This is a genomic window from Streptomyces sp. CLV115, from assembly GCF_038448545.1.
Classification (GTDB): domain Bacteria; phylum Actinomycetota; class Actinomycetes; order Streptomycetales; family Streptomycetaceae; genus Streptomyces; species Streptomyces sanglieri.
Map to the genome: position 1 here is coordinate 1 of NZ_JBCEWQ010000075.1, position 41,729 is coordinate 41,729.

Consider the following 41,729-nt stretch of genomic DNA (forward strand, 5'->3'; position numbering starts at 1 on the left):
GCTCCATCCCGTTCAGATGTCGGTGCAGGGGACGGGCCACCGGCGGATGCGTGGCGGCAGGGCCACCGCCCAGCCGTCGGTCACCCGGGCGAGGCGCTCGGCCGCCAGCAGCTCCACCGCTTCCCGGCCGATGGCGTCCAGCGCGGCCATTGCGGTGGGGGCCTGGACGGTGCGGAAGGCGGCGAGCAGATCGGGGTCGTCGATCGTGAAGCGGGCTGCGGCCGACGGCTCCCGGCGGTCCATGACGGTGACGAAGTCCGGTCCGCGCCGGTGGTAGAGCTGCCCGTAGGCGTGGCGCTCCCGCCAGGTGCCGAGCTCCACCGGTTCGCCGGGCAGGGGGCCGGGGGCCGGCAGGTGGCGCAGCAGACCGGCCGTCCGGGCCACCTCGTGCGCGGGCCCGGTGAACAGCGGGTCGTCGGTCGCCGGAAGCCAGCGCACCACGAGGTCGTGGCTCTGGCACTCGCGCAGGAACCGGACCGCTTCCGCCGCCGGGCGTCCGCCCGCCCCCAGCCGCAGCGGTTCGCCGACCGTCACCAGCCGTCCGCGGATCCGGTGCGGCACCCACCCGGCCGGCAGGTCGGGCGCGGTGCGGGTCGGGGGTGCGGGCAGGGGGCTCATTCGGCGGCCTTCTCTCCGTCGTCCGGCGTGCCCGATGCCACGCCGGCGGTCCCGTCCGGTGCCTGGGCGCGCTCGACCGACCGGACCGGTACGTGCCAGGTGGGCAGCGACACGTAGGAACGCCCGTCGTCGAAGAGGAGTCCCAGCGCGACCGCTTCGCCGAGCCACGCGTCCAGCTCCGCATCGGCCGGCCGGTGCCCGTCGGCCGTGAGCAGCCGGTGCAGTGCGCTGCGGGTGCGGCCCGCCTCCAGGTGGCGCAGGGCGGCGGCGTGCCAGCCGGTCAGCCGGTGGGTGCGGGGCGGCCAGCCGTGGCGCCGGTCGTGGACGAGGAGTGGCCCGTCGTCGGTGGGCTGTTCCAGGACCAGGGTCGAGGCGGGATGGCCGGTGTACCAGTCGCGGGCCGCGGCCTTCAGCCGCGCCTCGGTCCCGCCGCCGATCCCGGCGGGCGGGGTGTCGAAGAGGTAGACCAGATCAGCCAGTTGGTCCTCGGGCAGGTCGTAGACATGGCGGTACATTTCGGCGGGCCGGCGTTGCGGGAAGCCGAGCGCGGGGTCGGCGAAGTTGGGGCTGAACCGTTCCAGCTGGATGCGGTGGGCTCCGCCGGGCGGCTGGAGGTGGACGAGCGCCGGCAGCTGGTCGATGACGGGGGCGTAGTCCTGGTCGGTCTCCCCCGGGAAGCCGTACAGGTAGTTCCAGGAGCAGGTGAGCGAGTGGTTCTCGCACTCGCGCAGGGTCCGGACGTTGCGGGCCCCGCTGACGCCCTTGTCCATGAGGTCCAGAGCCCTGTTGCCGAGGCTCTCGATGCCGGGCTGGATGTGGACCGAGCCGGCGCGGGCGAGCAGTTCCAGCTGCTCGGCGGTGAGGTTGGACTTGACCTCGTAGTGCATGCGCAGGTCCCAGTCGCTGCCGGCGGCGAGCGGGAGGAAGTCCTTGAAGTACGCCATGTCGATGATGTTGTCGACGGTGACGATGTCCAGAATGCGGTGCCGCCGCACCAGACGGTCGACCTCGTCCCAGAGCCGGTTCCCGGGTTTGGCCCGGAAGGTCATCGCCGAGCCGTTGAGCCCGCAGAAGGTGCAGTGGTGCTTCTCGCCCCACCAGCAGCCCCGGGCCCCCTCCACCACCAGTTTCGGGTGGACGTACTCCGCGACCGGGGAGGCGTCGATGGCCCGCTGCCAGAGGTCGTAGTCGGGCGAGGGGATGTCGGCGGGTGCGACGGTGCGCCGGGACTCCTCGTTGGCGCGCGACTCCCGGCCGTCCCACCAGCAGAGTCCGGGGACGTCGGCGGGCGCGGTGCCCGCGTCGATGTGGGCGAGCAGGGCGGGCAGGGCGTACTCCCCCTCGCCGCGCACCACATGGTCGACGAAGCGGTGGTTGCGGTGCAGTGCGTGGCCCATCGGGCCGTCGCAGTTGCTTCCGCCGAACACCACGGTCAGCCCGGGGCGGCGCCGTTTGAGCTCCGCGGCGAGCGCCAGCGAGGAGATGTTCTGCATGAACGTGGAGGTGAAGCCCACGACATCGGGGGCGTCGGCGAGTATCGCGCCCGCGCCCTCCTCGACGAACTCCGCCGCGTGGACGCGCATCGCGGTCGCGGTGGCGATGTCGGTCCCGCGCTGCGCGGCGTACTCCTTGAGCTGCGCCACACCCCATTCGGGGTCGTTGTACAGGACGCCGGAGAACACCCAGTCCCCGAGTCCGTCGAAGATCGATTCGCTGCCGACCGCGACGTGGTCACCTGGGCGCAACGCCCCCTTCGAGCGTTCCAGCAGGAATTCCGCCCAGCGCAGGGAGCCGTGGAACTCGCGCACCTCGTCGTCCGGCCGGGTCCGGTCCAGCAGCGCGTGCAGCAGTCCCACCTGGAGCGAGGGGAGTTCGATCGGCTGCCAGGGCATGGTCACCAGATGTATTCGCACGGAGCCTCCCACGGCACGGTGGCGGACGCCGGGCCCCGCCCGGCGTCCGCCCTTCTCGTCGCTGTCCCGCCGAACCGGGGCGTTCCGGTTCAGCGTGTCGGACGTTTCTCGATCGTCTGCCGTTCGCGGTTCTTCGCCTCTTCCTCGCGGACCACGACCTTCTTGATCTCCATGTGCCCCTCCCCTCGGCGTTCGGTCTCAAGTCCGTTGACGTTAGGTCTCGTTGTGACGCAGTGGCAAGGGTGCCCACTGGGGCCCGTGGGGCGTACGTGGCGGTCCGCAGCGCTGTCCGGCCGGAGACCGATCGCTATGCTGCGTGCCGAGCGCTCACCGGAAGCGCTCAAACGAACAGTGCGCGGCGGTACGGCGAGGGGGCCAGCAGCATGCGGGAGCCGGTTGAACTCAGGCGGCAGCGGATCCTGTCGGTGGTGGAGTCGCGCGGCGCCGTCAAGGTCAGCGCGCTCGCGGCCGAGCTCGATGTCTCGGTGGTCACGGTCCGGCGGGACGTGGAGGAGCTGGCCCGGGACGGGCGGCTGCGCCGCGGACACGGGGTGGCCCGCCCGGTGCGGGAGCCGGTCCCGACCGCCGCGGTCCCGGCGGCCCGGGGCGAGGAGCCGGGCGGCGACGCCGGGGCGGTCGCCCTGGTCGTCCCGGAGCGGCACACGTACCTGTACGAGACCCTGCACGGCGCCCGCTCCGTCCTGGAGGAGTCCGGGATCCGGATCGCCCTGCACATCGCGCCGCCGTCGGCCGGTGCCGAACGTCCGCTGGTGGAACGGGCGCTCGCGGACGGGGCGCGCGGGCTGCTGATCGCGCCCCGCTGGCGCAGCGCCCGCTCGGAGGAGCTGGACTACGGCTGGCTCGCGAACGTGGGGGTGCCGACCGTGCTGATGGAGCGGCGGCCCCGGCCGGGCAGCGCGCTGCACGCCCTGGACTCCGTCTGTTCCGACCACTGGTACGGGATCCATCTCGCCGTGGACCATCTGGTGTCGCTGGGGCACCGCCGTATCGTGCTGGCCGCCCGGGACGACAGTCCGACGGCACGCAGCATCCGTACCGCGTTCGCCGAGATCGCGGCGGCCCGTCCCGAGGTGGCGCAGTGGTCGGTGGTGCTGAGCTCCCCGCAGGCCGTGCCGGGCCCGGACGCCCCCGCCCCGGCGGAGCCCCGCGGTCCCGCCGGGGCGGGCGGCAACCCTGCCGTGCTCGACCTCGCCGCGCTGCTGCGGGAGCGGGGCGTGACGGGCGCCGTGCTGCACGGCGACGTGGACGCGCTGATGCTGGTGCAGCGGCTGGCGGAGAGCGGTGTCGAGGTACCCCGGGACTGTTCGGTGGTGGCGTACGACGATGTGGTGGCGGCGCTCGGCAGCCCGCCGCTGACGGCGGTGGCGCCGCCGAAGGCGGAGATCGGGCGGGCGGCCGCCGAGCTGCTGCTCCACCGGCTGGCGGGCGGGGCGGGCGCGAGCGGTCCGGTGCGCCGCACGGAGCTGCTGCCCACGCTGAAGGTGCGGGGATCGGCCCAGGAGCCGCCCCGCTCCACCGACTGATCGTTTGACCGTTTTAATTTTCTTCTGAGCGATCTATTGACCAAGTAACGATCAGCCGATCAGGATTCCCCGTGAGCCGTTTCAGCAGCCGCGGGAGGCGCACATGCCCGGACGACAGAGCCGTCGATCCGTGCTCGCCACGATCGCCGCCCTGCCGTCGGCAGGTGCGCTCGGCGCCTGCGGCGGCGCGCCCTCGGGGGCGGTTGCCGCGCGCAGCACCGGCGCCACGGCGGCCGGCGGCGGCCGGCGCCCCACTCGGATCACCTTCTGGTCCGCGCTGCGCGGCAGCCAGGACGTGGTGGACGCGTTCAACCGCACCCACGACACCGTCCAGGTCGACCTCCAGCAGGTCCCGGCGGGCTCGATGGGCGGGTACGCCAAGCTCAGCAACGCCGCCCGGGCGGGCAACGCCCCGGACGTCGCGACGATCGAGTACCCCCAGATCCCGGGCTTCGCCATCGACGGGGTCGCCCGGGACATCACCGGCCTGGTCGGCGACCGGCTGCGCGCCGCGCTGCTGCCGCAGGCGCTCGGCCTGACCACCTTCGACCGGCGGGTCTTCGGCGTGCCGCTGGACGTCGAGCCGATGGTGATGCACTACCGCACCGACCTGTTCGCCGAGTACGGCCTGCCGGTCCCGCGCACCTGGGCGGAGTTCGAGGAGGTGGCCCGGACGGTGCGCCGCAAGGCCCCCGGCCGCAGACTGACGGCCTTCGCCACGGACGGCGCCCCGCAGTTCGCCTCGTTCGCCTGGCAGGCCGGTGCCCAGTGGTTCGACACCCGGGCGGGCGCCTGGAACGTGTCGTTCGCCGACGCGCCGAGCCGCCGCGTCGCCGCGTACTGGCAGCGGCTGATCGACCAGGACCTGGTCGTCGTGAACGCGGTCGACGGCCGGCAGTACGACGCCCAGATCGGCAGCGGCCAGGTCCTCACCCGGCTCAGCGGTGCCTGGGACGCCGGGGCGCAGATGAACGCCCGGCCCGCGCAGAAGGGGAAGTGGGCCGTCGCGCCGCTGCCCCAGTGGAGCCCGTCCGCCGCTGCGCTCGGCACCCACGGCGGGTCCACCTTCGCGGTCACCTCCGGCAGCAGGCACCCGGAGGCCGCCATGGAGTTCATCGCGTGGCAGGTATCGCACCCCGACGCGCTGCGCGCCCGGCTCGCCGGCGGCACCAGCAGCCAGTACCCGGCCGCCCCCGGGCTCGTGGCCGTCGGCCGCAAGGCCTTCGACCGCGGCTACTACAACGGGCAGGACATCTACGCGCTCTTCGAGCGGGAGGCGCACAAGATCCGGGACGGCTGGACATGGGGACCGCGGATGTCCGCCTCGCAGAAGGTGATGCAGGACGGCTTCGCCCGGGTGGGCGGCGGCCGGGGTTCGGTGATCGACGCCGTGCGCGCGGCCCAGCGGGGCACCATGCCGGACCTCAGGGCCCTTGGTCTCGCCACCACCGAGCACAGCACCTGACCGTGCCCCGTCCCCTCTTCCGTCCCCCGTTCCGGCAGCGGTCCTTCCAGCAGCAGCCCTTCCAGCAGCAGAGAGGCAGGTGACACCGTGTCCAGCCACCTCACCACCCCCGCTCCCGCCCCCACGCGTCCGCCCGCGCACGCCTCGGGGACCGCCGGGGAACAACAGCCGTCGGCCGCCGGACCGGCGCGCCGCGCCCTCAGGCACGCCAGGCGCCGGGAACTCGGCGCGTGCGGCGCCCTGATGACCCCCTTCTTCATCCTTCTCGTGACGGTCTTCCTGATCCCCGTCGCAACGGCCCTCTGGCTCAGCTTCTTCGGCTCCGACCAGCCCGGTCTCGGCTTCGGCCCGGAGCGCACCGTCTTCGTCGGGCTGCGCAGCTATACCGCCGTGCTGACCGACCCGACGTTCATCGGCGGGCTGGGCACCGTCGTCCTGTACTGCCTGATCTACATCCCGCTGATGGTGACCGGCGCCCTCGCGCTCGCCCTGCTGCTGGACTCCGGGCTGGTACGGCTGCGGTCGTGGGCCCGGCTCGGGCTGTTCCTGCCGCACGCGGTGCCCGGCATCATCGCGGCCGTCATCTGGCTGTACCTGTACACCCCGGGGCTCAGCCCGGTGATCGACCTGCTGGCCGGGGCCGACATCACCGTCGACTTCCTGGGTGTGCACACCGTCCTGCCGTCGATCGTGAACATCGCGCTGTGGAGCAATCTCGGCTACAACACGGTCGTCTTCTTCGCGGCCCTCCAGGCCGTGCCGCGCGAGGTGATCGAGGCGTCGGTGGTCGACGGCGCGGGTCCGGTCCGTACCGCGCTCCAGGTGAAAACACCGCTGGTGCGTTCGTCGATCGTGATGGTCGCGATGTTCACCCTGATCTTCGCCCTGCAGCTGTTCACCGAGCCGATGCTGCTGAGCCAGGCGACACCGATGATCAGCTCTCGGTTCTCGCCCAGCATGTACATCTACGACGCGGCGTTCACCCGTAACAACTACGGCCTCGCCGCGGCCGCCTCGGTCGTCCTGCTCGTCTGCACGATCGCGCTCTCCTACGGCGTCACCCGCTGGTCCAACCGCGCGGGGGCACCCGGGGAGGACACCCGGTGAGCACGCTCTTTGCCCGGACCGCCGCCGCTCGGCGGCCCCGGCTCCTCGGCCGCGCCGTCGTCAACCTCGTCGTCGGCGTCTCGGTGCTCTACACGCTGCTGCCCGTGCTGTGGCTGGTCCTCGCCGCCTCGAAGGACCGCGACGCGCTGTTCGGCAGCGATGTGCTGTCGCTGGACCACTTCTCCTTCGGGCAGAACCTGAAGGACCTGTTCGCGATGGACGGCGGACTGTACGGGCGCTGGTACGGAAACAGCCTGCTGTACGCGGTGCTGGGCGCCGCGGTCGGCGCGATGGTGAGCATCGCCTGCGGGTACGCCTTCGACAAGTACCGCTTCGCGCACAAGGAGAAGCTGTTCGCCCTGGTGCTGGCCGCGGTGATGGTGCCGCAGACCGTGCTCGCGCTGCCGCTGTACCTGATGGCGTCCGGCACGGGCCTCGTCAACACCTTCTGGTCGGTCTTCGTCCCGGTGCTCTTCAACCCGTTCGGGGTCTACCTCGGCCGGATCTTCAGCCGGGGGTACGTGCCGGACGAGGTGCTGGAGGCGGCGCGGCTGGACGGCGCCGGCGAGCTGGCCGCCTACTTCCGGGTCGCCCTGCGGATGCTGGGGCCGGGCCTGGTGACCGTCTTCCTCTTCCAGCTCACGGCGATCTGGAACAACTTCTTCCTGCCGATGGTCATGCTCTCCGACCAGCATCTGTATCCGGTCAGTCTCGGTCTCTACACATGGAACAGCGCCGCCGTCGTCTCGCCCGAGTACTACCCCGTCGTGATCATGGGTTCGCTCCTCGCGGTCCTGCCGTTGGTCCTCGCCTTCGCCCTGCTCCAGCGTTTCTGGAAGTCGGGGCTCACCGCGGGTGCCGTGAAATGACCGGGCCACCGCCACCGTCCCGTCCCTCTGCCAGGAGAAAGATGACCAGGACCAGCCCCGACCCTTCCGAAGCCCGCCCCACCCGGAACCGGCCGCGCGCCGCCGTGGCCATGAAGCCTGCCGCCGCGACCGCGCTCCTCGACGCCCGGTCCCTGGCCGCGCTCGACGAGGTCTGCGATCTCGCGGACCTCCCCGCCCTCGACGACTTCGCCACCGACCGGGCCCGCGCCGTTCTGGCGGACGTGGAGATCCTGGTCACCGGCTGGGGATGTCCGCCGCTGGACGCGGCCGCCCTGGCCGCCGCCCCGCGGCTGCGCGCGGTCGTCCACACCGCGGGCAGCGTCCGCGGACACATCACCGAGGAGTGCTGGGACCGCGGCATCGAGGTCTCGTCGGCGGCCGCCGCCAACGCCCTGCCGGTGGCCGAGTACACCGTCGCGATGATCCTGCTCTCCGGCAAACGGGTCCTGGAACGGGCCCGCGAGTACCGCGCGGAGCGCCGCCGCGACAACTGGCTCGCCACGCCCGCCCGGGTCGGGAACCACGGCCGCACCGTCGGCATCCTGTCCGCCTCGATGATCGGCCGGCGCGTCATCGAGCTGCTGCGCCCCTACGACCTGCCCGTCCTGCTGCACGATCCGTACGTCACCGACGCGCAGGCCGCGGCGCTCGGTGTGCGGCCGGTCGGCCTCGCGGAACTCTTCGCGCAGAGCGACGTGGTGAGCGTCCACACCCCGCTGCTGCCGTCCACCCGCGGGCTCGTCGACCGTGAGCTGCTCACCTCGATGCGCCCGGACGCCGTGCTGATCAACACCGCGCGGGGCGCCGTCGTGGACCAGGACGCACTCACCGACGTGCTCCGGCAGGACCGGATCCGGGCGATCCTCGACGTCACCGATCCCGATCCACTGCCCACCGCACACCCCCTCTGGGACTGCGACAACGCTCTGATCACCCCGCACCTCGCGGGCTCGCAGGGCAATGAATGGCAACGACTGGTCGGCCTCGCGGTCGGCGAGATCGACCGCTGGGCCGCGGGCGACGGTTTCGCCCATCCCGTACGACACGAAAGGCTGGCATTCCTCGCATGACCGCTCCGCATCCGATCTCACCCATCGAACTCCCGGCGGACGACCGGAGGTCGAGCCCGTACACCGGCTACACCCGCGCGCACTGGGAGGCCGCCGCCGACGGGCTGCTCCGGGCCGCCTGGCAGTGGGCCACCCCCGGCGGCGCCCTGCTGGACCTGCCGGGCCGGCCGTCCGCTTCCGGTGTGCGTTCCGACGGTCTGGAGGGCTACGCGCGCACCTTCCTCGCCGCCGCCTTCCGGGTGGCGGGCGCGGAGGGCAAGGACCCGCACGGCTGGCTGGACCGGTACGCCGACGGGCTCGCGGCGGGCACCCGTACCCCCGGCCGTGACGACGCCGAGTCCTGGCCGCTGATCCGCGACCACACCGTCTTCGGCCAGCCCATGGTCGAGTCCGCCTCGGTGGCGATAGGCCTGCGGCTGACCCGGCCGTGGCTCTGGGACCGGCTGGACGCCGGGGTCCAGGACCGGACCGAGGAGTGGCTGCGCGACGCGCTGCGGCACGTCCCTTCCCCCAACAACTGGTACCTCTTCCCCTACTCCGTGGCCGGGTTCCTGGAGTCCGTGGGCCGTGGCGACGCGGAAACGGCACGGGCCAAGCAGCGGGCCCTCGATCTGCTGGAGGGCTGGTACCGGGGCGACGGCTGGTACGCGGACGGCGACGGCCGGGCCTTCGACCACTACAACGGCTGGGCACTGCACCTCTACCCGGTGCTGGACGCGCATCTGTCGGGCGACGCCGCGCTGTCCGCGCACTACGGCGCCCGGCTGCGCGAGCACCTGGAGGGCTTCTCGCTGCTGTTCGGCGGCGACGGCGCGCCGATCCACTTCGGCCGCTCGCTGACCTACCGCTTCGCGGCGGCCTCGTCCGTGGCGCTCGGCGCCGTCAGCGGGCACACCCCGCTCACCCCCGGCGCCTCGCGGCGGGTGATCAACGGGTCGCTGCGCTACTTCCTGGAGCGGGGCGCGACCGGTACGGACGGGCTGCTGAACCTGGGCTGGCACGGCCCGCACGAGGCGTCGCTGCAGAACTACTCGGCGCCCGCCTCGCCGTACTGGGCGTCCAAGGCCTTCGTCTCGCTGCTCGCCCCGGAGGGCCATCCGCTGTGGACGGCGACCGAGGAGCCCGCGCCGAGCGAGGGCCCCGACCGGGTGCTCGCACTGCCCGCACCGGGGCTGCTCGTCCAGACCACCCGCGCGGACGGGGTCGTGCGGCTGCACAACCACGGCAGTGACCATGTGCGCCCGCACGAGGGCGAGTCGGGTGTGCAGGACGACCCGCTGTACAGCCGCCAGTCGTACTCCACGGTGACCGGCCCCACCTCGCGGGGGAACACGGCGGACAACCATCTGGCCGTGGTCGTCGCCGGGGCCCGCAGCGGGCGCCGGGTCATCCGTGCGCTGGGCGCCGGCGGGGGCGACGGCTGGGGCTGGGCCGCCTCCTGGCACCGCCCGGTGTTCGCGTCGGGCTCGCCGATGGTGCCGGGGCTGCGGGTGGAGAGCGTCACCGCGGTGCGCGGGCGGTACGAGCTGCGGGCGCACCGGGTGCTCGGCGCGCCGGACGGGGCGCGGGTGGAGCAGACGGGCTGGGCGACCGGCCGCGACGACGCCCTGACCTCGGAGCTGTACGGCCTGCACGGCTGGGAGGCCCGGGACGAGGTACGGGCTCCGCAGGGCACCGCGTACACGCCCTGGGCGGTGGTGCCCCGGCTGTCCGCGTCCGCGACGGGCCCGGTGGTGCTGGTGGCGCTGGCCTCGCTGACCGCGGAGCCCGACGCGGCGCCGATCGACTCGGTGGTCGACGCGGTGTCGGTGGACGGGGACGTCGTGGAGGTCCGCTGGGCGCAGGACGGGACGACGACGCGTATCGGCTTCGAGCCGGTGACGGTCACGCACGGCTGAGCAACGGGGTGCGCGGCGCGGGGATCCCCGGTGACCGCCGCGCACCCCGCCCGCCGGCGCCGGCCCTACGCGTCCGTCCTGATCACCACGGCCAGGGTGCGCGGACCGTGCACGCCCTCCACCCGCTCCAGCTCGATGTCGGAGGTGGCCGAGGGGCCGCTGATCAGCGTCGTCGGACGCTGCGGCACCAGCCGTGCCACGGCTTCCGGCACACCGGCCTCGACCGTCGACAGATCGACGACGCAGACGTGCAGATCGGGGACCAGGGAAAGCGCCCGCCGCCCCTGGTCGGGCGAGCCGTCCAGGAAGATGGTGCCGGTCTCGGCGCAGCTGACGGCCGAGGCGGTGACGACCCCGTCCAACGCGTCGAGCCGGGGCGCCGGGATGTCGGCGGAGTCCCGCTGGACCTCGCCGTCGTACCCGCCGAGCCAGTCGGCGTCGAGCCCGGCCGGCACGCCGATCCGCCGTGCCCCGCGCTCCCGCAGCACCTCGGCGACGACGTGTGCGGTGCGGTCGGCGGTGCAGGTGTGCACGGTGGCTTTGTAGTCGACGAGCCGGTCGGTGAAGAGGGCCAGGCGTTCGTCGTCGGGGAGGGTGCGGCCGGTGCGGTAGCCGCGCGGGACGGCGATGCCGGGGGCGGGGGCGGGGGCGAGGGAGAGTGCGTCCTTGATCCTGCCCAGCACCGTTTCGCGAGCGGTCGTCACTTCTCCTCCTCGTTCTTCTTCCGGCCCTGCTCGTACTCGCCCGCGGCGGCCCGCATCGTCGCGGTGCCCTCGGCCGATGCCAGCCAGGAGCGGAAGGTCTGCTTCGGCGGGACCTCGGTGTCCCGGCTCCCGCTCCAGCCGTCGAACGGCGGCGGGAGATGCGAGATCTTCCCGTCCCGCCCGCCGATGACGCGGCCGATGCCCGCCCCCTTCTGCGCTGCGGTGAAGAGCTTCGGATGTTTCATGACGGTCGCCGCGGCCTTCATGGCCAGCTTCTCCGCCGTGGTGCCGGACTGCTCGGTGTGCTGGTGGCGCAGTTCGACCAGGAGCGACGGAATGTCGATCTTGACCGGGCAGGCGTCGAAACAGGCGCCGCAGAGGCTGGAGGCGTACGGCAGCGAGCTGTTGGGGTCGTTCTTGGCCGCGTGCATCCCGGCGAGCTGCGGGGTGAGGACGGCGCCGATCGGTCCGGGGTACGTCGATCCGTACGCGTGGCCGCCGGCCCGTTCGTACACCGGGCAGACGTTGAGACAGGCCGAGCAGCGGATGCAGTTGAGGGCCTCGCGTCCGATCCGGTCGGCGAGCGCCGCGGTGCGGCCGTTGTCGAGCAGGACCAGATGGAACTCCTGCGGTCCGTCGCCCGGCGTCACCCCGGTCCACATCGAGGTGTACGGGTTCATCCGCTCGCCGGTGGAGGAGCGCGGCAGCAGCTGGAGGAACACTTCGAGGTCCTGATGGCGCGGCAGCACCTTCTCGATGCCCATGACGGTGATCAGGGTGTCGGGCATCGTCAGGCACATGCGGCCGTTGCCCTCGGACTCCACGACGGCGAGCGTTCCGGTCTCGGCGATGCCGAAGTTCGCCCCGGAGACCGCCACCTTGGTCGTCATGAACTTCTCGCGCAGGTAGGCGCGGGCGGCGGCGGCGAGATGCGCGGGCACGTTGTCCAGGCCCGGGTCGACGCCCGGGATCTCCTTGAGGAAGATCTGCCGGATCTCGTCGCGGTTGCGGTGGATCGCGGGCACCAGGATGTGCGACGGCTTGTCGTGCGCGAGTTGGACGATCAGTTCGGCGAGGTCGGTCTCGTACGGGGTGATGCCGGCCGATTCGAGGTGTTCGTTGAGGCCGATCTCCTGGGTGGCCATCGACTTGACCTTGATGACGTCGCTGCTGCCCGTCGCCCTGACCAGCCGGGCGACGATCTCGTTGGCCTCGACGCCGTCGCGCGCCCAGTGGACGGTGCCGCCGCGCTCGGTGACGTTGCGCTCCAGCTGCTCCAGGAGTTCGGGGAGCCGGTTCATGGTGTCGGTCTTGATGGCCGAACCCGCCTCGCGCAGCGCTTCCCAGTCGGGCAGTTCGCCGGTGACGTGGAGGCGTTTGGCGCGGATGGTGCGGGTGGCCCGGCCGAGGTTGCGGCGCAGCTGTTCGTTGCGCAGTTCGTCGTGGGCGGCCTCGGGGAACTTCCGGTCGCCGCGCAGGTTGCCCGTTCCGTACGGGGAGCGGGGCGGGGTCGCGGGCATGCCGAGGAAGGTGCTGCTCATCGGACGGCCTCCGTGGGGACGTACGGCGAGGTGCGGGTGGCGGAGAGGATCTGGGCGAGGTGCAGGGTGCGGGTGCCGGAGCCGATGCGGGAGAGGCCGCCGCCGATGTGCATCAGACAGGACGAGTCGCCCGCGGTGCAGACATCGGCCCCGGTGGTGGCGATGTTGCGCATCTTGTCCTGGAGCATCGCGGTCGACGTCTCGGCGTTCTTGACGGCGAAGGTGCCGCCGAAGCCGCAGCAGGAGTCGGCCTCGGGGAGTTCGACGAGGTCGATGGAGTCGACGGCGCGGAGCAGCCTGAGCGGCTTGTCGCCGACGCGCAACATGCGCAGGGAGTGACAGGTGGGGTGGTACGTCACCCGGTGCGGGAAGTACGCGCCGACGTCGCCCACGCCCAGGACGTCCACGAGGAACTCCGACAGCTCGTACGTCTTGGCCTTGACGGTGGCGACGCCCGCGCGCAGCGCCGCGTCCCCGTACCGTTCGGCGACGATCTCGTGCTGGTGCCGGACCGAGCCCGCGCACGATCCGGACGGCATCACGACGGCGTCGATCGAGTCGTCGCCGAACTGGTCGGCGAAGTTCCGGACCAGGGGGACGGGTTCGCGCTGATATCCGGTGTTGACGTGCATCTGACCGCAGCAGGTCTGCCCCGGCGGGAACACCACGTCGTGGCCCAGGCGGGCGAGCAGGACCGCGGTCGATTTCACCGCCTCGGGGAAGAGCGTGTCTCCCAGACAGGTGGCGAAGAGTCCGATGCGCATGGGGGTCTCTCCGATCGCTTCTCTATTTTTATGGTCCGACCATACTAGCCTCGGTCCGGAACATGAAGAATGCGCGCCGCGATCCACCGGACCGTGAGCCGATGAGCATGCACCTGACAATCACACGCTCACGGCCGTACGTCTCCGGTCCGTCCGACCGGAGCCGTACCTGGACGTGTCAGGAATCCTCTCGCGCCCGCTCGGAGTTCTCGTCGACCAGCGTGCCGTGGAGGCTGCGGATATGCCTCTCGACCAGGTCGGCGGCGCTCGCGCCCTCGCCCGCGCGCACCAGCCTCAGCAGCTCGGTGTGCTCGGCGTTGAGCGCTGCGGCCGTGGCCGGCCAGTCCTCGGCCGCCTCCAGCGCGCGCAGGATCAGCGGTCGCACCGACTCGCGGACGGCGGAGGTGAGCGTGGAGGTCAGCTCGTTGCCGGAGCTGCGGGCGATGTGCACATGGAACCGGGTGTCCAGATCGTTGAACTCCAGGACCGGGACGCCCGGCTCCGCCATGCGTACGACCAGGGCCTCCGCCTCGTCGAGATCCTCCGGGGAGGCGTTGCGCGCGGCCGCCTCGAAGCTGGACCGCTCCAGCACGACACGCGCCTCCAGGACGTCCTCCAGGCTGTAGCTGCCCAGCGCGAAGTGCAGTCGCAGCAGCCGCCCGAGCGCGTCGTCGGGGTGGCGCACGATCCGCGCCCCGGCGTCGGGCCCCCGGCCCGGCTGTGCGACCAGTACGCCGATGGTCTCCAGCACCCGCAGCGCCTCGCGCAGCGCGGACCGGCTGACCCCGAGCACCGGCGCGAGCTCGCGCTCGGGCGGCAGTCGGTCGCCCGCCCGCAGCTCACCGGCGAAGACCCGCTGCTCGATGCTCTGAAGCACCAGCTCATGCGTACGGGACTGCCGTACGGGTTGCCATTCGACGGGCATCCGCCACCCCTTGCCTCGGCCGGAACCGTCCGGTTGCCGTCGACTCTGCCGCTGGATCTTCAACTATGTCACACACCGCATATGGTCGGACCAAAGAGGCGACTCCCGGGGCAGGCGTTCCCGGCAGGCGTTCGCCGGCCCGGGCCGGGCGAGGCCCGTTCAGTAGCTGACGACGACGCGGCGCCCCACTCCGTCCACCTCGATCCGGCCGCCGAACGGAATGATCTGCTGCGGGTCGGTGTGACCGAGGTCGACATCGAGGACGGCCATGGTCTCGGGGGCGTACTCGTCCAGTGCCCGCAGCACCGCCTTCCGCTGCTCCGTGCGGTACCGCTCCCCGTCCTCGGCGCCGAGCGGCTTCTCGAACGACCAGTTCTTGGCCCGGGCCATGAGGAGGGCGGGGAACTGCCGGAGCAGGCCGCGCTCCCCCATGCTCCGCAGGATCCGGTAGACCTCGTCGGCCGACGGCATCTCCTCGCTCGTTTCGAGGAACAGCACCCGTCCCGCGTATTCGTCCACCGGCCGGATCTCACGATCGGCCATCAGCAGCCAGGAAAGGATCTCCAGATTTCCGCCCCAGCTCGCGCCCCGCACGTTCCGGCCGTCGGCGTTGTGCCAGATCCAGCCCCCGCAGGGCAGCATCGCGGGCTCGGAGTCGAAGGTGCGCGGGTCCTCCCACCGGCCGTTCTCCCCGTTGGACTCCTTGGACGGGGTGAGCTCGAATTCGCCCCGGGTGAAGAGGGCGGCGCGCAGGGAGTCCGCGGTCAGTGGGTGCATCGCGCCGGGACGTCCCAGTTCGACCACGACCGTTCCGCCGTGGTAGCCGACGATGCCCAGATTCTCCAGGTACACCAGCAGGTTCGTGCAGTCGCTGTACCCGAAGAACGGCTTGGGGTTGGCGCGCAGGAGCTCGCGGTCCAGGTGCGGCAGCACGGTGATCTGGTCGTCGCCGCCGATGCTGGAGATCACGGCCTTGATGCCGGGGTCGGCGAACGCCGCGTGGATGTCGGCGGCGCGTTCCTGCGGGGTGGAGCCCATCTTCCTCGTCGTCGGGTACTCCACCGGTTCGAGGCCGAAGTCCTCCCGGAGCCTGCGCAGCCCCAGTTCATGGGGCAGCGGCAGGATGCCGGGAAGGCCGGAAGAGGGGGACAGCACGGCGACACGGTCGCCGGGCCGGGGCTTGTCGGGGTACGTGTGGGTCGGCATCCGCCGAGCCTAGGGGCCGAAAACGGCGACGTCGCAGTGTTTTCCGGGCCCGGACGCCGGAGGACCGGGTGGAGGACCGGGCTGCGGAGGGCCGGGCGCAGGAGGCCGGGCTGCGGACAGCCGGCAGTGTCCCGGCCGTCACCCGTCGAAGGATCCGTGGCGGCCTGCGCCGCCTCCGAAACGTTCGGCCCCGGCCCGCGTCTCTCCCGCCGTCAGCGGGACCAGGCCGTGCCGGTACTCCTGGGCCAGCGCCTCCGGTTCGCCCAGCCCGTGCTGCTCGCGCACCGAGAGCCGGTCGTGGCGCAGACACAACTGCGGGAAGGCGGCGATCTCGTGGGCGAGCCGCTCCGCCGCGCCTCGTGCCTGGCCGGGTGGCACGATCCGGTTGGCGAGCCCGATGGCGTACGCCTCGGCCGCCGGCACGGGCCGCCCGGTGAGGATCATGTCCATGGCCCGGCTCTCGCCGATCAGCCTCGGCAGCCGCACCGTTCCCCCGTCCACCAGCGGCACACCCCAGCGGCGGCAGAACACCCCGAACACCGCGTCGTCCTCCACCACCCGGAGATCGCACCAGAGGGCGAGCTCCAGCCCACCGGCCACGGCGTGGCCGGAGACGGCCGCGATGACGGGCTTGCCCAGGTGCATACGGGTCGGCCCCATCGGCCCGTCGCCGTCGGCCCGGACCTCGTTGCCCCGCTCCGTACCGATGCCCTTCAGGTCGGCACCCGAGCAGAACGTACCGCCCTCGCCCCACAGCACGGCGACGCACGCGTCCGGATCGGCATCGAACTCCCGGAACGCATCGGCCAGTTGCCGGGCGGTGGGCCCGTCCACGGCGTTGCGGCACCCGGGCCGCGCGAGGATCACGGTGAACACCGGCCCGTCGCGCTCGATCCGCACGGCTGCTTCTTCACTCATCGTTCGGCCTCCCACAGGGACGGCGGACGGCCCCGCCGACCTCTTCGATCCGGATCGATCCGGCACAGCTGATTCATGCGATTCTCACGCAGTCGTTCTACGGTGGGGCGCGTGACCCAGATGAGCCCGCCCGGCTGGCACCCAGACCCCGGGTATACAGGAATCGGCCCCGTCCACGAGCGCTGGTGGGACGGCACCCGGTGGACCGACCAGCTCCGTGTGCCGCCCGCCACGGTCCGGCGCCGCCGGATGCGCGTCGGACTGGGCGTCACCGCCGCGGTGGTGGTCCTCGCCGCCGTCGGGGGCGGCGTCTTCCTGCTGTCGGACAGGTCCGGCGACGACAACGAGCGCGCGGCCGCGGCCCCGTCCGCCCCGCCCTCGGACTCGCCCCGTCGTGGTCCGGGCGCACCGGGAGGCGGCGGCGGGAGCGGCGCCCCCGAGCAGCAGCTGCCGGGTACCGAGGACGGCTATGCCACGGACCTGACCAGCGGCATCAGCCTTCCGGTGCCGGACGGCTGGAAGGGCAGCTCCGGGATCGCCGGCGCGGGCGTGACGACGGGCGACTACCCGTGCCCCGGCGACACGTCCGAGAAGTGCGTGCGCGGCGGGGTGTTCTCCATGCCCGCGAAGGGCCTGAAGCTCGACACCACGACGGCGAAGGACACGGCGGTGAAGGACATCTCCGCCAACGTCACGGAGTCGTACGGCGAGAAGATCTACGGCGGCATCACCTCGCACGAGGAACTCAAGTCCGGTCCGGTGACCGTGGCCGGTGAGCAGGGCTACCTGGTGCGCTGGAAGGTGGTGACGAAGAACGGCGACGACGGCTACGTCCAGTCGCTGGCCTTCCCGTCGCCCCGCTCGAAGGACCTGCTGATCGTGGTGCGGTCCGGCTTCGACGTCAATTCCAAGGCGCCCGCGCTCTCCGTCATGGACGACATCACCAAGGGCATCAAGGCCGCATCGGGAACGGGCTCCGGCCCCGGTACCACCGCGTAGGCCACGGCCCGGACCGGACGAAGGGCCCTGGGAGGCCCGCCTTCGTGCACCCGGGTGTGAGTACGAGGGCGGGCCGGGCTGAGTACGTCGACCGATCCACCGGCGCGCGGTCGCTGGTCGAATGACGGTCATGCTTCCTGACGCACCGTCCCGCCCCCGCATCCAGCACGTCGCCGGCGCCGGCACGACGCTGGCGCTGTCACTGGCCCCGCTGGTGATCGGCGTGCTGCTCGCCAAGTCCATGGCGGCGGATCCGATGACTCCGGTGAACGCGCTGGTCACCCGGGGCGGGCAGCCCGTACCCATCTCGCCCGCGCAGTGGCGCGGCTGCGGCCGGCAGGTCCTGCGCAGGTGGAAGGGTCCGCTGAAGGCGGGCAGGCATCCCGTCGCCCTGGTGCGGCGGTGCCCCGGGGTCCGGCGTAGCCGCCGCCCGGGAGAGTCGCCGGCCGAGCGCTGAGCGAGCCGCGGCCCGGCGCCCGGGGCCGGCCGGGTATCAGGCCCGTCGGCAGTGCAGGAACAACTGGGGCTCGGCCGACGCCGCTTCGTACTCCGGAGTGAACAGGGTGCTCTGCTCCCACAGCACCGAAAGGCCGGCCGCGGCGACCAGCTCGGTGAACTCCTCCGGGCCGAAGCTCGTCGCCCGCACGTCGTGCCCCATGAAGACGACGTCGAAGTCCTCCACGTCCAACGGCACCGTGGCCACGACCAGATGACCGCCGGGAACCAGCAGCCGGCCGAGCTTCCGCAGGAGCCGGAACTGGTCGTCGCGGGACATCTGGAGCAGTGAGAAGTACGCGCAGACCGCGTCGAAACTCCCCTCTTCCAGGGCGAGTCCGAGGATGTCGGCGCATTCGAACCTGGCGTCGGGAACCTGTCGGGACGCCAGGTCGACCATGCCGGGCGAGACGTCCACCCCCAGCACCTCATGGCCTGCCCCGGTGAGGGTCTGCGCGGTCGGCCGCCCCGTTCCGCTGCCGACGTCCAGGATCCGGCTGTGCGGTGCGAGATCGCCCAGCAACCGCTGCAACGAGGCGTGGTGGGCGGCGGATCCGGCGAACGCCCGCTCGTAGTCGGCGCCCAGCGCGTCGAACACCGTGGCGGCAGCGCGGCCCTGGTCTCCGTCCATCGATGTGGTCCCTTCCCCAAGCGCCGTCCCGTGCGGTTCCCCGAGGATCGTTTCATCATTCGCCGGCGCCCACAACGCCCGCCTGCGGGCGCCGGGGCCGCGAAATCCGGTTTCCCGCCGCCCGCGCGTTTCCTACACTCACCACGAAACGCGCGCCACCACGGCATGTGACGCGCACCGTGACCAGTGAGGGGAGACCGGCCGTGCGCCACCGCACCGCTGTTGTCGTTCCCTCGTCGCGGTACGAGGTGATCCTGGTGTCTTCGTGCGCCCGGTGCCGGCTGCGCGGCCCGCACCGGTCCCCCGCGACGGACAACTGACCTCGCAGCGCCCGGCGTCGATTCGGCCGGGCGATCACCCGCAGGTGTGACACACCGTCGCGGAGGTCTGTACCCGGCCCGGTCACCGGCCGGTTCGTCCGGGAATCGCGCCCTCCCGTTCCGGAAGACTTCCGAAAGGCCACGGGCCGTGCGTACCGAACTGCACCGTCGACCCACCAGTCCGCCGACCGACGTCCGCAACCTGGGCATCCTCGCCCATGTCGACGCCGGCAAGACCACCGTCACCGAGCGGATCCTCTATCTCACCGGCGCCGTCCACAAACAGGGCGAGGTCCACGACGGGACGACCGTCACCGACTTCGACTCCCAGGAACGCGACCGCGGGATCACCATCTTCGCCGCCGCGGTGAGCTGTTCGTGGGACGGTCACCGGATCAACCTGATCGACACCCCCGGCCATGTCGACTTCTCCGACGAGGTGGAGCGCTCGCTGCGGGTACTCGACGGCGCGATCGCGGTGTTCGACGCAGTCGCCGGCGTCGAGCCGCAGAGCGAGTCGGTGTGGCGGCAGGCCGACCGGCACGGGGTGCCTCGGATCGCCTTCGTCAACAAGCTGGACCGTGCCGGGGCCGGCCTCGACACGGCGGTCTCGTCGATCAGGGACCGGCTGCACACCGTCCCGCTGGTGGTCCAACTGCCGATCGGGAGCGAGGAGGGCTTCTGCGGAGTGGTGGATCTGCTGCGCATGCGGGCGCTGCTCTGGGCCGACGACGGCGCGTTCGAGGAGGGGCCGGTACCCGATGCGCTGCGCGAGGAGGCGCTGCGGCGCAGACGGCTGCTGGAGGAGACGGCGGCGGAGCTCCATCCGGCGGCGCTGGAGGAGTTCTGCGCGCGGTCCTCGGTCCGTGAGCAGACGCTGCGGGCCGCGCTCCGCGACCTGACCCGCAGCGGCGAAGGTGTTGTGGTGCTGTGCGGTTCGGCCTACCGCAACCGCGGCATCGAGCCGCTCCTGGAGGCCGTGGTGGCCTACCTGCCCTCTCCGCTGGACGTGCCGCCGGTGCGCGGCACCCTGGACGGCGTGGTGCAGGAGCGGCCCGCCGATCCGGCGGCGCCGTTCGCCGCGCTGGTGTTCAAGGTGAACTCGACGGCCACCGGCCGGCTGACCTGTCTGCGGGTGTATTCGGGAACGGTCCGGAAGGGGGACACGGTGCTGGACGCGGGCGCGCGGCGCCACGAACGCGTCGGGCGGATCCTGCGTGTGCAGGCCGGGCGTCACACGGACGTCGACACGGCGGTGGCCGGGGACATCGTCGCGGTGATCGGGCCGAAGGCGGCCCGCGCGGGAGCCACCCTGTGTGCCCCTGCGGCGCCGCTGGTACTCGAACCGCCCACCGCGGCCGAACCGGTCGTCTCGGTGGCGGTCGAGGCCCAAAGGCGCACGGACACCGAGCGCCTGGTGACGGCGCTGGCGCGGCTGGTCGAGGAGGATCCCTCACTGGCGGTCCGCACCGACCCCGAGACCGGGCAGACGGTGCTGTCGGGAATGGGGGAACTGCATCTGGAGGTCGCGGTGGAGAAGATCCGGCGTGCGCACGAGCTGGAGATCGGTGTCGGCAGGCCGCAGGTGGCGTACCGGGAGACGGTCGTCCGCGGGGTGTCCGGGCTGGTGTACCGGCATGTGAAACAGGACGGTGGCGCCGGGCAGTTCGCCCATGTCGTCATCGACACGGAGCCGTTGGGATCCACCGGTGAAGGCGGTGCGGACGATGGGCCCGACTTCGTGTTCCGGTCGACCGTCGTCGGTGGCCGGGTGCCGCAGGAGTACGTGCGGGCGGTGGAGGCCGGCTGCCGGGACGCACTGGCCGAGGGTCCGCTCGGCGGGCATCCGGTGACCGGACTGCGGGTCACCCTGACCGACGGAGCCACCCACTCCAAGGACTCCTCGGAGATGGCGTTCCGCACGGCCGGCCGGTTCGCGCTCCGTGCGGCGTTGCGGGCGGGTGCGATGGTGCTGCTGGAGCCGGTGGCCGAGGTCACCGTCACCGTGCCCGACGACGCCGTGGGCGGAGTCCTCGGCGATCTGGCCGCGAGACGCGGCCGGGTCTCCGGCTCGGCCGCGCGGGCCGGCACCGCGGTGATCACGGCGACCGTGCCGCTGGCCGAGCTGTTCGGCTACGCGACCCGGCTGCGCGGCCGGACCCGGGGCCGGGGAACGTTCACCACCCGCCCCACCGGCTACGCTCCGGCGCCGAACCCGGTCCTCCCCGGGACAGCGGCCGGGTGACGACCGTGCCGGCCCCTCCCGTTCGCGGGCGGGGCCGGTCCGGCCGCACATGGCGGTCCAGGATGCGCCGGGATCACGCAGTCGTCCTCCCGCGCGGGTGCGCGCCCGGTCGGCCGAGGGCGCTTCCCGGCCACTGGTGCGGACCGCTCGCGCCAGTGCCGTGGAGGCGGTGAGGACGACGTCGTACGTCACGATGGTGCGCCCGTCGTCGAGGTACACGTCGCCGATGGTCCCGGTCTGGTCCGTAATGCTCTGCCGCGGTGCGTCCAGCGCGTCCGCAGCCTCCCTGAGGTACAGCGGCGGCTGCCGTCCCTTGTGCTTCGGGCCCTGCCGCCACTTCCGCAGCTCCATGGACCACGCGTCGGGGTGCGCCGGGGCGGCGTAGCGGATGGTGACGGAGGGACTGCCGGATCCCGGGTCGCCCTGGAGCAGGGCACCGAGCCACTGCCCGACGGGGGCGGGCGCACCCTCGGCCTGAACGACGAGCGCACCGTATCTGCGCTCGAAGCGCACCCGCTTGCGGGTGAAACGTTCCCGGAAGGTCAACTGCGCCAGGACATCGTCCAGCCCCATCCGTACTCCCGTTTCCGGACGGCTGATCGGCGATCACTACGGTGTCAAGTTGACTGAGGGACACGGTAGTCGGGGATTCGGCCCCGTCAGCCTGCGCAGTCGTCCGGGCCGGCCGGCGGGACCGCGCGCACGACGGTCCCGCACAACGGTTTCGGCGGTCCCTCGCCCGGGCCCGCCCTCAGCGCTCTCCGCCCGGCGGACCGCCGCGCCTGGGCACCGAGTTCAACAGCAGCCGGGTGTAGGGGTGTTCCGGCGTGTCGAGCACCCGGTCCACGGGGCCCGACTCCATCACCGCGCCCGATCTGAGCACGAGCACCTCGTCCGCGATGTGCCGGACGACCGCCAGGTCGTGGGTCACGAAGAGGTAGCCGATCCCGGCCTGGCCGCGGATCTCACGCAGCAGTTCGAGGATCTGGGCCTGGATCGACACGTCGAGCGCGGCGACCGCCTCGTCCAGGATCAGTACCCGGGGCTCCACCGCGAGCGCTCGCGCGATCGCCACGCGCTGGCGCTGCCCGCCGGACAGCCCGCGCGGCAGGGCCGCCGACTCGCGGGCCCCCAGCCCGACCTGGTCGAGGAGTTCGGCGACCCGGGCCCGGCGCGCGGTCCCGTCCAGACCGGTGTGGAGTCTCAGCACCTCGTCCAGGCAGCCGCTGACCGTCACCCGCGGATCGAGGGAGAGGTAGGGGTCCTGGAAGACCATCTGGACCGACCGGGCCCGGGCGAGCCGTTCGGCGCGGCCGCGGGCGCGGGCCGAGCGGTCCCGGCCGTCCAGCCGGACCGTGCCGCCGTCCGGGCGCTCCAGGCCCACGAGCATGCGGACCGTCGTCGTCTTTCCGCTGCCGGACTCGCCGACGATCGCGAGCGATCCGCCCGGCGGGAGTGTGAACGACACTCCGTCGACCGCGGTGTGCTGCCCGTACCGCTTGCGCAGCCCCTCGACCACCAGTCCTTTCGTCACAGTGTGATTCCTTCCTCGGCGCGGTGGCACGCGGCCAGGCCCTCGCCGTGCGTCGCCGGTTCGGGCCGTTCCTCGGTGCAGCGCGGCACCGCGTGCGGGCAGCGGGCGGCGAAGGCGCAGCCGGGCGGGTTCTCGGCGAGCGATACCGGCCTGCCCGGGACGGGCCGGGGTGCGGGGGCGCCTGCCTCGATGCGTGGGGTGGAGGCGAGGAGCCCCGCCGTGTAGGGGTGGCGGGGCCGGTCGAAGAGCTCGTCGGTGGAGCGGGTCTCGACGATCCGGCCGGCGTACATCACGTACATCCGGTCGCAGACCGCCGAGGCGAGTTCCAGGTCGTGGGTGACGAAGAGCATGCCGGTGCCGCGCTCGGCACGCAGCCGGGCCAGGATCGCGATCACCTCGGCCTGCGTGGTGACGTCCAGTGCGGTGGTGGGTTCGTCGGCGAGGAGCAGGGCCGGCTCGGCGGCGAGGGCGGCGGCGATGACGACCCGCTGGAGCATTCCGCCGGAGAACTGGTGCGGGTAGCGACGCAGGGCGCCCCGGGGGTCGCGGATGCCGACGGCTTCGAGGAGCTCCAGGGCGCGCGCGGTGGCCCGGTCGGCCGGGGTGCCCGAGGCCCGCAGCCCCTCGGTGAGGAAGTCGCCCACCCTGCGCAGCGGGTTGACGGAGGCGCGCGGGTCCTGGAAGACCATGGCGACCTCGCGGGCCCGGAGCGCGGCCAGCTCCTTCGGGCGCATGCCCAGCACGTCGCGTCCGAAGACCCGGACCTGACCGCTGGTGCGGGCGCCCCGGGGCAGCAGCCCGAGGACGCTGCGGCAGGCGACCGACTTCCCGGAGCCGGACTCACCGACCAGGCCGACGGTCTCCCCGGGCCGTACCGTCAGACTCACCCCGTCCAGGAGGGGACGGGCGGCCCGGCCGTCCGGGAGCCTCACCCCCAGTCCGTCGATCTCCAGGACGGGCGTGGTCGAAGTCGTGGTCATGGCGTTCACCTCTCCCGCCGCGCGATGCGGTCGGCGAGTCCCTCGCCGACGATTCCGAACGCGACGACCGCGAGCACGATGCACGTGGACGGCGCGAGCGTCGGGAGCATCGCGCCCTGAAGGACGGCCCCCTGACCCTCGTTGATCATGGCGCCCCAGTCGGCGGTCGGCGGCTGGACGCCGAAGCCGAGGAAGGACAGTGCCGCGAGGTCCATCAGCGCGTACCCGAAGTTCATCGCGGACTGGGCGAGGACGGTCGGTGCGATGTTCGGCAGGAGGTGGCGGACGCAGACCGTCCAGCCGGACCAGCCCTGCACCACGTACGCCTCGATGTACGGCCGCTCCTTCTCCTGCCGGGCGATGCCGCGCACCAGCCGCCCCACGTACGGGGTGTAGGCGACGGCCATGGCGATGACGGGTGCGGTCATGCCGGAGCCGACGACGGAGACGAGGAGAATGGCGAGCAGCAGTCCCGGGATCGCGAAGACGAGGTCCATCGAGCGGGACAGGACCGCGTCCGCCCAGCCGCCCCGCCAGGCGGCCACCACGCCGAGCAGCATGCCGAGCAGGGTGGAGACGGCGACCACCAGCAGCGGTCCGAGCAGCCCGGTACGGGCGCCGTGGACGACCCGGGAGAGGATGTCGCGCCCCGACTGGTCGGTGCCCAGGAGGTGGTCGCCGGTGGTGCCGACGAGGCTCGCGGAGAGGTCGAGTGCCTCGGGATCGTACGGGGCGAGGACAGGTGCGAGCACGGCGACCAGGACGAGCGCGGCGAGCACCGCGACCGAGACCGCGAACAGCGGTCCCTGGCCGAACAGGCGCAGTCCGCGCAGGCCCGGCCTGCGGTACGGCGCCGGGGTGAGGGTGGTGGTCATGAGGAACCTTCCCCGGGAGAGAGACGGGGGTCCATGAGCGGGGCGAGCAGGTCGACCGCGAGGTTGACGAGTACGAAGACCGCCACGCTGAGCAGGGTGATCGCCTGGACCACGGCGAAGTCCTGGGCGGTGACCGACTGCACGAGCAGCGATCCGAGCCCGGGCACGTCGAAGGCGGTCTCGACGATCGAGGTGCTGATGAGCAGTCCGGCGAGCATGGTGCCGCCGACGGTGACGACCGGGCCGAGCGCGTTGCGCAGCACGTGCCGGCGGACCACCGTCCGGCCGGCCACGCCCCGGGCGCGTGCCACCTCGACGTGCTCGCGGCCGAGTTCGTCGAGCATCGCGGAGCGGGTGACCCGGGCCAGCAGGCCCGCGAAGGTCAGGGCGAGGGCGAAGGCCGGAAGGGTGAGCTGGTGGAGCCGGGCTCCCAGCCCCTCCGCGGCGCCGCCGCCCGGCCCGGGGAACCAGACGAGCTGGACCGAGAAGAGGGAGACGAGCACGATCGCGGTGACGAAGGACGGGGTGGCGGTGGCCACGCCCGTACCGATCAGCACCGCCCGGTCGAGGAGGCCGGGGCGCAGCGCCGCGAGAATTCCGGCGCTCACCCCGAGGGCTGCGACGAGCAGGGCCGCGTAGCCGACGAGGAGCGCGGTGCCGGGCAGCCGGGAGCCGAGGAGCGCGGTGACGTCCTGGTGGTACTGGGCGGAGCGGCCGAGGTCGCCGCTCAGGACGTCACCGAGCCACTTGCCGTACTGCGTCACGAGGGGGTCGTCGAGGTGGTGCTCGGCGCGCAGGGCCGCCACGGCCTCGGGGGTGGCGGGGCGGCCGTGGAGCAGGAAGGTCACGGGGTCGCCGGGGGCCAGGTGGATCGTGCCGAAGACCACGAGGGAGGTCACGAACAGCACCGCGGCCATGCCCAGCAGCCGTCCGGCGAGGAAGCGGGTCATTTCTGTGCGGCCCCGATCGTCGCGGCCCACGGGTAGTAGAGCTGGGCGATGCCGGTGGGGGCGCCGGTGATCCGCTTGCCGAGGAAGACCGAGTACGGCGCCTCGTACACGGGAATGATGGGCAGCTCGCGCATGGCGATCTCCTGGAGCTTCGCGGTGAGTTCGGCGCGCCTGCCCGGATCCGGCTCGGAGTTGGCCCGGTCGAACGCGGCGTCGAAGCCGGCGTCGGACCAGTTGCCGTAGTTCCCGAAGTCGCCGGTGCGCAGGTACTGGTAGAACTCCAGCGGGTCGGGCGTGTTGTCGTAACCGTTGGTGATGACCAGGTCGAGCCCCCGGCGGGCCTCCGGGTCGACGAAGATGCTGCTGTACGCGTCGGGGGCGACGGTCTTCAGCTCGACGTCCAGGCCGATCCGGCGGCCGGCCGCCTGCACCGCGTTGGCCACCACGCTGATCTCGGGTGCGAGCGAGCTGGTCACGACGGTGATCGAGCGGTCTTCGGCACCGGCCTCCCGGACGAGTTTCCTGGCGCCCTCGATGTCGTGGGCGGGCTCGGGCAGCGTGTCGTACAGGGTGGCGGTCTTCTCCGGGACGAGCGCCCAGGCGCCGCGCGCGGCGGGGGCCTTGGCGGGGACGCCGACGCCGCCGGCCGCCGCCTTGATGATGTTCTTGCGGTCGAGCGCCATGGACAGGGCCCTGCGGACCTTGAGGTCGCCGAGCGGGCCGTGGAAGTCCAGGACGGCGAGGTCCGCGGCCGCGGTGTTGGGGCCGAAGAGGACCGATCCCTTGCCGCTGCCGCGCAGTTGGGCGAGGGAGGTGGAGGGAATCATGTAGCCGCCGTCGGCGGTGCCGGACAGGAAGGCGTTGGAGCGGGCGGACGCGTCCTCGATGAAGGTGAACTTCACGGACCGGGACTTCGGGGCGAGCTTCTTGTCCCAGTACGCCGGGTTCTTGCGCAGTGTGATGCTGTCGCCCTGGGCCCACTTCTCCAGGGCGAAGGGGCCGGTGCAGTTCAGTCGGCCCTTCGCGGTGCCGTAGTCCTTGCCCTCCTCTGCAAGGGAGGCGGCGCTCACGACGGTTCCGGGAGAGGCGGCCATGAGCTCGTGGAAGAGGATGTCGGGCTTGTCCAGGCGGATCGTCACCTCCAGGGGGCCGGTCCTCTCGACGGAGTGGACGTTCTTGAAGGACGAACCCCAGGGGGAGCCGGTGGCCGGATCCATCTGACGCCTGAGGGAGGCGACGACGTCGTCCGCGGTCATCGTGGTGCCGTCGTGGAACTTCACGCCGGGCCGCAGGGTGTAGACGAGGGTGCGCGGATCGGGCTGCGCCCACTTGACCGCGAGGCCGGGCTCGATCTTCAGGTCGGGGGTGACCCGCAGCAGCTGCTCGCAGACGTTGGCGAGCACGGTGTTCGGCGGGTAGTCGTACGCGAGGGCGTAGTCGAGGGTGTACGGCTCGGCGTACAGGGACCAGGTGAAGGAGTCCAGGGCGCCCCGGGCGGGCGGTGAGGTCGGGGTGACCTCGTAGCCGGCACCGCCGCCGGTGCCGGCCCGGGGCCGGGTGGCGCCGGAGCAGGCGGCGAGGGAGGCCGCGAGCACGGCGGTACAGGCGAATGTGATGAATCTGGGCATGCGCATGCAGACCCACCCCTTTACGGGTGTAGTGACGGGCACTGGGGGATGGAGCGAGTATTGATGCGGGAACGTTCCCGCACAAGGCTTGGGCCGACTTTGCGGGAACGGTTCTGCAGAGGTCGGGGGGATGGCAGCATCGCTCCCATGACTGAAGCTCCAGGGCTCGGCGGACCGCCCTCGCCACGGAAACGGCAACCACTCCCGCGGCCAGGGCGGACCGCGCCGCCCGCCCCGCGCGTCCGTCTCGTCGATGTGGCCCGCGAGGCGGGCCTGTCCAAGACCACCGTCTCGGCGGCGCTCAACGGCACCGGCAGGCTCTCCCCCGAAGTGCGGGAGCGGGCCCGCGAGACCGCGCGTGCGATGGGCTACCGGCCCAACGCCACCGCACGCCAGCTGCGCGCGGGACGGGCCCGGCTGATCGGCTACGTGGTCGGTGAACTGGCCGACACCCCCTGGACCTTCCTGGAGTCGCCGTACTTCGCCCGGCTCACCGGCGCCACCGCCGCCACCGCGCTCGGGCGGGGCTACGCGGTGGTGCTGCTGCCCGCCGGCTCCCTGCAGAGCGAGTGGTCCGCGCTGCCGCTGGACGCCGTGATCGTCGCCGACCCCGTCGCCGACGACCGGATCGTGGACGACCTGCTCGCCGCCCGCATCCCGGTCTTCAGCGACCGGTCCGTGGAGGACCGGCCGGAGGCCCACTGGGTGGACGTCGACGCGGCCGCCGCCGTCCGGCAGACCCTGGACCACTTCCTGGCCCAGGGCGCCCGGCGTCCCGCCCTGGTCGTCCCCGACAGCACCACCCGCTTCCACCGCGAGGTGTTCGCCGCGCACCACGACTGGTGTACGGCACACGGGCTGCCGGAACTGGCCGTACGCGCCGCGGAACCGGGCAACGGACCGGTCGTCCGGGCCGTCGAGACCGCCCTGACGGCCGGGCCGGAGCGCCCCGACGCCCTGTTGCTGGTCGCCGAGGCCAGCCCGCCCCTCGTTCTGGACACGGCCCGCCGCCTCGGCTACGACGTCCCCGGCGACCTGCTCCTCGCCTGTGTCAGCGAGGACGAGGCCGCCGTGCACACCGGGCCGCCGGTGACCACGCTCAGCCTGCGCCCCGACGCGGTCGCCGAGGCCGGGATCGAACTCCTGGTGGCCGTTCTGGAGCACGGGCAGAGGGAGACCGGCGGGGTGCTCGTACCGGTCCGCCTCGACGTACGCGCCTCCTCGGTACGGCACCCTCAGCCGCCGTGCACCAGTTCGCCGCCCACATAGGTGCGCTCCACCCGGGCCTCGGCGATCTCCTCCGGGGGTGCCGCCAGGATGTCCCGGTCGAGCACCACGAGGTCGGCCAGGTTGCCGGGCAGGAGGCTGCCGGCGTCGTCGAGCCGGTTCACGTGCGAGGAACCGGCGGTGTAGGCGGCGATCGCCGAGAGGAGGTCGATGCGCTGTCCGGGCAGGAACACCCGGTCGTCGTCGGACCCGGGCTCGCGGCGGTTCACGGCGACATGGATGCCCGCGAGCGGATCCGGGCTGGAGACCGGCCAGTCACTGCCCGCGGCCAGCGTCGCCCCGGACCGGAGCAGACCGCCGAAGGGGTACTGCCAGCCGGCGCGTTCGGGGCCCAGGAACGGGATGGTCAGCTCGTCCATCTGCGGCTCGTGCGCCGCCCACAGCGGCTGGATGTTCGCGATGGCACCGAGCGCCGCGAACCGGGGCAGGTCGTCGGGGTGGACGACCTGGAGGTGGGCCAGGTGGTGCCGGTTGCCGCGCCGCCCGTTGGCGGCCACGGCGGCCCCGATCGCGTCGAGCGCCTCACGTACCGCGCGGTCACCGAGCGCGTGGAAGTGGACCTGGAAGTCCAGGGCGTCCAGCGCGGTCACATGGCCGCGCAGCGCCTGCGGATCGACGAAGCTCAGTCCGCTGTTGGCCGTGGCGCAGCCGCAGCCGTCCAGGTACGGGGTGGTCAGCGCGGCCGTGAAGTTCTCCGCGATCCCGTCCTGCATGATCTTCACCGACCCGGCCCGGAACCGTCCGTAGGTGAAATCCTCGCGACGGGCGACCAGTTCGGGGATCTGCTCGGCACCACGCTCCCGGTCCCACCACAGCGCACCCGACACCCGGGCGGTCAGCGAACCGTCCCGCGCGGCGGCCAGATAGGCCTGCGAGGGGTCCGCCATGCCGTTGAAGGAGCCGAGCAGCGCGTCCTGCCAGCCGGTGATCCCGAGCGAGTGCAGTAGCTTCTGCGCCCGCAGCAGACCCGCGAGCCGGTCCGCCGGGGTGCTCGCCGGCACCAGCCGCGACACCAGGGCCGTGGCGCCCTCCTGGAGCATGCCGCTCGGAAAGCCGTCCGCCTCCCGCTCGATCCGCCCGTCGGCGGGGTCCGGGGTGGCGGCGGACAGACCCGCCAGTTCGAGGGCCCGGGTGTTGGCCCATGCCCCGTGGTGGTCCCGGTTCGCGAGGAGCACCGGCCGGTCCGGCACCACCGAGTCCAGCAGTCGACGGGTCGGCAGCCCGCCCGCGAAGCTCTCCATCGACCAGCCGCCGCCGGTGATCCACTCCCGTTCGGGGTGCGTGTCCGCGTAGTCCCGGATCCGCTCCAGGTACGCACCGGCGTCGACGATCTCGGTCAGATCGCACTCGGCCAGCTCGCTCCCCCCGCCCACCGCGTGGACGTGGGAGTCCTGGAAACCGGGCAGCAGCAGCTTCCCCGTGAGGTCCACCACCTCCGTTCCGGGCCCGATCAGTTCCCGTACCTCGTCGTGGCCGACGGCCGTGATCCGCTCCCCGCGGACCGCGAGCGAACTCGCCCGGGTACGGGCCGGATCCATGGTGAGGACGGGGCCTTCGGTGAAGACCAGATCGGCATGGGGCATGCGTCGGCTCCCTTGCGTTCGGATGCGCCGGACGGGTGACGGGCGTCATGGAAGCCCGCCGGCCGTTTACACGTCAATGGCGTTGACGTAAGGTCCCCGCCATGTCCGAACGCGTGGTGCCCGAAGGCCGTAGACAGCGCAGCCGCCCGACCAAACAGGGCGCCGTCCTCTCCGAACGGCTCATCGTCGAGACCGCGTTGCGCCTCGTCGAGCAGCACGGCGCCGGTGCCCTCTCGGTACGGAGACTCGGCGCCGCACTCGGCGCCGATCCCACCGCGCTCTACCGCTACTTCCGCAACACCGACGCGCTGCTCCTCGCCCTTGCCGACGAGCTCATCGGCCGCGCCCAGGAGGGCTGGACGGCCACCGGCGCCTGGCGGGAGGACCTGCGTTCGATGGGGCTGCGCATCCACGCCTCCTATCTCACCCAGCCCCAGGCCGCGCTGCTCGCCGCGCACCGGACCACCGGCCGCCCGCACGAGACCCGGGCCGTCGAGACCATCCTCGGGATCCTTCGCGACGGCGGCTTCCCCGACGCCCTGGCCGTGCGGATCTACCACTCCTTCGTCGACCAGGCGCTCGCCTTCGCCGCGCAGGACGCCGCCGCGACGGCCCGGCCCCCGCTGGCGGCGGCGGACGCCGAGGTCTGGCACGCCGTCTACGGCCGCCTCCCCGCCGACACCCATCCGAACATCGCGGCGACCTATCCGCTCCTGGCCGCCGACATGCGCGACAGCGGCTACCCCTTCGCCCTGGAGCTGACGCTGATGGCCGCGGCGGCCCTGCACCCGGACGCGGGGCGGTAGCGGCCGGAGGGGACAGGCCCGTGGCGGCCCGAAAGGGCAGTGGAGCTCGCTTATGTCAACGTCATTGACCTTGTTCCGCGCGTCAGGTTCTCATGGGCGGCACCTCGGAAGGAGCCCCCGCGCCCGGGCTCCTCCACCACTCGAAGGAAGCCCCATGGACCCCCTGCTCTCACTCCGGGACGCCGTTTCGACCCCGTTCTGGCTCGACGATCCGCGCAGCCCCGGGGCCACCCCCTGCCTCGTCGGCTCCACCACCTGTGACCTGCTGGTCGTCGGCGGCGGCTACACCGGCCTGTGGACCGCCCTGGTCGCCAAGGAGCGCGACCCCTCCGCCGATGTCGTCCTCGTCGAGGCCGACGTTGCGGGCGGCGCCGCCTCGGGTCGCAACGGTGGCTTCTGCGAGTCGAGCCTCACCCATGGACTCGCCAATGGGCTCGCCCGCTGGCCGGACCAGATCGGCACCCTCGAACGCCTCGGCCGCGAGAACCTCCGGGCCATGGAGGACACCCTCGCGCGTCACTCCGTCGACTGCGACTGGGAGCGCACCGGCTCCCTCGTCGTCGCCACCGAGCCCCACCAGGTCGCATGGCTCGCCGAGGAGGCCGAGACGGCCGCCCGGTACGGCGCCACGACCACCGTCCTGGACGCCGACGCCACCCGCGCCGAGATCGACTCCCCGACGTTCCTCGGCGCCGTCTGGAACAAGAGCGACGTCGCCATGGTCAACCCGGCACGGCTCGCCTGGGGCCTGAAGCGCGCCTGCCTCGACCTCGGCGTCCGCATCCACGAGCGCACTCCGGCCCTCTCCCTGGACGAGCACGGTGCCGTCGTCTCGGTGCGCACCCCCTTCGGCCGGATCACCACCCACCGGGTCGCCCTCGCCACCAACGCCTATCCCTCCCTGGTCCGCCGCCACCGCATGTACACCGTCCCCGTGTACGACTACGCGCTGATGACCGAGCCGCTCGGCGAGCAGCAGCTCGCATCGCTGGGCTGGCGCAACCGGCAGGGCTGGGCCGACCCAGCCAACCACTTCCACTACGTGCGGATCTCCGCCGACAACCGGATCCTGTGGGGCGGATACGACGTCGTGCACCACAGCCGGGTCCGCGCCGAGCACGACCGGCGCCCCGAGACGTACGCCACCCTGGCACGCCAGTTCTTCCGCACCTTCCCGCAGTTGGAGGGCATCCGCTTCAGCCACGCGTGGGGCGGCGCCATCGACACCAGTACCCGCTTCTGCGCCTTCTTCGACACCAGTCACCACGGCAAGGTCGCCTACGCCGCCGGCTTCACCGGACTCGGGGTGGGCGCCACCCGCTTCGGCGCCGAAGTGATGCTGGACCTGCTGGCCGGCGAGTACACCGAACGCACCGCCCTCGACCTCGTACGCCGCAAGCCGCTGCCCTTCCCTCCCGAGCCTGTCCGCTCGCTCGGCATCGGCCTCACCCAGCGCTCCCTCGCCCGCGCCGACCGCAACGAGGGCCGCCGCGACCTGTGGCTGCGCACCCTGGACCGCCTCGGCCTGGGCTTCGGCAGCTGACGCCCGCCCGGCCCCCGTTGCGGCAGACGCGAGAGGCCGTTCCCCCAGGGTGGGAGAACGGCCTCCTGCTCGTGTTTCCGCCCGGTCGGCACGACGGGGCGGAAGAGTCTCAGTGCTCGCAGAGGGAGAATTCCCGCTCGTAGAGCTGATCGTTGTGTTCGTCGACGAAGAACTTGCGCTCCTGCATGAGCTGTTCGCGGTAGTTCTCAGCCTGTTCAAGCGTCATGGTCGAGGTCTCGGACCACGGTTGCTGCGGTGGCACATCGGATGTCGAGACGATCTTTTCCGACGGGTCGACCAGGAAGAACGCAAGGATCTTGCGGTGTCCCGGGCGGGTGGGGTCCACGAGGCGGAACGAGCCGACGCGGTGTTGCAGGATGTTCGGGAACGCCAGGCACCGACCCGCCGGCGTCGACGCCGAGCCCAGCATCTGGTTCAGCGCGTCTTCGTTCTCCAGGCCGTAGACCTCGCGCAGACCGTTGTCGTCGTTCTGTTCGTAGTCCGGGTCGTCGAGTGCGGCCCGGAAGCTCAGCCGGCTTTCGGTGATGTTCTCGCTGTCCCAGTAGTAGATGCCGGTCGAGACGATCCGCTCGTTCAGCATCCCCTCGACATGCCAGGAACCGCCCGGGTACTCGGGCTTGTCCGGGGTGAGATGAACGGTGGCGATCTTGACGATGACCTGGAGCCGGCGTCCTCGCAGGTCGACCCGGGCGGATTCGTCGGGCGACTCGGACGGGATGAAGGCCGGGGCGTCCGGGACGACCGGACGGCGGTTCTCCCACCAGTCGTCCAGAGCCGATTCCCATGCGCCGACGGCTTCTGCGTGGGCCGCGTCATCACTGTAGGCAGACTTGTCCGGAAACTCCGGTTCCGAGTGGTACCACCCGTACGGGTCGGCCTCGATCCGCAGGGGCCGCGGGTGGCGCAGATCGGTGAGCACGTTCTCCAGCAGCGGGCGCATGCGCGCGAACAAGTCCGGCAGGACGCGGGCCAGTTCACGATGGCTCTCGGGGTGGACGTTGTTGACGTACGAACGGAAGGCGACATCGCCGTCGTCACTGACGTCGACATCCGTGGGCAGCCACTGGAACTTCTCCGAGAACTCGTACTTCGAGTAGCGGTCCGTCGGGTTCCGCCAAGCCCGCTCGGGCGCGCCACTCGCCTCTCGCACCAGGCAGAACAGTGAGGGATGAACCAGGTCCAGTACCTGGCCGTCGGATCCGGGGTGCCAGTCCCATTCCGCTTCGGGGACCTGTTCCAGGACCCGAACCGCCTCGCGCAGCCGGGATCCGAGCTCGTCGTCGACCAGTGTGTCCGACTGCCACACCCCGTCGACGGCGGACACCTCGATACCGGTTCGTCCGTCCCGCGACGCGGCGTAGTGCACGAGTTCGGCAAGCACATATCGAACCTGCGCCTCGGTGAGGCCCTGGGCGAGGGCTTCCTGCGTCCACCTGGCGACGATGTCGGCATCGTTCATCTTGTCGAACCACGCCGGCTTCGACCGAATGTGCGCGCTGCACTGCATCATCTGCAGTTCCCGCAGCGTTCGGGGGGTCGCGAACGCTATGGAACGGGAAGCGTGAAAGGGCAGCGGAAAAGCAGTCAGGCCGGTCAATTCTCGTGGTCCCTACAGTCGGTGTGCGGTGGCGGGAAGGATAGCCCAGCACACCGACACCGCAGCCGTGGGTTCCGTCCGCCGGCGCCACGTCCGGTGCGGCGCCGCAGGGTCCGGGCAGGTGGGGCCGCTCGTGCCGTCGTGCGACGCGGCGGTTCCACCGGCCTGCGAGAGCGGGCTCGTCCGTTCACGGACGTCGCGGACATCGCGGTCGCACTGCGACCACCACGCCCCCGGACGCGCGAGAGGCCGCTCTCCCGGGGATGGGAGAACGGCCTCCGACGTGCGTATCGGCTACGTCCCGACCGCTGCCTGCTCGATGCGGGTGGGCATCAACCACCGCCGCGTCCTGGTTCTGTACCGCCGTCACAGATCCGTCAGGAACGGTTCGACCCCGGACGCCGCGGACCGGCCGTAGGTGGCTTTGATCCGGCGCAGGAGAACCACCGGGTCGAGCTCGTACTCCTGGGGGCCGACCGATTCCAGTACCGAGGTGGCCAGCCCGCAGCCGAGTCGGGCGGCGTTCTCCAGCGGGAGCCGACAGGCGACACCGGCCAGGAAGCCTGCCCGGAAGGCGTCGCCGACCCCGGTGGGGTCGTGGGCCGCCGCGGTCGGCACCGCGCCGACGCGCAGCTCCGGCCGGTTCTCCCGCAGGACGGTCACGCCGTCGGCGCCCCGGGTGGTGACCCAGGTGCCGCAGCGCGCGAGCACCTGGGAATCGGTCCAGCCCGTCCGTTCCCGCAGCAGGGCTGCCTCGTACTCGTTGGTGAACAGGAACTCGGCACCCTCCACCAGGCTGCGGGTCTCCTCCCGGTCGAGCCGCGCCAGTTGCTGGGAGGGATCGGCGGCGAACGGCAGACCGATCTCCCGGCATTCAGCGGTGTGGCGCAGCATGGCCTCGGGGTCGTTGGGGGCGATCACGACCAGTTCGGGCCGGCCTGCGTGTTCGTCGAGCGAGGCGATGGTGATGTGTCTGGCCTCGGCCATCGCGCCGGCGTAGAAGGTGGCGATCTGGTTGTGGTCGGCGTCCGTGGTGCACATGAAGCGGGCGGTGTGCAGGGTTTCGCTGATCCGTACCGCCCGTGAGTCCACGCCGGTCTTCCGCAGCCACGCGTCGTAGTCGTCGAAGTCTTTGCCGGCCGCGCCGACGAGGAGCGGGCGCAGGCCCAGCCGGGCGAGGCCGACGGCGATGTTGGCCGCCACTCCCCCGCGTCGTACCTCCAGGGTGTCGGCGAGGAACGACAGGGAAACGTGGTCGAGTTGTCCCGGGATCAGCTGATCGGCGAATCGTCCGGGGAAGACCGTCAGATGGTCGGTGGCGATCGAACCGGTGACGGCGATGTGCACGTCGGGTCTCCTCATCAGGCGGGTCGGGAACGTGTCGGTGCCCGGTGGCGCGCCGCGTCGTTCACCGGCCGGTCGGCTGCCGTAGGTGGACGGGCAGGGTCCGGTAGTCGTTGTCGATGAAGGAGGTCTTCGGCTCCAGTTCCGTCACGTCGGCGGCGAGGGAGAGCTCGGGGAAGCGGGCGAAGAGCGCCGGGAGGGCGATCTTGGCCTCCAGCCTGGTGAGCGGGGCGCCGATGCAGTAGTGGACGCCGTGGCCGAAGGCGAGGTGGGCCTTGTCCTCCCGGTCGATCGCGAAGCTGTCGGGCGCCTCGTGGACGCCGGGGTCCCGGCCGTGTGCGGCGAAGCTGATCACGATGAGTTCGCCCTTGCCCACCACGACGCCTTCGCCGAGGTCGATGTCGGCGGTGGCGTACCGGAGCGGCAGGTGCATGATCGGCGCATGCAGGCGCAGGGTCTCCTCGACCACGTCGTCCCAGCGATTGGGCTGTTCGATCGCGGTGGCCAACTGGTCGGGGCGGGTGAGGAGTTCGCACACCGCGTGGTCGATGACGGCTGCGGTGGTCTGCGAGCCCGCGCCGACCATGTTGATCAGCGTGGAGATCAGTTCCTCCTCGCTGAGATGGTCTCCGTCCTCCTCGTGGGTGGCGAGCAGCACGCTGGTCATGTCGTCGCCCGGGGTGCGGCGCTTGTGGTCGATGAGGGCGTGCATCGCGGCGGACAGGCCGTCCCGGGTCGCCGCCGCCTCCTGCGGCGTGACGTCCGTCTCCAGCGATGCCTCCAGGGCGCTCAGCATCGCGGGGCGCTGGCCGTCCGGGACGCCGAAGAGGTCGCAGATGACCCGGGTCGGGAGCAGCAGGGCGAAGGCGGCACGCAGGTCGGTCGGCGTGCCGGGGGTTTCGGCGCCGTCCAGGGCGTCGAGGAGTTCGAGGACGGTGGCCTCGATCGCCGGGCGGAGGTCGTCTATGCGGCGCGGGGTGAACGCCTTGCCCACCAGTTTGCGCAGTCGCTGGTGGTCCGTGCCGTCGGAGGTGAGCATGGAGACGATGTCGACCCAGGGGTTGAGCCAGGCTATGGCGCCCGGTTCGTAGTCGGGCCAGGACCTGCGGGCGTCCTTGGAGACCTCGGGGTGGGTGAGCAGGAATTTCGCCACCTCGCCCCGGGTGACGGACCAGGCGGTGACGCCCTCGGGCATCCTCACGCGCACGGCGGGTCCGGCGGCGCGCAGCCGGTCGGTCTGCTCGTGGACCTCCCGTCCTCCTCTGCTGGTGAGTTCCACGATGTCGGTGAAGCTGGTCACGCTGAGCCTCCTGTCGGTGTGGCGAAGCAGCGGTACGGGCGAAAGACGTGGTGCGGGCCGGAAGAGTGGTGGTCGGGGCGGGGAGAGGCGATACGGGTGGGGCAAAGGAGCGGCACGGACCGGGGAGGGGGCCGGTCCGTGCCCGGCGCGGCAGGCTCCGGTCAGGCGCCTGCCACGCGGTCGAGTTCGACGACGGTGCGCACGGCGGACTCCAGCGCGAACGTCATCGATCCCCCGTTGGGTTCAAAGGCGGCGTGCTCACCGGCGAAGTGGACCCGTCCCTCGGGCTTGCGGATGGCCGGCATGAGGGCGTTGTGGCCGGTCTCGGGGAGGATGTACGCGCCCTCGGCGTGGGGCCGGCTGTCCCAGACGACGGAGGTGCCGGTCTCGAAGTGCTCCCGGGCGCCGGGCAGCGGCTGCTCGATCTGGTCGAGGACGAACCGCAGTCGTTCCTCGTCGCCCATCGCGGCGACGGCCTTGGCCCGCCAGCCCGTGATCAGGCACTCCACGATCCTGCGCGGTCCCTCCGTGTGGGGAGTCGCGTCGCGGACCCATCGCACCGGGAGGTCGGTGGAGTAGCTGGCGTTGGCGTCCTTCCAGAACTTGCGCCGCATCTGGAGGTACACCCGCACGATCGAGGAGTACTTGAGCCGGCGTATCGCGTCGTGCTTGGCGTCGCTCAACCGGGCGTCGGAGAAGTCGATGTGCCGGGCGACGCTGAACGGCACCGTGAGGACGACCCGGTCGGCCTCCATCGTCTGGAGCCGGCCCTGGTCCGTGAAGGTCACCCGGGCCGTGGTGTCGTCCTGTTCCACCCGCACCACCGTCCTGCGGTAGTGGATGTGGTCCTGGAGACGCTCGGCGAAGGCGCGCGGGAACTGGTCGGTGCCGCCCTTGATCTTCGACCACCTGGGATCCGCCTTGACCAGGGAGTGCGGGCTCGCCTCGTGCCTCAGCCAGGCCAGGGCCGAGGCAGATTTGAGGTCCCCACCCCGCATTTCGAGGAAGTAGGGCTCCATGAGGTCGATCGCCGCGTCGGACGCGCCGCGTTCGCGGAGGACCTGGTGGACCGAACGGAGGTCGTAGGGGGCCATGCGCTCGGTCACCCGCCATTCGGGGGCGGCTATCTCCGGCTGGAGTTCCCGGCAGACGGCCTGCACGTAGCAGTCGACCATCTCCTCGGCGCTCATCCGCCGTTCCCGGTCGTTCAGTGGCAGTCCGAGGCCGTTCAGCGAGGCGGGGTCGGTACCGGCGAACCGTCCGCCGGCGAAGTAGGAGAAGTCCGTGTCGACCAGGTCCGACGTCTCCAGTGCGACGCCCAACTCCCGTATGTAGTGCATCGCGTAGTGGCAGTAGGGGGTCACCGTCATCGCGCCGGCCTCGGCGTACAGGCCGTCCGCGAACGGGGCGCGCAGAGTGTACGCGCGCCCGCCGGGGCGGTCGCTCGCCTCCAGCACGGTGACGTCGCTGCCGCGTCGGGTGAGTTCGTGGGCGATCGCGAGGCCCGCGAGACCGGCTCCGACGACGATCACTTTCCGGGGTGTCTTCAGGCCCTCCAGTCCGTTGTCCAGGGCTTGGCGGACCTCGGTCTGTGTGGGTTCTGCCATCGGGCCGTCTCTCCTCGTTCGTGTGAATGTGTGCCTGGTGCGGGTCAGTACCGTGCGGTGGCCTGGGCGAGGTCTTTTCTGAGGTAGTCGGCGGTGAACGAACCCCGGGCGGTGGTCAGTTGTTCCGGGGTTCCTTCGAAGACGACGCGGCCGCCGTGCCGGCCGGCGCCGGGGCCGAGGTCGATGATCCAGTCGGCGTGCTTGATCACGTCCAGGTCGTGCTCGATCACGACGACGGTGTTGCCGCCGTCGACGAGCCGGTCGAGAAGGGCGAGCAGTGTGTCGACGTCGGCCATGTGCAGACCGGTCGTCGGCTCGTCAAAGATGTGGAGGCCGCCCGAATCGTGCAGCCGGCCGGCGAGCTTGAGGCGTTGCCGTTCGCCGCCGGACAGGGTGGACAGCGGCTGCCCGAGGGTGAGGTAGGGAAGTCCGACCTCGTGGAGCGGCGCCAGTCTGCTCAGCACGGCGCGTTCGGTGAAGTGGTCGAGCGCCTCCTCGACGGTGAGGTTCAGGGTCTCGACGATGTCGCGGCCGTGCAGGCGGTGGTCGAGGACCTCGTCCCGGTAGCGCCGGCCCCGGCAGACTTCGCAGGTCGTGGTGACGGGGTCCAGGAAGGCGAGGTCGTTCTCGATGACGCCGCGGCCGTTGCACTTGGGGCAGCCGCCGGTGGAGTTGAAGCTGAACATTCCCGCGTCGACCCCGTTGGCACGGGCGAACAGCTTGCGGATGGTGTCCATGACGTTCACGTGGGTGGCCGGTGTCGAGCGCGGCGAGATGCCGATCGCCGACTGGTCCACGACGACCGCGTCGGGGTGGCGGGCGGCGAGGACGCCGGAGACCAGGGTGCTCTTGCCCGAGCCGGCGACGCCGGTGACCGCGGTGAGGGCACCGGTCGGGATGTCGACGGTGATGTCCTTGAGGTTGTGCAGGGCGGCCCCGGTGACGGTGAGGGCTCCGGTGGGTGTGCGCGGTGTCCGGTCGAGCCCGGACACCGCGCGCAGGCGCCGCCCGGTGAGGGAGCCGCAGGAGCGCAGTCCCTCGGCCGTGCCCTCGAAGACGACCTGTCCGCCGTGGGAGCCGGCGCCCGGTCCCATGTCGACGACGTGGTCGGCGATGGCGATGACCTGCCGGTCGTGCTCGACGACCAGGACGGTGTTGCCCTTGTCCCGCAGTTCCATGAGCAGTTCGTTGAGCCGGTGCACGTCGCGGGGGTGCAGCCCGACGCTGGGTTCGTCGAAGATGTACGTCACGTCGGTGAGGCTGCTGCCGAGGTGGCGCACGATCTTCAGCCTCCGCCCCTCCCCGCCCGACACGGTGGACGTCTCGCGGTCGAGGCTGAGGTAGCCGAGTCCCACCGCCTCGATGCGGCGCAGTACGGCGAGGGCCGCGGTCGCCACGGGCTTGGCAACGGGGTCGTCGAGGGTGGCGAGCACCTCGACGAGTTCGCGGATCTCCATGGCCGCGTAGTCGGCGATGTTGTGCGCACCGATCCTGGAGCCCAGGGCCGCGGCGTTGAGCCGGGCTCCCCCGCACTCCGGGCACGGGCCCTCGGTGACGACCCGGGCCACGGCCTCCCGGTCGCGGTCGCTCAGGGTGTGCGCGTCGCGTTTGAGGTAGCGGCGAGTGAAGCGGGTGACCACTCCCTCGTACTCGTTCCTGTGGACGCCGTGCCGGCTGCGGCGGTCGACTCGGAACCCGCCGCCGTACAGGAAGATTTCGCGCTCCTGATCGGTGAAGCGCGCCAGTGGTTTGTCGGGGTCGAAGAGGCCTGATTCCGCGTACAGCTGCCATTGGGCGGTGCCGACCGCGAACGAGGGAAAGGCGATGGCGCCCTCGTTGAGCGTTCGGCTCCCGTCGAGCAGCCGGTGCAGGTCCACCGTCGTGACGCGGCCCAGCCCTTCGCAGTTCTCGCACATGCCGTGCGGGTCGTTGAAGGAGTAGAGGTTCGACGGGCCGACGGAGGGTTTCCCGAAACGCGAGAACAGCACCCGCAGAATGGGGTGCACCTCGGTCATGGTGCCGACGGTCGAGCGCGAATTGCCGCCGATGGGCTTCTGATCTACGACGATGGCGGTGGACAGGTTCTCCATCACTTCGGCGCGCGGACGCTCGTACCGGGGGAGCCGGTTGCGCACGTACCAGGGGAATGTCTCGTTGAGCTGGCGCTGGGATTCGACGGCGATCGTGGAGAAGACGACCGATGACTTTCCGGAGCCGGATACGCCGGTGAATACGGTGATCTTCCCCTTGGGGATGGTCAGCGAGATTCTCTTGAGGTTGTTCTCCCGGACGCCACCGAGAACGATGTCGCCGCCGAATCGCGTGTTCGTCCCGCCCGTCATGGTTCGCAACCTCCGCCCGCCGTACCGGCACCGCTTCCGTCACACTACGCCAATTGATTTCCTGATGGCAATCATAGGCTAGCATTGTTCGACCTTGATCACTGGTCCGACCCCTGGAGGTTGTTCCCCATGTGGACGTACGAGCACAGCGTCGAAACGCCCCTGCCGCAGCCCGCCGTCTGGGACTGCTACGCCGACCCGGCCCTGTGGCCCGAGTGGGACAAGGAGGTACGCGAGCTGACCCTGGACGGGCCGCTGGCCCCCGGCGTGCGGGGCACGCTGGACCTGCACGGACTGCCGCCGACCGACCTCACCATCCCCAGCGTCGTTCCCGGCACTTCCCTGACCACCGAGGTGCGCATCCCGGACGGGACGCTGCTGCGGTTCACCTACCACCTGGCCGGAGTCCCCGGGGGCACGCGCGTCACCCACCGGGCGGAGCTCGACGGCCCCTCGGCCGGCCAGGAGTTCGGCGCCTCGGTCACGGCCCCGGTGCCGGACACGATGCGGGCGCTGATCCACTTCGCCGCGACCCGCGCCCGCTGACACGGGGCGGCCGGGGCGCGGCGGACATGTTCGGGCGACCACCGCTCCCCAGCCGCCGGCAATCGCTATATGGTTTCCCCTGCTCAATCTTCTCGGTATGCGTGGACCGCACCCCCAGCCCACTTCTCATCGAAGCAGGAGCCATGAACCAGGACCAGTGGACAGCGATCGACTCGTACACCAACGGCCTGCTGATATCGCACGATCCCGCATTGGAGAAGGCCTCCAAAATGAGCGTGGAAGCAGGTCTCCCCGACGTCGAGGTAGCGCCCAATCAGGGAATGCTGCTCCATCTGCTGGCACGGATCGGCGGCGCCCGGTCGATTCTTGAGATCGGCACCTTCGGCGGCTACAGCACCATCTGGCTGGCACGGGCACTGCCGGCGGACGGAAAGCTGATCACCATCGAATCGGGAATTCTCTTCGCCAGGGCCGCGCGGGACAACATCGAGCGCGCCGGGCTGGGCGACGTCGTCGATCAGCGGGTCGGCAAGGCGCTCGACATCCTGCCGGAGATCGAGGCCGAGGGCGCC

Annotated in this window: 34 protein-coding genes; 14 read left to right on the plus strand and 20 right to left on the minus strand. The window is 71.7% G+C overall.

The window, feature by feature from the left end; genetic code table 11:
- Positions 1 to 12: 12 nt before the first annotated feature.
- Together AADR41_RS24230 and AADR41_RS24235 are read right to left on the minus strand one after the other, a co-directional pair.
- Positions 13 to 618 carry a DUF5825 family protein gene (locus AADR41_RS24230; RefSeq protein ID WP_342283499.1) on the minus strand — a complete coding sequence of 202 codons (606 nt, stop codon included), beginning with the start codon at positions 616 to 618 and terminating at the stop codon, positions 13 to 15.
- Positions 615 to 2,531: a RiPP maturation radical SAM C-methyltransferase gene (locus AADR41_RS24235; RefSeq protein ID WP_342283500.1), complete on the minus strand. Its 1,917-nt coding sequence runs from the start codon at positions 2,529 to 2,531 to the stop codon at positions 615 to 617. The genes AADR41_RS24230 and AADR41_RS24235 overlap by 4 nt, the downstream gene beginning before the upstream one ends.
- Before the next feature lie 383 nt (positions 2,532 to 2,914).
- On the opposite strand from AADR41_RS24235, the gene AADR41_RS24240 reads away from it, so the two are divergent.
- The 6 genes from AADR41_RS24240 to AADR41_RS24265 all read left to right on the plus strand — a co-directional run bounded on the left by AADR41_RS24240 (position 2,915) and on the right by AADR41_RS24265 (position 10,505).
- Positions 2,915 to 4,075: a substrate-binding domain-containing protein gene (locus tag AADR41_RS24240; RefSeq protein WP_342283501.1), complete on the plus strand. Its 1,161-nt coding sequence runs from the start codon at positions 2,915 to 2,917 to the stop codon at positions 4,073 to 4,075.
- A 103-nt stretch (positions 4,076 to 4,178) separates the two neighbouring features.
- A complete protein-coding gene (locus AADR41_RS24245; RefSeq protein ID WP_342283502.1) occupies positions 4,179 to 5,540 on the plus strand; it encodes an ABC transporter substrate-binding protein in 1,362 nt (453 codons plus the stop codon).
- Positions 5,541 to 5,627: 87 nt separating this feature from the next.
- Positions 5,628 to 6,647, plus strand: coding sequence for a carbohydrate ABC transporter permease (locus AADR41_RS24250; RefSeq protein ID WP_342283503.1), 1,020 nt, complete (start codon positions 5,628 to 5,630; stop codon positions 6,645 to 6,647).
- Positions 6,644 to 7,516, plus strand: coding sequence for a carbohydrate ABC transporter permease (locus AADR41_RS24255; protein WP_342283504.1), 873 nt, complete (start codon positions 6,644 to 6,646; stop codon positions 7,514 to 7,516). Before AADR41_RS24250 ends, AADR41_RS24255 begins: the two co-directional genes overlap by 4 nt.
- A gap of 41 nt (positions 7,517 to 7,557) precedes the next feature.
- Positions 7,558 to 8,607, plus strand: coding sequence for a hydroxyacid dehydrogenase (locus AADR41_RS24260; protein WP_342283505.1), 1,050 nt, complete (start codon positions 7,558 to 7,560; stop codon positions 8,605 to 8,607).
- On the plus strand, positions 8,604 to 10,505 hold the full coding sequence (locus AADR41_RS24265; RefSeq protein WP_342283506.1) for a DUF2264 domain-containing protein: 1,902 nt from the start codon (positions 8,604 to 8,606) through the stop codon (positions 10,503 to 10,505). The genes AADR41_RS24260 and AADR41_RS24265 overlap by 4 nt, the downstream gene beginning before the upstream one ends.
- Before the next feature lie 65 nt (positions 10,506 to 10,570).
- Here the strand turns inward: AADR41_RS24265 and AADR41_RS24270 are convergent, their stop codons facing one another.
- The 6 genes from AADR41_RS24270 to AADR41_RS24295 all read right to left on the minus strand — a co-directional run bounded on the left by AADR41_RS24270 (position 10,571) and on the right by AADR41_RS24295 (position 16,563).
- On the minus strand, positions 10,571 to 11,209 hold the full coding sequence (locus AADR41_RS24270) for a LutC/YkgG family protein (RefSeq protein WP_342283507.1): 639 nt from the start codon (positions 11,207 to 11,209) through the stop codon (positions 10,571 to 10,573).
- On the minus strand, positions 11,206 to 12,750 hold the full coding sequence (locus tag AADR41_RS24275; RefSeq protein WP_342283508.1) for a lactate utilization protein B: 1,545 nt from the start codon (positions 12,748 to 12,750) through the stop codon (positions 11,206 to 11,208). The genes AADR41_RS24270 and AADR41_RS24275 overlap by 4 nt, the downstream gene beginning before the upstream one ends.
- Positions 12,747 to 13,514 carry a (Fe-S)-binding protein gene (locus AADR41_RS24280; protein ID WP_342283509.1) on the minus strand — a complete coding sequence of 256 codons (768 nt, stop codon included), beginning with the start codon at positions 13,512 to 13,514 and terminating at the stop codon, positions 12,747 to 12,749. Before AADR41_RS24280 ends, AADR41_RS24275 begins: the two co-directional genes overlap by 4 nt.
- Positions 13,515 to 13,692: 178 nt before the next feature.
- On the minus strand, positions 13,693 to 14,439 hold the full coding sequence (locus tag AADR41_RS24285; protein ID WP_342283510.1) for a FadR/GntR family transcriptional regulator: 747 nt from the start codon (positions 14,437 to 14,439) through the stop codon (positions 13,693 to 13,695).
- 159 nt (positions 14,440 to 14,598) lie between these two features.
- A complete protein-coding gene (locus tag AADR41_RS24290) occupies positions 14,599 to 15,645 on the minus strand; it encodes a S66 family peptidase (RefSeq protein WP_342283511.1) in 1,047 nt (348 codons plus the stop codon).
- Between the two features lie 138 nt (positions 15,646 to 15,783).
- Positions 15,784 to 16,563 (minus strand): crotonase/enoyl-CoA hydratase family protein, encoded by a 780-nt coding sequence (locus AADR41_RS24295; RefSeq protein WP_342283512.1) that lies wholly within the window; start codon positions 16,561 to 16,563, stop codon positions 15,784 to 15,786.
- 120 nt (positions 16,564 to 16,683) lie between these two features.
- On the opposite strand from AADR41_RS24295, the gene AADR41_RS24300 reads away from it, so the two are divergent.
- Positions 16,684 to 17,562, plus strand: a complete 879-nt coding sequence (locus AADR41_RS24300; RefSeq protein ID WP_342283533.1) for a DUF2510 domain-containing protein — start codon at positions 16,684 to 16,686, stop codon at positions 17,560 to 17,562.
- A 130-nt stretch (positions 17,563 to 17,692) separates the two neighbouring features.
- Entirely contained in the window at positions 17,693 to 18,019 is a 327-nt protein-coding gene (locus AADR41_RS24305) for a hypothetical protein (RefSeq protein ID WP_342283513.1), read from the plus strand.
- 36 nt (positions 18,020 to 18,055) lie between these two features.
- Here the strand turns inward: AADR41_RS24305 and AADR41_RS24310 are convergent, their stop codons facing one another.
- The gene (locus AADR41_RS24310; protein WP_342283514.1) at positions 18,056 to 18,688 is read right to left on the minus strand and encodes a class I SAM-dependent methyltransferase; all 633 of its coding nucleotides are present in this window, start codon (positions 18,686 to 18,688) and stop codon (positions 18,056 to 18,058) included.
- Between the two features lie 468 nt (positions 18,689 to 19,156).
- Here AADR41_RS24310 and fusA point away from each other — a divergent pair, with 468 nt between their 5' ends.
- Positions 19,157 to 21,253 carry an elongation factor G gene (fusA, locus tag AADR41_RS24315; RefSeq protein ID WP_342283515.1) on the plus strand — a complete coding sequence of 699 codons (2,097 nt, stop codon included), beginning with the start codon at positions 19,157 to 19,159 and terminating at the stop codon, positions 21,251 to 21,253.
- A 751-nt stretch (positions 21,254 to 22,004) separates the two neighbouring features.
- Here fusA and AADR41_RS24320 read toward each other — a convergent pair.
- From AADR41_RS24320 to AADR41_RS24340, 5 genes are read right to left on the minus strand one after another with little or no spacing between them, the layout of a single operon-like run.
- Complete coding sequence (locus AADR41_RS24320) at positions 22,005 to 22,787, minus strand: ABC transporter ATP-binding protein (protein WP_342283516.1); 783 nt, start codon at positions 22,785 to 22,787, stop codon at positions 22,005 to 22,007.
- On the minus strand, positions 22,784 to 23,767 hold the full coding sequence (locus AADR41_RS24325; protein ID WP_342283517.1) for an ABC transporter ATP-binding protein: 984 nt from the start codon (positions 23,765 to 23,767) through the stop codon (positions 22,784 to 22,786). Before AADR41_RS24325 ends, AADR41_RS24320 begins: the two co-directional genes overlap by 4 nt.
- Positions 23,768 to 23,772: 5 nt before the next feature.
- On the minus strand, positions 23,773 to 24,642 hold the full coding sequence (locus AADR41_RS24330; RefSeq protein WP_342283518.1) for an ABC transporter permease: 870 nt from the start codon (positions 24,640 to 24,642) through the stop codon (positions 23,773 to 23,775).
- Positions 24,639 to 25,592: an ABC transporter permease gene (locus tag AADR41_RS24335; protein ID WP_342283519.1), complete on the minus strand. Its 954-nt coding sequence runs from the start codon at positions 25,590 to 25,592 to the stop codon at positions 24,639 to 24,641. The genes AADR41_RS24330 and AADR41_RS24335 overlap by 4 nt, the downstream gene beginning before the upstream one ends.
- The gene (locus tag AADR41_RS24340; protein ID WP_342283520.1) at positions 25,589 to 27,226 is read right to left on the minus strand and encodes an ABC transporter substrate-binding protein; all 1,638 of its coding nucleotides are present in this window, start codon (positions 27,224 to 27,226) and stop codon (positions 25,589 to 25,591) included. The genes AADR41_RS24335 and AADR41_RS24340 overlap by 4 nt, the downstream gene beginning before the upstream one ends.
- A 141-nt stretch (positions 27,227 to 27,367) precedes the next feature.
- Here AADR41_RS24340 and AADR41_RS24345 point away from each other — a divergent pair, with 141 nt between their 5' ends.
- The gene (locus AADR41_RS24345; RefSeq protein ID WP_342283521.1) at positions 27,368 to 28,489 is read left to right on the plus strand and encodes a LacI family DNA-binding transcriptional regulator; all 1,122 of its coding nucleotides are present in this window, start codon (positions 27,368 to 27,370) and stop codon (positions 28,487 to 28,489) included.
- On the opposite strand, the gene AADR41_RS24350 is transcribed toward AADR41_RS24345, so the two are convergent.
- Complete coding sequence (locus tag AADR41_RS24350) at positions 28,456 to 30,090, minus strand: amidohydrolase (protein ID WP_342283522.1); 1,635 nt, start codon at positions 30,088 to 30,090, stop codon at positions 28,456 to 28,458. The two genes, AADR41_RS24345 and AADR41_RS24350, sit on opposite strands and share 34 nt — an antisense overlap.
- Positions 30,091 to 30,191: 101 nt before the next feature.
- Between AADR41_RS24350 and AADR41_RS24355 the strand changes: the two genes are divergently transcribed.
- Positions 30,192 to 30,896 carry a TetR/AcrR family transcriptional regulator gene (locus AADR41_RS24355; RefSeq protein WP_342283523.1) on the plus strand — a complete coding sequence of 235 codons (705 nt, stop codon included), beginning with the start codon at positions 30,192 to 30,194 and terminating at the stop codon, positions 30,894 to 30,896.
- A gap of 154 nt (positions 30,897 to 31,050) precedes the next feature.
- The gene (locus tag AADR41_RS24360; protein ID WP_342283524.1) at positions 31,051 to 32,439 is read left to right on the plus strand and encodes an NAD(P)/FAD-dependent oxidoreductase; all 1,389 of its coding nucleotides are present in this window, start codon (positions 31,051 to 31,053) and stop codon (positions 32,437 to 32,439) included.
- Positions 32,440 to 32,548: 109 nt separating this feature from the next.
- On the opposite strand, the gene AADR41_RS24365 is transcribed toward AADR41_RS24360, so the two are convergent.
- From AADR41_RS24365 to AADR41_RS24385, 5 genes are all read right to left on the minus strand, one after another.
- Positions 32,549 to 34,057 (minus strand): DUF4246 domain-containing protein, encoded by a 1,509-nt coding sequence (locus tag AADR41_RS24365; RefSeq protein WP_342283525.1) that lies wholly within the window; start codon positions 34,055 to 34,057, stop codon positions 32,549 to 32,551.
- 366 nt (positions 34,058 to 34,423) lie between these two features.
- A complete protein-coding gene (locus AADR41_RS24370) occupies positions 34,424 to 35,404 on the minus strand; it encodes a carbohydrate kinase family protein (protein WP_342283526.1) in 981 nt (326 codons plus the stop codon).
- 61 nt (positions 35,405 to 35,465) lie between these two features.
- Entirely contained in the window at positions 35,466 to 36,701 is a 1,236-nt protein-coding gene (locus AADR41_RS24375) for a cytochrome P450 family protein (RefSeq protein WP_342283527.1), read from the minus strand.
- A 161-nt stretch (positions 36,702 to 36,862) separates the two neighbouring features.
- A complete protein-coding gene (locus AADR41_RS24380) occupies positions 36,863 to 38,308 on the minus strand; it encodes a flavin monoamine oxidase family protein (RefSeq protein WP_342283528.1) in 1,446 nt (481 codons plus the stop codon).
- 44 nt (positions 38,309 to 38,352) lie between these two features.
- A complete protein-coding gene (locus AADR41_RS24385) occupies positions 38,353 to 40,650 on the minus strand; it encodes an excinuclease ABC subunit UvrA (RefSeq protein ID WP_342283529.1) in 2,298 nt (765 codons plus the stop codon).
- Between the two features lie 129 nt (positions 40,651 to 40,779).
- Between AADR41_RS24385 and AADR41_RS24390 the strand changes: the two genes are divergently transcribed.
- Both AADR41_RS24390 and AADR41_RS24395 read left to right on the plus strand, forming a co-directional pair.
- Positions 40,780 to 41,196, plus strand: coding sequence for an SRPBCC family protein (locus tag AADR41_RS24390; RefSeq protein ID WP_342283530.1), 417 nt, complete (start codon positions 40,780 to 40,782; stop codon positions 41,194 to 41,196).
- 143 nt (positions 41,197 to 41,339) lie between these two features.
- Positions 41,340 to 41,729 (plus strand): O-methyltransferase (locus AADR41_RS24395; RefSeq protein WP_342283532.1); only part of this gene is annotated, 390 nt, incomplete at its 3' end.

Bases quoted from the DNA above. Each gene is read 5' to 3' on its own strand.
- AADR41_RS24280 (WP_342283509.1), bottom strand. From the start codon at position 13,514: ATGCGCATCGGACTCTTCGCCACCTGTCTGGGAGACACGCTCTTCCCC.
- AADR41_RS24335 (WP_342283519.1), bottom strand. From the start codon at position 25,592: ATGACCCGCTTCCTCGCCGGACGGCTGCTGGGCATGGCCGCGGTGCTG.
- AADR41_RS24390 (WP_342283530.1), top strand. From the start codon at position 40,780: ATGTGGACGTACGAGCACAGCGTCGAAACGCCCCTGCCGCAGCCCGCC.
- AADR41_RS24385 (WP_342283529.1), bottom strand. From the start codon at position 40,650: ATGACGGGCGGGACGAACACGCGATTCGGCGGCGACATCGTTCTCGGT.
- AADR41_RS24330 (WP_342283518.1), bottom strand. From the start codon at position 24,642: ATGACCACCACCCTCACCCCGGCGCCGTACCGCAGGCCGGGCCTGCGC.
- AADR41_RS24240 (WP_342283501.1), top strand. From the start codon at position 2,915: ATGCGGGAGCCGGTTGAACTCAGGCGGCAGCGGATCCTGTCGGTGGTG.
- AADR41_RS24360 (WP_342283524.1), top strand. From the start codon at position 31,051: ATGGACCCCCTGCTCTCACTCCGGGACGCCGTTTCGACCCCGTTCTGG.
- AADR41_RS24380 (WP_342283528.1), bottom strand. From the start codon at position 38,308: ATGGCAGAACCCACACAGACCGAGGTCCGCCAAGCCCTGGACAACGGA.
- AADR41_RS24345 (WP_342283521.1), top strand. From the start codon at position 27,368: ATGACTGAAGCTCCAGGGCTCGGCGGACCGCCCTCGCCACGGAAACGG.
- AADR41_RS24245 (WP_342283502.1), top strand. From the start codon at position 4,179: ATGCCCGGACGACAGAGCCGTCGATCCGTGCTCGCCACGATCGCCGCC.
- AADR41_RS24325 (WP_342283517.1), bottom strand. From the start codon at position 23,767: ATGACCACGACTTCGACCACGCCCGTCCTGGAGATCGACGGACTGGGG.
- AADR41_RS24300 (WP_342283533.1), top strand. From the start codon at position 16,684: ATGAGCCCGCCCGGCTGGCACCCAGACCCCGGGTATACAGGAATCGGC.
- AADR41_RS24295 (WP_342283512.1), bottom strand. From the start codon at position 16,563: ATGAGTGAAGAAGCAGCCGTGCGGATCGAGCGCGACGGGCCGGTGTTC.
- AADR41_RS24260 (WP_342283505.1), top strand. From the start codon at position 7,558: ATGACCAGGACCAGCCCCGACCCTTCCGAAGCCCGCCCCACCCGGAAC.
- AADR41_RS24355 (WP_342283523.1), top strand. From the start codon at position 30,192: ATGTCCGAACGCGTGGTGCCCGAAGGCCGTAGACAGCGCAGCCGCCCG.
- AADR41_RS24310 (WP_342283514.1), bottom strand. From the start codon at position 18,688: ATGGACGGAGACCAGGGCCGCGCTGCCGCCACGGTGTTCGACGCGCTG.
- AADR41_RS24305 (WP_342283513.1), top strand. From the start codon at position 17,693: ATGCTTCCTGACGCACCGTCCCGCCCCCGCATCCAGCACGTCGCCGGC.
- AADR41_RS24275 (WP_342283508.1), bottom strand. From the start codon at position 12,750: ATGAGCAGCACCTTCCTCGGCATGCCCGCGACCCCGCCCCGCTCCCCG.
- AADR41_RS24285 (WP_342283510.1), bottom strand. From the start codon at position 14,439: ATGCCCGTCGAATGGCAACCCGTACGGCAGTCCCGTACGCATGAGCTG.
- AADR41_RS24265 (WP_342283506.1), top strand. From the start codon at position 8,604: ATGACCGCTCCGCATCCGATCTCACCCATCGAACTCCCGGCGGACGAC.
- AADR41_RS24340 (WP_342283520.1), bottom strand. From the start codon at position 27,226: ATGCGCATGCCCAGATTCATCACATTCGCCTGTACCGCCGTGCTCGCG.
- AADR41_RS24230 (WP_342283499.1), bottom strand. From the start codon at position 618: ATGAGCCCCCTGCCCGCACCCCCGACCCGCACCGCGCCCGACCTGCCG.
- AADR41_RS24290 (WP_342283511.1), bottom strand. From the start codon at position 15,645: ATGCCGACCCACACGTACCCCGACAAGCCCCGGCCCGGCGACCGTGTC.
- AADR41_RS24350 (WP_342283522.1), bottom strand. From the start codon at position 30,090: ATGCCCCATGCCGATCTGGTCTTCACCGAAGGCCCCGTCCTCACCATG.